The sequence below is a fragment of the Shewanella sp. HN-41 genome, assembly GCF_000217915.1.
Lineage (GTDB): Bacteria > Pseudomonadota > Gammaproteobacteria > Enterobacterales > Shewanellaceae > Shewanella.
This window is the reverse complement of sequence record NZ_AFOZ01000047.1, coordinates 1-57,671: the sequence shown is the minus strand read 5'-3', so window position 1 is coordinate 57,671 and position 57,671 is coordinate 1. Positions and strand designations below refer to the sequence as shown.

Below are 57,671 nucleotides of genomic sequence, written 5' to 3'. Positions count from 1 at the left end.
AGAAGCCAATATCGATATCGCGATATCACCCCAGCAGGCGACGATTTCAGCCCTATTGACCCATATACGTCAGGGAGATATCTGTAACGTTTACTCCCTACGTCGTGGTGCCGCCGAGGCGATTGAAGCCATTGCCCATGGGGACTCCAGCACTTCTAAGGTGGTGGGTAAGGCGATTGGAGAGATTAAATTACCACCAGGGACGACCATAGGTGCCATAGTGCGTAATGAAGAAGTGTTAATGGCCCACGATAAGACAGTCATAGAACAAGGGGACCACGTGATTCTGTTCCTCGTGAACAAAAAGTTTGTCGGCGAAGTCGAAAAACTTTTCCAACCTAGCGCCTTCTTCTTCTAAGTCATCATCTTATGCTGAACTTTAGACCACTATTATTTATTTTGGGGCTGTTTCTATCGATGTTAACAGCCTTTATGTTTGCTCCACTCCTCGTCGCCGTTTTCAATGGTGAAGAGACAGTGGGGTCATTCATGCTATCAGCCTTGGCAACAGGAATTTGCGCCAGCCTCTGTCTGCATAACGGCCAAAGCAAAACTATCCACCTCAATATTCGCGATATGTTTTTGCTAACCAGCCTAACCTGGTTGATTGTGAGTCTATTTGCCGCTATGCCTTTTACCTTGTATCACGGTATTGGTTATACGGACGCCTTTTTCGAGACCATGTCCGGTATTACCACAACCGGCTCTACAGTCCTCTCAGGCTTAGATACTATGGATCACAGTATCTTGATCTGGCGTTCTTTATTGCAATGGCTAGGTGGGATTGGCTTTATCGTGATGGCGGTAGCGATTCTCCCCTTCTTAAACGTCGGTGGGATGCGATTATTCCGTACAGAGTCCTCCGATTGGAGTGATAAAGCAGTACCTCGCACCCAAAGCATGGCTAAACACCTGTTTTTTATTTTATGTTTTGCTCACGGCTGCCTGCTGCCTTGCCTATCACCTTGCAGGCATGACTTGGTTTCAGGCGATCAACCACGCCATGACGACCCTATCGACAGGTGGTTACTCCACCTCTGACAGCTCTATGGCGGCTTTCTCAAACTCGGCCCACTGGGTTGGAATCTTCTTTATGGCGGCGGGCGGTTTGCCGCTACTGATGTTTGTACAAACCATACAACAGAGGGATCTTCAGGTTTGGAACGATGCTCAAGTAAAAGGCTTTTTATTTTTCCTGACTTTTGTCTCTTGTTTTATTGGCTTTTGGCTATGGCAAACCCGCGATATTGAACTGCTCGATGCACTGCGTTTATCCAGTTTTAACGTCGTTTCCGTAGTGACAACCACAGGTTATGGCTTAACGGATTACGGAGCTTGGGGGGCGTTTGCCAATATCGCTTTCTTATTTTTAATGTTTGTCGGCAGCTGCTCTGGCTCAACCTCTGGCGGAATTAAAATTTTTCGTTTTCAAATCGCTGGCGCTATTATGCGCGAACAGTTGAAACAGCAATGTCATCCGAATGGTATCTTTAGGGAACGCTATAATAATCGCATCATCAGCGAAGATATTGTGCGCTCGCTAATCACCTTTATGCTGCTTTTTATGATGGTGATTGTGGGGTTATCCGTGATTTTAGTGCTAACAGGCCTAGATCCCATGACCAGTTTTACCGGTGCTATCACAGCTGTCACCAACGTGGGGCCAGGTTTAGGCCCGATTATTGGTCCTGCGGGTAATTTTTCGACGCTGCCCGATGTGGCTAAATGGGCATTGTCCCTCGGAATGCTGCTCGGTCGTTTAGAAATCTTAACCGTGGCGGTGTTATTCCATCCGAGTTTCTGGAAGTATTAAGATTGAATAAAAAATGCGCTTAACCTATTAAGCGCATTTTTATTAGGCGGGTTCAGCTACTTCGGCCAACGCCAGCAGATGATCAGCATAGACCTTCACATCTTCCCAGTCGGTATAATCGATGACCGTTTTAGGATCGGTTGGACCTTTGGTTATTTTCATAATCAACTGGATCATTAACCTGTCATACCAAGGCCATGATGGGTAATCTACTTTGCCGGCAATAATTTTTAAATCCATAGGGGTCCAAGGCGATAGCATAATAAATTTTTGTAGGTATTTATTGTTCTTGGGAATACGTTTTTCAGGATTTCTCGCCACCACGTTGACGCAGAAGAAACTGTTCGATAATGCCGCTAATGCTTGGGCATGCTGCTCAATAAATTGGAATACGCTCTTATCATAGGTGCCATAGAGTACGCAGGCACCGAAGGCGACGACATCATAATCGGGCCAATTAATACAAGTGGCAGCAGCACTATTGATATCGACGAGATCGACTTGTGCTCCCCGAGACATTAATTGGTCGGCAATGGCATTGGCAATCTTGGCCGTATGGCCACCGCGGGTAAAATACAGCACCAAAATCCGTGTCATAGGGTATTTCCGATCCACTAAAGTAATGTCATCATTGTGGCCATATTCGGTTCAATAAACCTCTAATAGGATCACAAATCGGCGGTATCTCATATTCTGTCATGCAAAAATTGAGATCTATATTACTGAGCAGTATGATTGCGTATATTGAAGTGTTCAATTAGAATTATCTAATCAAAAGCGATACAGTGAGTAACCTTATGCAAAATGACATAGATGTAGATGCAATGGTAACTAATGCGGAAAGTGCGGCTAAATGGCTCAAGGCCATAGCGAATCCTTATCGCCTAATGATTTTGTGCCTACTGCTGGATAAAGAATTAAGTGTAACCGAGCTAAATGCCACAGTCCCCTTAAGCCAATCGGCATTATCGCAGCATTTAGCGGTTTTACGCTCAGAGGATCTAGTCGATACTCGTAAGAGTTCGCAGATTGTGTATTACAAGCTTAAGAATGAAGAAGTCACTCAAGTGATTTCCATTCTACACAGCCGTTACTGCGCCGTATAAATCGTGCAATGCAGTAACAATAAAGCCCTAGCTGAGACTAGGGCTTTATTATTTTTATAGCTTGCTAAAGTGCGTTCCAAAGGCATCGACCTTATCCCAATCGGTAAACTCGAAGGTTCCCTTAATATCGGTAGGTCCCTTAGTCATCCACATAATAAAACGTATTATAGTGCGATCGAAAAAGCCGTACTTAGGATAGTCAATCTTGCCAGCAAAGACGGCTAACTGTTGTGGTTGCCATAGAGAAAGTTTTAGAAACTTTTGCATATAGGGATTGGTTTCGGGGATATTTTTTAAGGGTTTACGCGCCACCACATTCACAGTAAAAAAGCCGTTAATTTTAGTGTCTAACACGGCATGGTGTCGATTCACAAACTGGTAAAGCTCAGGCCTATGCTTACCATAACGGATACTTGCACCTATCAGTACTTTATCAAAATCCGCTAGGCTCAAGGCCTCGGCCTGCTCCAAAGTGACCAGGGACACCTGCTCTCCCGCTTGCTCGGCAAGCGTCTTCATCTTTTGGCAAATTGCCAATGTTTGGCCATCTATCGTCGAATAAATTATTAACGTCTTCATCATTAATTTTTCCAAAAAGTTGGCGTAAACAAAATCAATAAGGTAAACACTTCAAGGCGACCAAATAACATGGCCACCACCAGCACCCATTTGGCGCCATCACCAATACTGGCGTAGTTACTTGCTACTTCCCCAAGACCCGGACCGAGGTTATTTAAGCAGGCCGCCGTGGCACTAAAGGCGGTAATATCGTCCAGCCCCATGGCCATCAATGCCAACATACACAACACGAAGACTAAGGCGTAGGCGGAGAAAAATCCCCACACGGCATCGACAACCCTGTCAGGTAATGCCTTGGAGCCGATACGAATCGAGAACATTGCCTTAGGGTGAACAAGGCGTTTAAGTTCACGTGAACCTTGCAACAGCAGCAGGATAACCCGGATCACCTTAATCCCCCCCGCAGTTGAACCACCACAACCACCGATAAAACTCGAGAAGATTAATAACATTGGCAAAAATAATGGCCACATATGGAAGCTTTCGGTTCCAAACCCAGCCGTGGTTGCCACAGAAACCGCCTGAAATAAAGCATGGTCTAAGGTTTCTTCCGGCGAGTCATAAATACCTGAATGATAAAGTGTTAAAAAACAAATCGCCGTCAAAATAAGCTGAATAGCCACCAGCATCTTAAATTCAGCATCTCTAAAATACACTTTAACGTTAATACCTCGACGGGAAAATGCCGCAAAATGTACGCTAAAGTTCACCGCAGAAACGATTAAAAAGAACACGCAAATCAAATTAATTACTGGGCTGTCGAAGTACCCCATACTTGCATCGTGGGTTGAAAACCCACCGATGGCGATAGTTGAAAACGAATGGCACACGGCATCAAATAGGCTCATTCCCGCCAGCCAATAAGCCCCAGCACAGGCAATAGTTAACAATAAATAGATATACCATAAAGCTTTAGCGGTTTCGGCAATCCGTGGAGTCATCTTACTATCTTTGACCGGCCCCGGAATTTCGGCGCGATAGAGCTGCATCCCCCCTACGCCAAGCACTGGTAAAATCGCCACTGCCAGCACAATAATCCCCATACCGCCGAGCCACTGCAGCATATGTCGATAAAATAGAATGGCTTTGGGCAGGGAGTCGAGCCCAACAATCACTGTGGCTCCGGTAGTGGTTAATGCTGAAAAGGATTCGAAGAAACTATCAGTCCAAGTGAGATCAGGCTGACTTGAGAAGATAAATGGCAAGGCGCCGATAGAGCCAAGCACAGTCCAGAACAGTACTACGATAAGAAACCCTTCCCGGGTACGTAATTCTTCTTTGCAACGACGATTGGGATACCAGAGCCAAAAACCAATAAACAGACTCACAAAAAATGCCTGCATAAATGCTGTGCCTCCACCATCGTTATACCAAATGGCGATCAGGGCTGGTGGCAGCATAGTGATGGAAAATAAGCCGATTAACAGACCTATGATTCTTATTATGGTTTTATATTGCATTAAGCTGGTTCAATCATTCCATTGGCTGTAAAGGTATTTTCAGCATGGGGGCTATTTTGGCATAGTTTGCACAAGCATCACAGGTCAAACACAGCCCTTAGTCTACCTTGGCTTAAAGTTGTCAATAATTCACTAAATTTTGCTCGCTGATGTTTTCCAATTTCAAATTCAATATTCACAGCTTCAGCAAACTGCTTATTGGTAACAATCGCATCCACCTGTTGAAACAGATGCTCTACATCCCTTAGCTGCGAATAGTCACACTGCAACTTTGCTGGATAGCGAAGTTGTTTCATTTGAGTAGCAAGTTTGGTTAACCCTTGCCTTAATCCCGAAGTATAAGCCCTAACCAAGCCTCCCACACCCAACTTAGTGCCTCCGTAATAGCGCACCACCACGGCACCCACCTCACCTAAATCCGACCCTTGCAACACAGCTAACATAGGTCGGCCCGCACTACCCGTGGGCTCACCATCATCGCTTGAGCCAATCAATACAGTGTCGGTTGGAGCGCTGGCGATAAAGGCATAGCAGTAGTGGCTTGCACCGGGATAATCGCGCTTTATGTCAGTGAGCACTAACTTCAATTTATCAATGCTATCGCAATGAAACAGCAAAGAGATAAAGTGGCTATGCTTTATCTCTTCTTCGATCTGCAAATTTTCACTGGGAATAAGGTAACTTTCGAGCACCAATTCGTCCTAAAACTTAAGCCAAACCCAGTTCGCGAGTCATGTTCTCGTTTCTATCTTGATGCACTATGACGTTATCTTCGATACGAATACCGCCAAAAGGCCTTAACTCATCAACGGTTTGCCAGTTGATCTGTTGGCCACGGCTATCTTGTTTAAGCTCATTGAGTAGAGTATCAATAATGTATAGCCCAGGCTCCATCGTTAGCACTTGGTTTGGCGCTAAAATGCGCGTGCAACGTAGGAACGGATGTGCCTCAGGCGCCGCGATATGAGTACCGCGTTCATCGTGGGAGAAACCGCCAACATCATGCACTTGTAGACCTAACATGTGACCTAAACCATGGGGGAAGAAAGCGCTGGTAATACCTTGATCGACCAAACCTTGGGCATCACCTGTGGCTAAATCAAAATCCAATAGCATTTGCGCGACTTTAGCATGGGTGGTCAAGTGTAAATCGGGATAACGCACACCGGGACGCATCATGTCGATAAGCTCTAGCTGTGCCTTGTTCATCGCAGCGATCAACTCATCGAAACGATTTTTCTCGAAGGCATAGGTCCTAGTGATATCAGAGGCATAGCCAAAGTAACTCGCGCCCGCATCGATAAGAAATGACAAACGTTTTGCAGGGCTTTGGTGCTCGAGTGCCGTGTAATGCAAAATCGCCGCATTTTGGTTGAGGGCGATGATATTGCCATAGGGCACTTCATTTTCGCTCTGGCCTACGGCAGATAAATAGTGCTGCTGAATTTCGAACTCGCTCGCACCGTTATAAAAGGCATTTTTAGCCGCCAAATGCCCCTGCGCCGCAATTTGATTCGCGCGGCGCATACATTCCAGTTCATATTCGGTTTTAGTGGTTCTGTGGTAATGCAGATAACTCATCACAGCATCAGGATTACGGCTAGTAAAACCCAGCACTTCGGCCACATCTAAATGTTCACCTAAATAGGCCCAGTTTGCCGTATCTTTAGGTAACAGCTCGGCGACCTTATCGGCCTTAGTGAGCAGTTGAATATCGAAATGCTCGGTCCAGAACATATCCGGCACATCGGACACTTTATGCCAAAAATCCACAGGGCGATAAAAAATCAGCTGTGGTTTATCACGGCCATTGACCACTAGCCAGCAATTCGGATTATCTAAAACAGGCAACCATGCCTTGAAGTGCGGATTGGCTTTAAAAGGATAATTAATGTCGTCCAAAAACATTCGATGTGGTTGACCCGAATGGATCACTAAACCAGACAAAGCTTCTCGAGACAAAATATCTGCGACTCGGCGATTTAGCTCGGCGATATGGGCATGATAGTGATGAGCCAATTGATCCATTTGTCATATCCTGTAATCAATAATGGTGAATAAATAAAACCGAATTTAACTGTGACGACTAACGAATGAATTCCTCAGGGAAAAATCTTTAAAGTCATCAGGCTGTTCTACACTCTGTGCAGTGTATCACAAAGGTGAAAAATCACTCTAGCCGACAAGAAATTAAACAGTCGTTTAAATTGGGTGTTGTAATTTATCGAATTTCGAAGCACACTGGCACACAACTGGTCAAATGATGGCCGAAGCTGCTGTGAGATAGAGAGTCGTACTAACACCAATTGATAATGGTGGGTATCACTTTTAAGCCAAAAGGAAGCAAGCAATGATCTACCAAAGTCCTACAATTCAGGTTGAGTTACTCGAGGATAATATTGCCAAGCTGTGCTTTAACGCACCTGGTTCGGTGAACAAATTCGACAGAGAAACTCTCTCCTCGCTCGATGCGGCATTAGACAGCATCAAGCAAGATTCCAATATCAAAGCGTTAGTGCTGACCTCAGGTAAAGATACCTTTATTGTGGGCGCCGACATTACCGAATTTTTAGGCCTGTTCGCACAGGATGACGCCGTACTGCTCTCTTGGGTTGAACAAGCCAACGCAGTCTTCAACAAACTCGAAGACTTGCCTTTCCCAACCGCATCAGCAATCAAAGGCTTTGCCTTAGGTGGCGGCTGTGAAACCATTCTGGCAACGGATTTTCGTATCGCAGATACCACGGCCAAAATAGGTTTACCTGAAACTAAACTCGGCATCATTCCAGGTTTTGGCGGCACGGTTCGTTTGCCACGTGTGATTGGTGCAGATAACGCACTCGAGTGGATCACTACTGGCAAAGAGCAACGTGCTGAAGATGCATTGAAAGTCGGTGCAGTGGATGCCGTAGTTGCGCCACAAGCCTTAGAAGCCGCTGCGATTCAAATGCTGAAAGACGCCGTTGCTGAAAAGCTAGATTGGCAAGCGCGTCGTAATCGCAAATTGTCTGCGCTAACGCTGTCAAAACTTGAAGCTATGATGTCATTCACCACAGCCAAAGGCATGGTGTTTGCGGTTGCAGGTAAACACTACCCTGCTCCAATGGCTGCTGTCAGCGTAATTGAGCAAGCATCGACTAAAGGTCGTGCTGAAGCATTACAAATCGAACATCAAGCCTTTATCAAACTGGCTAAAACTGACGTTGCTAAAGCGCTTATCGGTATCTTCCTTAACGATCAATTTGTTAAAGGTAAAGCCAAGAAAGCTGGCAAGTTAGCGAAAGAAGTCAACAACGCGGCCGTATTAGGCGCAGGCATTATGGGCGGCGGCATCGCTTACCAAAGCGCCAGCAAAGGCACCCCCATTGTTATGAAAGACATTGCCCAGCCAGCATTAGATTTAGGCCTCAATGAAGCCGCTAAATTGCTGTCAGCCCAAGTCGCCCGTGGCCGTTCAACGCCAGAAAAAATGGCCAAAGTGCTTAACAACATTACCCCTGCATTAGAGTATGCGCCAATTAAGCATGCCGATGTGGTAGTTGAAGCCGTTGTTGAGCATCCAAAAATCAAAGCACAGGTTTTAGCCGAAGTTGAAGGCTATGTGAGTGAAGATGCGATTATCGCGTCAAACACTTCAACAATTTCAATCAACTTGCTCGCTAAGAGCATGAAGAAACCCGAGCGTTTCTGCGGTATGCATTTCTTCAACCCAGTGCACAAAATGCCGTTGGTCGAAGTTATCCGTGGCGAGCACAGCTCCGAAGAAACCATCGCCTCTGTTGTGGCTTATGCCAGCAAAATGGGCAAGACCCCAATCGTTGTTAATGATTGCCCAGGCTTCTTCGTTAACCGCGTACTCTTCCCTTACTTTGCCGGCTTTAACGGCTTACTTGCCGAAGGTGGCGACTTTGCTGCAATCGACAAAGTGATGGAAAAACAATTCGGTTGGCCAATGGGTCCAGCTTATCTACTCGACGTAGTAGGCTTAGACACAGGCCACCACGCACAAGCAGTAATGGCCGAAGGTTTCCCTGATCGCATGGGTAAATCTGGCACTGATGCGATTGATGTGATGTTTGAGAACAAGCGTCTTGGCCAGAAAAATGGCAAAGGTTTCTATGTTTATTCAATCGATAGCCGTGGTAAGCCGAAGAAAGATGTCGATCCAACGAGCTACGGCCTATTGAAAGATGCCTTTGGCGAGTTAAAAGCCTTTGAAGCCGATGACATTATTGCCCGTACTATGATCCCTATGATCATCGAAACCGTGCGCTGTTTAGAAGAAGGTATTGTCGCATCGCCTGCCGAAGCGGATATGGGCCTAGTTTATGGCTTAGGTTTCCCACCATTTAGAGGCGGCGTGTTCCGTTACTTAGATACTATGGGAGTCGCAAACTTTGTGGCCTTAGCTGACAAATACGCTCACTTGGGCGGCCTGTATCAAGTGACCGATGCGATGCGCGCACTCGCAGCCAATAACGGTAGCTACTACCAAGCCTAATTAGCGGGAAAGGAATTTAATCATGAAACAAGCTGTTATCGTAGACTGCATTCGTACTCCGATGGGCCGCTCTAAGGCTGGCGTATTCCGTAATGTGCGCGCAGAAACACTCTCTGCCGAATTAATGAAAGGTCTGTTACTGCGCAACCCGCAGCTCGACCCAAACTCCATCGAAGATGTTATCTGGGGCTGTGTGCAACAAACCTTAGAACAGGGCTTCAACATTGCCCGTAACGCATCTTTGCTAGCAGGAATACCCAAAACGGCTGGCGCGGTAACCATTAACCGTTTATGCGGTTCATCTATGGAAGCAATTCACCAAGCCGCGCGTGCCATTATGACGGGTATGGGCGACACCTTCTTGATTGGTGGTGTAGAACATATGGGGCACGTCCCAATGAACCATGGTGTCGACTTCCACCCAGGTTTAGCCAATAATGTGGCCAAAGCCTCTGGCATGATGGGCCTAACCGCTGAAATGCTGGGTAAACTTCACGGCATTACCCGTGAACAGCAAGATGCGTTTGCGGTACGCTCACACCAACGCGCTTATGCTGCAACGGTTGAAGGCCGCTTTGCCAAAGAAATCTATGGCATTGAAGGTCATGATGCTAACGGCGCCTTAATTAAAGTACTGCAAGACGAAGTGATCCGCCCGGAAACCACAATGGAATCTCTGGCTGCACTGCGCCCAGTATTTGATCCCGTCAACGGTACTGTGACTGCGGGTACTTCTTCTGCATTATCGGATGGCGCTTCAGCCATGTTGATCATGGAAGAATCTAAAGCGCGCGCACTGGGCTTACCCATCCGTGCTCGTATTCGCTCAATGGCGGTTGCTGGTTGTGATGCGGCGATTATGGGTTACGGCCCAGTTCCTGCGACGCAGAAAGCCCTGGCTCGCGCAGGTATCACAGTTGCCGATTTAGATGTGATTGAACTTAACGAAGCCTTTGCTGCTCAGTCTTTACCTTGTGTGAAAGATTTAGGCTTAGCAGATGTAGTTGACGACAAAATCAACCTCAACGGCGGTGCGATTGCACTAGGTCACCCACTGGGTTGTTCAGGCGCACGTATCTCTACGACGCTGATCAATTTGATGGAAGATAAAGACGCAACCTTAGGTTTAGCGACCATGTGTATTGGTTTAGGTCAAGGTATCGCGACTGTATTCGAACGCGTTTAATTCGTTACTCGAATCACCAATAAAAAAGCCGGAATTTATTCTGGCTTTTTTATTGGCTCTCCTATCTTAAGCTCTGAAATTATAAGATTAATATGCCTCTAAAACCTAAACCTTGAGTTGATAATTGGTTAGTTATCAACTTAACTTCTAAGGGCATCGTAAAGTACTACATCCATAGTAGACCTTAGGCCCAAATAGTGGACAAGGATGCAGTTGTATCATGCAATTGAGGAGAGATGAATGCTTCAAACGGAACAGACCCTTTTCGAACAAATGCGGATCACTGAGCTCGAGATCGAGTTCCGTAAGGCACTCTTCTCTTTTACCTTGGCAGATGTAAAAGCACTGCTGTCTTTTAAACCCATCATCGAAGAAAACATAGATAAAATCGTTGACGATTTTTACGGCCTACAAACGAGCGTGTCAGAAATTGCGCTCTTGATCGGGGACTCAGACACCCTTGCCCGCTTACGTACCGCACAGAGAAGATATGTGCTTGATTTATTTAATGGTGTTTATGATCTTGAATACGTAAACAATCGCCTGCGGATTGGTTTAGTCCACAAGCGAATTGGCGTCGAGCCGAAACTTTACCTGTCTGCGGTACACACACTAAAAGAACTTATCTACGCCGTGATCAACAGTTCAGTGCAAGATACACATCAAGGCGAAAGTATCCGAGTAGCCATAGATAAACTGGTGCTATTTGATGTTACATTGGTATTCGATACCTATATTCGCAGCCTAGTATCCGAGATTGAGAACGCCAAGGATAAAGCCGAAAAATATGCCCAAAGCATGGAAAGCAAAGTCAAAGAGCGGACACAGCAGTTAGAAGAACTGTCGCAAACTGATCCCTTAACAGGTTTACTCAATGTGAGACACCTACAAGAAACCGCGACACGCATTCTAAGAGCGGCCCAAAGGCGTGCCGAGCCCGTCAGCGTGATCTACTTAGATGTGGATGATTTTAAATTATTTAACGATACTCAGGGACACAGATCTGGAGATGATGTTCTCTGTGCCGTTGCGCAGGCAATAAAAGAGAGTACGCGAGCAGAAGATTACAGCTTTCGCTATGGTGGAGATGAGTTTTGTATCATTATGCCTAACTGCCGAGAGGTGCAAGCTCAGGATAATTTTGTAACTCGGTTTAATCAAAAAATTAATCAGAGCCTAAATAACATCTCATTAAGCTATGGAATTGTGGATACTGGCCCCTATGACTATGATGATGCAAATAGTCTGATCCATAAGGCAGACCAAAAAATGTATAGCTTTAAACGGGCGTCAAAACTTCAACAGCAAAATACCGTTACAGCCAATGAGATAAAAACTGAAAACACTCATCAAGCCGAGAACCACCCAATTCAATCTCAAATGATTAAGAAGGCTGTTGAATAGAGGATGCCCCCTCGACTGTTGTTATGTTCCACGTGAAACATCCACATAAACCTATAAATAATCACTCGCCGATAAATAAGTGCATAGAGCCATGAACAGGTCACAAATTCCCCCTACTCAACTTGGTTTCTCATACCCACTGGAGTAATATTAGCCAATTCTGTTAAATCGTTCACTAGAGGTTATATGAACGACGCTTTCTCAACTGCTCAACATAAACTCGATGCCCTTGGTCTACGCTGCCCAGAGCCAGTGATGATGGTGCGTAAAACCGTAAGGCAGATGGCCGCCGGTGAAACATTGCTTATTATTGCCGATGATCCAGCAACAACCCGAGATATTCCAAGCTTTTGCGAATTTATGGATCACACGCTTATCGCCAGCAATACGACACAAACCCCTTACCAATATTTGATAAAAAAGGGGCTTTAAGCCACAGAATGCTTAAAGCAGAACAGAGGATGTGAAAACTATGTCAAAACTACTGGCGATTGCCTATAAAACGGCAAAGTGTGGCCCGATGAATGAAGTTCTCTGTGCCAATGTCACCCAACTCTGTGGCGTAGAGAACGATGTGTTTGGTCGTCCAGGCAAACGCCAAGTCACTGTACTTTCCAAACTTCAGTGGCAACAGGCCTGCCATAGTATCGAGGTAGATTTACCTTGGACGACTCGCAGAGCAAATCTGCTGGTTGATGATCTCGTATTTAGCAGCGCCGATGTTGGTAAACATTTACAGATCGGTGAGTTACGACTTGAAATCACGGGTGAAACCGATCCCTGTAAAAAAAATGGAAATAGCCCAGGCAGGTTTAGAAGCCGCACTCACTCCAGATTGGCGAGGTGGCGTAACATGCAAGGTATTAAATGATGCAATGATCCATTTAGGTGATGAGATAACAATCTTCACACCTACTCCTAGCTAATCGAGTTAATTCCCAATATTCCAATAGAGCCAAGCAGCTTGGTTCTATATTCAACCTCGGCCTTTCAAATCGATTTCCCCTTCGCTCGTTCATCAATTGAAACAGTATTTACGTTTTCCTTCTTGCCTATTTGTGCGATAACTACGCAAGTATTAACATATTTTATATTGCTATTAACTAACTCAAACAGTCCATAAGAACGAAAACAGGAAGTGACATGTTGAAATCCAAGCTGACCCCACTTTACATCGCCCTCACGCTGGGGATGAATACCCTCGCGGCCAATGCTGCTGACACTAAGGAATTGAAATGGAATGTTAACGCTCCAGAGAATGCCCCCCTAGAACAAGTCAAAATAGACGTAAATGAAGGCACTTGGATGAACTTAAGTGTTAGTCCAGATGGCAAGCATATCGTCTTCGACTTACTCGGTGATATTTACCAAATTCCAGTAACAGGTGGTGAAGCTAAACCATTGGCCCAAGGCATTGCTTGGCAGATGCAGCCCGTCTATAGCCCAGATGGCAAGCACATTGCTTTTACTTCGGATGGAGATGGTGGCGATAACATTTGGATCATGGATGCCGATGGCAGCAATCCACGAACGGTCACCCAAGAAACGTTCCGACTATTAAACAGTCCCGCTTGGAGCCCAGACTCCCAATACCTTGTGGCCCGTAAGCATTTTACCGCCAGCCGCAGTTTAGGTGCGGGTGAAGTGTGGTTATACCACGTAGCAGGTGGCGAAGGCGTCAAACTGACTGAACGCCCAAATGATGAGAAAGATTTAGGCGAACCCGCGTACTCACCAGATGGCCGTTATATCTACTTTAGCCAAGATGATACGCCAGGCAAAACATTCCACTATTCAAAGGACTCGGTTAACGGTATCTACAAAATCAAACGCTATGATACCCAAACCGGTGATATAGAAATCTTGATTGAAGGCACGGGTGGTGCGATTCGACCAACACCGAGTCCAGATGGCACTAAACTCGCCTATATAAAGCGTGATGATTTTAAGTCATCACTCTACCTGCTCGACCTTAAGTCTGGTGAAACCACTAAACTGTTTGGCGAGCTAGACCGTGATATGCAAGAAACTTGGGCGATTCATGGCGTCTACCCGACAATGGCGTGGACTCAAGATAACAAGGATATTTTCTTCTGGGCGAAGGGAAAGATTAACCGCCTGAATGTTGCCAGTAAAACACTCACAGATATCCCCTTCAGCGTAAAAACTGAGTTAGCGGTGCAACCCTCAGTGCGCTTTAAGCAAAATATAGATAAAGATGTTTTCGATGTAAAAATGCTGCGGATGACACAAATATCGCCCGATGGCAGCAAAGTCGCCTTCGAAGCACTGGGTAAGATTTGGTTAAAATCATTGCCCGATGGCAAGATGTCGCGCTTAACTGAACTCAATGATGATATTGAAGAACTGTATCCTCAATGGTCCCGTGATGGCAAAAATATTGTTTTCACCACTTGGAATGACCAAGACCAAGGTACAGTACAAGTCATTAGTGCCAAAGGGGGCAAACCTAAGCAGCTAACATCTGAGCCAGGAAAGTACGTCGAACCCACCTTTTCACCCGATGGTGAACTCGTGGTGTATCGCAAAACTCAGGGAGGCAACCTCACACCTAGAACTTGGTCGCAGGAGCCTGGACTATATAGAGTCGATATCAAAGGCAAACAAAATAAGAAGATCAGTGCCGATGGCTACCAAGCTCAATTTGGTGCAAATGCCGATCGTGTCTTTTTTATGAATAGCAGCGAAGATGAAACGCCACAGTTAGCATCTATCAACTTAGATGGCTTCGATAAGCGAGTTCATTACAGTAGCAAGCATGCGACTGAGTTTAGGGTTTCACCCGATGGTGAGCAACTCGCCTTCGCAGAGCGCTTTAAGGTTTGGGTGACACCTTTTGCTAAACACGGCGAAACAGTTGAGATCGGCCCCAATGCCAACAATTTACCTGTAAGCCAATTGAGTGTCCGCGCCGGTGAAAGTATTAGTTGGAACAGTAAAAGCAACCAACTGTATTGGACGCTTGGCCCTGAACTTTATCAAGCCAAGGTTGATACTCAATATCTCAATAAAGATGAAAAGGCTCAGCCAAGCATTATCAATTTAGGCTTTACCGAAAAGGCCGATGTTCCACGTGGAACAATCGCTTTCGTCGGTGGCAAAGTGATTACGATGGAAAACGATCAAGTCATCGACAATGGCGTGGTCATAGTCAAAGATAATCATATTGTCGCCGTAGGTGATGCCAATATCGCGATTCCTAAGGATGCGCAGATCATCGACATCAAAGGCAAATCCATTATGCCAGGACTATTCGATGCCCACGCCCATGGACCGCAAGCAGATGATGAAATTGTGCCGCAACAGAACTGGGCGCTGTATTCTGGCCTTTCCTTAGGTGTCACCACTATTCACGATCCATCGAATGACACTACAGAAATATTTGCCGCATCTGAGCAACAAAAAGCAGGCAATATTGTTGGCCCACGAATATTCTCTACCGGAACTATACTTTATGGAGCGAATGCGCCTGGCTACACATCGCACATAGACTCACTGGATGATGCCAAGTTTCATCTTGAACGCCTGAAAAAAGTCGGAGCCTTCAGCGTAAAAAGCTACAACCAACCGCGCCGCAATCAGAGACAGCAAGTCATAGCCGCAGCGCGTGAACTTGAAATGATGGTCGTGCCTGAGGGTGGCAGTTTGCTACAACACAATCTCACTATGGTCGCCGATGGCCATACTACGATTGAGCACTCACTCCCCGTTGGTTCAATCTATAACGATATCAAACAGTTTTGGAGCCAGACTAAAGTTGGTTACACGCCAACCTTAGTGGTCGCCTATGGTGGCATATCCGGTGAAAACTACTGGTATGATAAAACCGATGTGTGGGCCCATCCACGCCTATCCATGTATGTGCCAGCCGATATTTTGCAAGCGAGATCAATGCGACGACCCCATGCACCAGATGGCCACTACAATCATTTCAATGTTGCTAAGGTTGCTAATGAGCTCAATAAGTTAGGGGTTCACCCTAATATCGGCGCCCACGGTCAGCGTGAAGGTTTAGCGGCACACTGGGAAATGTGGATGTTCGCCCAAGGTGGCATGAGCAATATGGAAGTATTGAAAACGGCCACCATTAATCCGGCTATGACCTTTGGTATGGAACAGCAACTCGGTTCGATTAAAGAAGGTAAGCTCGCAGACTTGATCGTTATTGATGGTGATCCATTAGCCGACATTCGAGTCACCGACAGAGTCACTCATACTATGGTCAATGGTAAGCTTTTTAATGCTGAGACTATGAATGAACTTAATGGGGATAAAGAACAGCGTAAGCCATTTTTCTTTGAGAAAAACTAAGTTCGACCTCAAGGAAAAATGAAATTGTCGCTTTTCTATATGGCCATTTAGACTTTCTAAGAGTAAATAACTCCTGCGAATAACAAAAAGCATGTTCCACGTGGAACATGCTTTTTTATCTCTGGACTTCTAATACCACAACAAGTCCCAAACCCTACTTCAATATCGGCAAGCTCTACGATTAATGTTGCTCGTGGTTATGTTGTCCGGCACAGGAATCAACACAGGCCTGATAGGAAATACACTCGACAAGGTGATCGTTCACCATGCCCACCGCCTGCATAAAGGCATAACAAATGGTTGGGCCGACAAAATTGAATCCGAGTTTCTTCAACGCTTTTGACATGGCTTCAGATTCTGGTGTTTGTGCCGGAACCTGCGACATTGCCGTAATCTGATTAACTATGGGTTTACCGCCCACAAAGCTCCATAAAAATGCAGAGAAATCCTTCCCATCGGCAGTATAGGCTAAATAACCTTTGGCATTCTTGATGATAGAATTCACCTTCAAGCGATTGCGCACTATACCGGGATTCAACATGAGATCCTCTACTTTCGCCTCATCGAAAGTCGCAATAATCTCAGGTTCAAAATTGGCAAAGGCCTGTTCATAGTTTTGTTGCTTTTTCAGGATCGTAATCCAAGATAATCCGGCCTGTTGGCCATCTAAACACAACTTAGCAAACAGCTCCTTTGGATCATAAACAGGTCGCCCCCACACTTTGTCGTGATACTCACGATATAGAGGATCATCACTTACCCAGCCACAACGGATCTCTTCCATGACATATAACCTTATTGTTTTAATTAAGAAGGTAAAAAATAACCTACATAAGCAGATATCTACAAGGTATAATCGAACCCATTTTCTATTCAGGCTGACGGCAGTAGACAAGTAGACATGACGACAAAACACGACGTAAAAACATTTCAGGGTTTCATTCTTACCCTGCAGGAATATTGGGCGCAGCAAGGCTGTGCAATTGTTCAACCTTTAGATATGGAAGTCGGCGCAGGTACATTCCACCCGCAAACTTTCCTACGTTCTTTAGGGCCCGAACCTATGAGCAGTGCCTATGTGCAGCCATCGCGCCGCCCTACGGACGGTCGTTACGGTGAAAACCCTAACCGTCTGCAGCACTACTACCAATTCCAAGTCGTGTTAAAGCCTTCGCCTGACAATATTCAAGAGCTGTATTTAGGCTCACTGCAAGCACTGGGTATCGATACTCAAATCCACGACATCCGCTTTGTGGAAGATAACTGGGAATCACCGACATTAGGAGCTTGGGGCTTAGGCTGGGAAGTCTGGCTTAACGGTATGGAAGTCACTCAGTTTACTTACTTCCAACAGGTTGGCGGCATCGAATGCAGCCCAGTCACAGGTGAAATAACCTATGGCCTAGAACGCCTGGCAATGTATATCCAAGGTGTTGATAGCGTTTATGATCTCGTTTGGACCGATGGCCCAATGGGCCTAATCACCTACGGCGATGTGTTCCATCAAAACGAAGTCGAGCAATCGACCTATAACTTCGAGCACGCCGATGTGGACTTTATGTTCACCCTGTTCGATCAGTGCGAAAAAATGTGTCAGCATTTATTGTCACTGGAAAAACCTTTACCTCTGCCCGCCTACGAGCAAGTGATGAAGGCCTCACACGCTTTCAACTTACTCGATGCCCGCCATGCCATTTCAGTGACTGAGCGCCAGCGCTACATCCTACGCGTTCGTACCATGGCAAAAGCGGTCGCTGAATCTTATTATCAGGCACGCGAAGCGCTTGGCTTCCCAATGTGTAAGTAGAGGTAAAAACATGAATTTTGAAAACTTACTCATAGAGTTAGGCACCGAAGAGTTACCACCTAAGTCACTGCGTAAACTGGCTGAATCCTTTTTAGCTAACTTTACCGAAGAACTCACCAAAGCCGATTTAGCCTTTAGCTCAGCCGTTTGGTACGCAGCGCCACGTCGTCTTGCAATTAACATCACTGAACTGGCCCTAGCACAAGCCGACAAAGTGGTTGAGAAACGCGGCCCAGCGGTGAGTTCAGCCTTCGATGCTGAAGGTAAACCGACGAAAGCCGCCGAAGGTTGGGCACGGGGTAATGGCATTACTGTTGAACAAGCCGAGCGTTTAGTCACAGATAAAGGCGAATGGCTGGTTTATAACGCCAAAGTTGAAGGCGTCGAAACCAAAAGTTTAATCGCTGCTATGGCTCAACGTGCACTCGATAAATTACCCATTCCTAAGCCAATGCGTTGGGGTAACAATAAAACCCAATTCATTCGCCCTGTGCATACCGCCACTATGTTATTAGGCAGTGAGTTGATTGAAGGTGAATTGCTGGGTATCAAATCGGCGCGCACAATTCGCGGTCACCGCTTTATGGGACTCAAGCAGTTTGAATTAGCCCATGCTGATCACTACCTTGCCGATCTGAAAGAGAAAGGCAAAGTCATCGCCGATTACGAAAGCCGTAAAGCGTTAATCAAAGCCGATGCCGAAAAAGCCGCCGCTAAGATTGGTGGTACAGCCGATATCGAAGAAAGCCTACTTGAAGAAGTCGCCTCTTTGGTTGAATGGCCAGTGGTATTGACCGCCAGCTTCGAAGAAAAATTCTTAAGCGTCCCGTCTGAAGCTTTGGTCTATACCATGAAAGGTGATCAAAAATACTTCCCTGTCTTTGATGATGCAGGCAAGTTACTGCCAAACTTTATCTTTGTGGCCAACATCGAATCTAAAGATCCAACGCAAATTATCTCTGGTAACGAGAAAGTGGTTCGTCCACGCTTAGCTGATGCAGAGTTCTTCTTTAATACCGATAAAAAGCACACGCTGGAATCACGTTTACCTAGCCTAGAAACAGTCCTGTTCCAACAGCAGCTAGGAACCTTAAAAGACAAAGTAAATCGTATCTCTGCCCTAGCCGCCTTTATTGCCGAGCAAACTGGTGCGAATACGGTCGATGCTGCCCGTGCGGGTCTACTGTCTAAGGCTGACCTAATGACCAATATGGTGATGGAGTTTACCGACACTCAAGGCACTATGGGTATGCACTACGCCCGCCTCGATGGTGAAACCAAAGCCGTTGCGTTAGCCATGGAAGAACAATATAAGCCTAAGTTCTCTGGCGATACAGTGCCAAGTGCAGGTGTATCTTGCGCAGTCGCATTAGCAGACAAGCTCGATACTTTAGTCGGTATCTTTGGTATTGGCCAAGCTCCTAAGGGCGCAGCCGATCCATTTGCCCTACGCCGCGCAGCAATAGGCGTGCTACGTATCATAGTAGAAAATAAGCTACCACTTGATTTAGTTGATCTTATCGCTAAAGCACAAGCACTGCATGGCACTAACTTAAGCAACGCAAATGCAAGTGATGAAGTATTAGAGTTCTTAATGGCTCGCTTCCGCGCTTGGTATCAAGATAAAGGCATTGATGTTGATGTAATCTTAGCTGTGTTAGCACGTCGCCCAACGCGCCCTGCTGATTTTGATAGCCGTATCAATGCGGTATCACACTTTAGAAGCCTAGAAGCTTCTAGCGCACTTGCAGCGGCGAACAAACGCGTATCCAACATTCTGGCTAAGATTGAAGGTACTTTACCGACAACGATCAATGCGAGTCTGTTAACCGAAGCCGCAGAAAAAGCATTAGCGGCTAAGTTGAACGAGCTACAACCACTGCTGGCGCCTTTGTTTGCCAATGCCGATTATCAACAAGCCTTAACTTTGTTAGCCGGCCTACGTGAAAGCGTGGATCAGTTCTTCGAAGATGTGATGGTAATGGCGGATGATGAAGCTTTGAAAAACAATCGCTTAGCTTTGCTTAATAATCTACGCGAACAGTTCCTGCACGTAGCGGATATATCACTGCTGCAATAAATTGTGGGTAAGCATCATTAAAAAACGCGCTCTTGAGCGCGTTTTTTATTCGCTTAATTCAAACGAATTAAAACTGCTGTAGCTTCTGATGTAACTCATCAAACTGGGTTTTATCTAGCATCACTTGGGCTAATAAATTCGAGAGCACTTCAGCAGATAACTTACCCGCTTGATGTAGCATAGATATTTCACTGATCACATTCGCCCGCCACACAATCGCAGCGAGCCCTGATTTGGGCCGCGCATTGATATTGGCAAGCTTATCTAGCTCTGTTTCGAAGGTACTGGGTAATTGCCAATATTTAGCGAGCAATGCGCTTAAGGTGAGCGATTTCGCCGTCATCACTTGTCTAAATAACCAAGAATTAGGTTGTTCGCCAGGTTCTGCCTGTACAAATGCATCGAGTAATATCTTAAAAATCGCAAGTTTACCCACATCATGTAATAAGCCAAGCAAGAAGGTAGTATCTCGATCCTCTTCGCTTAATTCACTCGCTAAAAAAGCCACTTGCATTGAGTGACGCCAAATCTCAGCCCCAAAACGCCGAAAATAAATAGGCTTAATATCTAACATCTCACGCACTAAGCAACTAGTAACAAAATACCTTAACTGCTCACGACCTAATTGCACTAAGGCTTGTTGAAGACTGGTAATATCTTTTCCCGCACGCTTAAAAGCCGGTGAATTACAGAGTTTGAGGACTTCCACACTGAGCAGGGGATCTTTCTCTATCAGAGCAAGTAAATCCTTAGTTTCAAACAGTGGATCGGTAAGCTTACGATCTAACTCTAGTACCTTTGAGGGCAGCTTTAACACTGTCTCGGCGATGATTTGGGGCGATGCTAATGCCTGTTCTATTTCCAGCATAACCCGACGTTCTAGGTTATTTGCAACACCACCAGTGTCTTTAGCACGAGCGGAAAATAATAAACTATAAAACAGCGCATCTAAATCAACACACACCGTCATATTGTACTCTGTCTCCGTCTGTTTAGGAGACGCAGAGCTTATTGGCTTACCAAGATCTATCTTAGTAAAACTCTTAGGCCGCTCAAGGCTTGTTTCTTCATGAATATTAAATATTTTGTAAAAAAATGACTTGATCAAAAAATACCAACCTATGATAAATAGACAGTTAAGAAACAACTAAAAGGCATCCACTGCAATTTATATGCTCAACTATAACGTCCCGTCGCTGGCAAAATAAGCATAACATATTGGCATTGTTTGAGCGGCTAATTCTTCTGTGAATAGCACTACTGATAATAGAAAGGTTAAAAATGGATCTTTATATAGGCAATAAAAATTATTCTAGCTGGTCACTTCGAGCTTGGTTAATGGCTGCAAAATCAGGAATTAACTTTAATGAAGTCCTCCTTCAACTCGATACAGACAGCTTCTATCAAAGGCTTCAGGCTGTATCCCCCACCTTAAAAGTCCCCACTCTGGTTGATGGTAATATTACCGTGTGGGATTCATTATCCATTTGTGAATACATTAATGATACTTATCTGTCAGGAACGGCTTGGCCACAGGATCCCAAGCAAAAAGCCAAAGCCAGATCCCTCGCCTGTGAAATGCATTCTGGCTTTAACGCTGTACGTAATGCCTTACCTATGAATATACGCGCCAGTCGTTATGTTGAACTCACCGATGCTGTCCGTGGGGATATAGCACGTATCGATGCTATCTGGTCAGAACAAATGGCAGAGTTTGCTCCATCAAATACTGAAGGTACTTGGTTATTCGGCGATTGGTCTATTGCCGATATGATGTTTGCCCCTGTAGTGATGCGCTTTATCACCTACGGTATTGAAGTCTCACAGGCGAGCCGCGCTTATATGCAACATGTACTCAGTTGTCCAGAAATGCAGATGTGGATTAATGCGGCTAAGGCAGAGACTGAAATTGTCGAAGCTGATGAAGCGGGTATTGATAGATAATCAGTTAACAAAAAGGGAAGGCTCAAGCCTTCCCTTAATTAACTTAATAACACGTCACTTAACGTGCATTACACGTCTAAGTTAGCCACGTTCAAGGCGTTCGCTTCGATAAATTCACGGCGAGGTTCAACTTGGTCACCCATTAGACAGGTGAATAGTTGATCGGCCCCCACGGCATCGTCGATTGTGACTTGCAGCATACGGCGTGATTCAGGATCCATTGTCGTTTCCCACAATTGTTCCGGGTTCATCTCACCCAATCCTTTATAACGCTGGATGTACAAGCCGCGCTTAGCCTCAGAAATGGTCCAGTCCAGAGCCTCGAGGAAGCTACCTACTTCTTTAACGCGTTCGCCACGTTGCACATAACCACCCTCTTCAATCATGCCTTCGAGTGCTGCACCTAACTTACCAATACGTTGGTAGTCAGTAGATTGGAAGAAATCGTAGCTGAACAGGTAGTTGGTATCTATCCCGTGTTTACGAATGGTGATCTTAGGCAGATACACTTTACGCTCTGGATCGAGTATTGGTTCGCCAGAATACAACACGCCGCTGCTTTCTAACTCCACCAGCTCATGGATAAAGGCATCGATCCAGCCCTTAATCTTAGCTTCATCGGCCAACATCTCGTTGGTGATCATTGGGTGGTAGAGCATACGGTTAGTAATGTGGGTTGGATAACGTTGCTCTAAACGGGCAACAATCGCCTCCACTTCACGGTATTGAGTCACTAAACGCTCCAACGGCTCACCCGACATTCCCAATGCACCTTGAGTTGGATACACAATAGTGCCATCCAATGCTTGAGTCGTTAGGTATTGAGTCAATGCAGGCTCGTCTTTCAAATACTGTTCTTGCTTACCCTTTTTCACTTTAAATAGTGGTGGCTGGGCAATATACACATAACCACGTTCAATCAATTCCGGCATCTGACGGAAGAAGAAGGTCAACAGCAAGGTACGAATGTGCGAGCCGTCGACGTCAGCATCCGTCATGATGATGATGTTGTGATAACGGGTTTTATCTGGGTTATATTCGTCGCGACCAATACCACAACCGAGTGCGGTGATCAATGTGGCAACCTCTTGAGAAGATAGCATTTTATCGAAACGCGCTTTTTCTACGTTTAGAATTTTACCCTTCAGAGGCAGAATCGCTTGGTTCTTACGGTTACGTCCCTGCTTAGCGCTACCGCCAGCAGAGTCCCCTTCCACTATGTAGATTTCGGAAAGACCAGGGTCTTTCTCTTGGCAATCCGCCAGCTTACCTGGCAAACCACCTAAATCGAGCGCGCCTTTACGACGGGTCATTTCACGGGCTTTACGCGCCGCTTCACGGGCACGGGCCGCATCGACAATTTTACCGACGATTAATTTAGCATCGGCAGGATTTTCCAGTAGATAATCGTTCAGCTTCTCGCCCATGGTCTGTTCAACCGCGGTTTTCACTTCACTAGACACTAGCTTGTCTTTGGTTTGTGAGCTGAACTTAGGATCCGGTACTTTAACAGAAATCACCGCAGTTAAACCTTCGCGGGCATCATCACCAGTCGCATTGGTTTTGCCTTTTTTGTTATACCCTTCATTTTCCATGTAGTTATTGAGGTTACGTGTCAACGCACTACGGAAACCGACTAAGTGAGTACCACCGTCACGCTGTGGAATGTTGTTGGTAAAACAGAAAATGTTTTCTTGGTAACCATCGTTCCACTGCATCGCCACTTCAACGGTGATACCGTCATCACGCTCTTGCATAAAGTGGAATACGTCTTTGTTTACCGGTGTTTTATTGCGGTTTAGATAATCGACGAAGGCGCTGATACCACCTTCGTATTTAAAGAATTCATTTTTATTGTCACGCTCATCAATCAGGCGAATACCCACACCAGAATTAAGGAATGACAGTTCACGCACGCGTTTAGCTAAAATTTCAAAGTGAAATTCAACATCGCTAAAGGTATCTTCACTCGGCCAGAAACGGATTTCAGTGCCTGTTTTAGTCGCATCGCCGATCACTTTAATCGGCGCATCGGGAACACCGTGGGTGTAGAACTGCTCATGCACTTTGCCTTCGCGGCGAATCGTTAATTGCAGCTTTTTAGATAGGGCGTTAACCACTGACACACCCACACCGTGCAGACCGCCAGACACTTTGTAAGAGTTATCATCGAACTTACCACCGGCATGCAATACCGTCATGATAACTTCAGCCGCCGAAACTCCTTCTTCCTTATGGATAGAAACAGGAATACCACGGCCGTCATCTCGCACAGAAACCGAACCATCCACATGGATAGTAATAGTGATATCGCTGCAGTGGCCGGCTAAGGCTTCATCGATAGAGTTATCGACTACTTCGAACACCATATGATGTAGACCCGTACCGTCGTCGGTGTCACCAATATACATCCCAGGTCTCTTACGTACTGCATCAAGGCCTTTTAGGACCTTAATACTCGAAGAATCGTAACTATTCTCTGACATATTATTCTCTCAATGGTTATTCAATTACCGTTACACGTCCCTGTTCCACATGAAACATCCTACTGGGAGGCGTGTGTAACGAATCGACTATTGCTGCAGGATCTATGGCGGTCACAAACACTTGTGCTCCGGTATCCGTTAACTGCTTAAGCAATAGCTGCCTATGCTGTGCATCCAACTCGGATGGAAGATCATCCACAAGATAAATACTGTGTTTATCTGTTTGTTGTTTGAGCAACTTTCCCTGTGCAATACGCAGTGCACAGACTAATAATTTCAATTGACCACGGGACAGGGCATCCTGCGCCGGCAAAGTGCCTACACGAAGTCTAAGGTCAGCTTTATGGGGACCGCTGACGGTATGACCCGTGGCCAAATCTCTGGGATATTGGGTTGTGAGTAACTCCGCAAAATCCGTTTTACTATCCCAACCGCGGGTAAATGAAACCTTCACATCTATCAGCGGTAAAAACTCCCCGATTATACCCTTAAGTAGCTCATTTAACGAGTCTACATAACGGTTTCGTATTTCGGTGACCTGCTCGGTATAACGAACAAACTCTCGGTCCCAATATTGAATACTATCATAGGCCGAACCGTTTCTAAGTAATTGATTTCGCTGTTTAAGAACTCGGCGAACGTTCATCCAAGCTCCGTAGAATTGCGGATCTGAATGAAACGCACCCCAATCAATAAACTGCCTACGGGATTTTGGCCCCTCAAACAATAAAGAAAAGCTTTCAGGAGTAATGACTTGGATAGGCAAAGTTTCGGCTAATGTCGATAAGCGCTTCACCTTCTCACCGTCGATTTTCACTTCAGTCTCGCCACTACGGAACCGCCGTAAACCGATTTTACTGTCGCCACGGGGTAAATTTAACGTGGCGAATAAGGTCAGCTTATCCTCGTCGTTATTGATCACCCGTTGGGATAAATGACTGCGAAAGGAGCGCCCCATACCAAGGAAATAAATCGCCTCCAAAATACTGGTTTTGCCGCTGCCATTCTGGCCATAAATGACGTTAATACCAGAACTTGGGCTCAATTGCGCCAATTGAATATTGCGAAAAGCTTCGATATTAAGACGGGTCAGGCTCATGCATTACTCATAACACCGAGTAAACGGCTTAGGCAAAAACGTATAGGACTCATCATACCGCAACTCCACCGTTCAACAATGGAAAGCATAACTGAGGCATTTTAAGGGCATCTACACCACCCCAAGGCGATGTAGATGGCATAGATAAACCGGTAAACACAGGCTTGTTGATATGAGCTATAAGCGCATTGGCATAACCACATACATGGAATCTTCTTCCAAGTGGTTTTCAATCAAGGCGCTAGAATTGCCATCAATTAAGGTAATACGCACATCGTCGGATTTAAGGTTGTTGAGCACGTCTAGTAAATAGCTAACGTTGAAACCTATTTCGAGTGGCTGATTGTTGTAATCCACATCGATGATTTCTTCTGCTTCTTCCTGCTCGGGGTTATTGGCAGTGATTTTAAGCAATCCCGCTTCAAGCTGAATACGCACTCCACGGAATTTTTCATTGGATAAAATCGATGCTCGAGTCAGTGCTTGCTTTAAATGGTTACGGCTAGCGATAACAATCTTATCGCCCCCCTTTGGCAACACTCGGCGATAATCGGGGAAGCGACCATCGACTAACTTACTGGTAAAGACGGTGCTGGCGGTCGTGGCACGAATGGCATTATCACCGATGGCGATCGCGATATCGAGATCGTCCGACTCCAATAAACGCGCCATTTCCATTACGCCTTTGCGCGGAACAATCACTTGTTTTTCAGGTAATTGAGCTTCAATTGTACGATGACTTAAGGCTAAACGGTGGCCATCGGTCGCAATAGCACGCAACACATTACCTTCGGTCTCAAACAATAAACCGTTGAGGTAATAACGCACATCTTGGTTAGCCATCGAAAATTGCGTCGAGTCGATAATCGACTTCAATACGCCCTGCTTCAAACTAAATTCAATCTCAGCTTGGAAGGCTTCAACATTGGGATATTCTTCTGCGGGCAACGTCGCTAAGGAAAAACGGCTACGACCGGAACGCAGCAACCACTTATTATCTTGTTGTTCAACTTTGAGTTCACTTTGTTCGGGCAGTGATTTAACAATGTCTAACAGCTTCTTAGCAGGAACCGTAGTACGACCTTCTTCTATATCGCCATGAACTACAGCTTGGCCCACCAATTCGACTTCTAAATCTGTGCCAGTCAACTTAAGTGAGTGACCACTGACTTCTACAAGGAGATTAGCCAAAATGGGCAAGTTATGGCGTCTTTCTACCGCACCACACACTAATTGCAACGGCTTTAATAGGGCATCCCTATCAATTGAAAATTTCATAGTGTCCAATTCCTTGATTTTAAGAAGATAAAGTTCTAATCAAGTTAGCGTAATCTTCTTTAATGTCGTGACTCTCTTCCCGTAGCTGAGCAATCTTACGACAGGCATGCAACACTGTGGTGTGATCTCTACCACCAAAGGCATCACCAATTTCCGGCAAGCTCTGGTTAGTTAATTCTTTGGATAACGCCATGGCAACTTGTCTAGGGCGCGCAACACTGCGCGAACGACGCTTAGACAACATATCAGCCATCTTAATTTTGTAGTATTCAGCTACGGTTTTCTGAATATTGTCTATAGTGACTAATTTTTCCTGCAGTGCCAATAGGTCACGCAGTGCTTCACGCACAAAATCAATCGTTATCGGACGACCGGTAAAGTTCGCATTAGCAATCACGCGGTTTAACGCCCCTTCTAACTCACGGACGTTAGAACGTAATCGCTTAGCAATAAAGAAGGCCACTTCATCGGGTAGATTGATACCGCTTTCTTGGGCCTTACGCATTAAAATCGCCACTCGAGTTTCTAACTCTGGCGGCTCAATGGCCACGGTTAAACCCCAACCGAAACGGGACTTTAATCTGTCTTCAACCCCATCGATCTCTTTTGGATAACGATCCGATGTCAGGATGATCTGATGATTACCCTCGAGCAGTGCGTTAAAGGTATGGAAAAATTCTTCCTGCGATCTGTCTTTATTAGCGAAGAATTGAATATCGTCGATAAACAGCGCATCGACACTACGGTAGTAACGTTTGAATTCTTCGATCGCATTGTTTTGCAATGCCTTAACCATATCCTGCACAAAACGCTCGGAATGCATATAAACCACTTTAGCATTGGGATTATTTTTAATGATCCCGTTGCCAACGGCGTGCAATAAGTGGGTCTTACCTAGACCCGTTCCGCCATATAAGAATAATGGGTTATAGGCACCACCAGGATTTTCAGCCACTTGCAATGCAGCAGCCTTACCTAATTGGTTTGATTTACCTTCAACAAAGTTATCAAACTGGTAGGTTGGGTTGATATTGCTGCGATGGTTAGCATTCGCGATAGGCTCAGCTTGAGTATTAAAAGATGTCCCTACTGTCGCTTTAGTCTGAGGATTAGGCACTCGAGTTGCCGCAATAGGAGCCACAGGTTCAGGCTTCTTAGCCGATGGACGGCTGCCAATGTCGAAACGTAGCTTAGGTGCATCACTGCCCATTTGCTCAGTAAAAAACTGATTAATGATATTGATGTATTTATCTCTGACCCAATCGAGCACGAAGCGGTTGGGCGCATAAAGCACCAAAGTATCTCCATCCATTTCGGCTTGTAACGGTCTGATCCACATACTGAACTGCTGAGCAGAAAGCTCATCCTGCAGTCGTCCGATACATTGTTGCCAAAGTGAAACAGCCACTAAGTTATCCCCAAAAGATCATCAAAAAAGAGGTGTATTCTATAGCGAGATCTCAATGATCGCTATCCTTAAAAAATATTTATCCCCAGCGGGATCATTCTATGTGGATATCCTCGATCATCAAAGATCAAAATCGATCCTTTTATTAAACAATTAGCGCAAATCCCGCTTTATTAAGCGATCCACATTGATCTATAATGGCGGCCCTTTGATCGAGTCAAAGATCCCCTTTACTACTAGATGTAGTAGCCGTACACAGAGTTATCCACATCTTATGGTGTATTGCGGGGATGGATCTCAGGACACGCTGGCAGAAATAAACCACTTACCGACTTTCGTTGTTGACGGGAACAAGTAAAGTGATTACAATTCGGCCTCTTTTTTGCCCTTACCTCTAATAACTAGAGATAAGGAATGTTCACTAATAACAAAGACGGATTGCCATCATGAGTAAACGTACTTTTCAACCTAGCAACCTGAAGCGCAAGCGTTCTCACGGCTTCCGCGCTCGTATGGCTACTGTAGGCGGCCGTAAGGTGCTTGCACGTCGTCGTGCGAAAGGTCGCGCTCGTTTATCTGCTTAATAAGTGGATAACTAGTTGACTAGCTATACCTTTACGCGGGAGTTACGTTTGCTAACTCCCGCGCAATTTAAATCTGTATTCTCCAACCCCATCAAAGCATCTTCTGCTGAAATTACCTTGCTCGCTATTCCTAACTCGGAACAACATCCGCGTCTGGGCCTTACTGTTGCTAAACGCTATGTAAAACGCGCCAATCAACGTAATCGCATTAAGCGCGTCATCAGAGATAGTTTTCGTTTAAATCAACACGACATCCCTCACCTTGATATCGTTGTGCTGGTCAGAAATGGCGTGATGGAAATGGAAAACGCAGAAATCAACAAATTGATAGAAAAGCTATGGCGCAAACTCAGTCGCCGCTACAATGGCTAGCGACCACGTTAATTCGTGGCTATCAAATCTTCATTAGCCCTATACTGGGCCCTCGGTGTCGTTTCAATCCCACTTGCTCTCATTACGCCATTGAAGCAATAAAAGTGCACGGAACCGCGAAAGGTTGTTGGTTTGCATTGAAACGCATATTAAAATGTCACCCTTTACATCCCGGCGGTAGCGATCCCGTCCCCCCTAAAAATGACAGGTGTAATAAATAGGCTATGGAATCTCAACGCAATATATTGCTCATAGGACTACTGTTTGTCAGCTTTTTGCTGTGGCAACAGTGGCAAGCAGACAAAGCTCCTAAACCCGTTGCAACCGAATCGTCCTTAGTGGCGAATCCGGCTAGTACTCACAGTGCCGATGTTCCAGAAGCTGATACAGGTGTGCCAGCAGCCGTCGCTGCAACTCAAAATATTATCACTGTAAAAACGGATCAACTCGATGTGCAGATCAACCCAGTGGGTGGTGACATCGTTTTTGCAGCACTAGTTTCACACAAAATGGAACAGGGTAAAGACCAACCTTTCGTATTGCTTGAGCAAACAAAGGATTACACTTATATCGCCCAGAGTGGTCTTATTGGACGTGATGGTATCGATAGCAGTGCTAAAGGTCGTGCAGCATTCACTGCATCTGCGACTGAATTTACCTTAGCCGAAGGCCAAGATACTTTAGAAGTGCCGTTAACTTATGTAGCCGACAATGGCGTGACATACACTAAAGTGTTTGTATTCCATCGCGGTAAGTTCAACGTAGATATTGACTATAAAATCAACAACACTTCAGCTGCTCCGCTGCAAGTACAGATGTACGGTCAGATTAAACAAACGATTAAACCATCTGAAAGCAGCATGATGATGCCAACCTACCGCGGTGGCGCATTCTCAACGCAAGATGTGCGTTATGAGAAATACAACTTTGAAGACATGGCCAAAGGCAACCTGAACCAAGCCACGTTAGGCGGTTGGGCTGCGATGCTACAGCATTACTTTGTTTCGGCTTGGATCCCACCGGCAACCGATAGCAACACGATTTTCTCAAGTGTCAGCGCTGGTGGTTTAGCCAATATTGGTTTTCGCGGCGCGGTATACGATATAGCTCCCGGCGCAAGCCAAGAAATTAGCTCACAATTCTATGTAGGTCCTAAGGATCAAGCGGCGCTGTCAGCTATTTCAGAAACCTTAAACCTAGTGGTCGATTATGGTTTCCTCTGGTGGTTAGCGGTGCCTATTCACTGGCTATTGATGTTCTATCAATCATTCGTCGGTAACTGGGGTATGGCTATTATCCTGATCACCTTAACCGTTCGTGGTTTACTGTTCCCGCTGACAAAAGCGCAGTACACCTCAATGGCGAAGATGCGCAACCTACAACCCAAACTACAAGACTTAAAAGAACGCTTTGGTGATGACCGTCAAAAGATGGGTCAAGCCATGATGGAACTGTACAAGAAGGAAAAAGTTAACCCTATGGGTGGCTGCTTACCTATCATTCTACAGATGCCAATCTTCATTGCCTTGTACTGGGTATTGCTAGAAAGCTTCGAGCTGCGTCATGCGCCATTTATGTTATGGATCCACGACTTATCGGTACAAGATCCTTACTACATTCTGCCGTTGCTGATGGGCGCGTCTATGTTTGTGATGCAGAAAATGCAACCTATTGCACCGACGATGGATCCAATGCAAGTGAAGATGATGCAATGGATGCCAATGATCTTTACCGTATTCTTCCTGTGGTTCCCATCGGGTCTAGTACTGTACTGGTTAGTGGGTAACATAGTTGCCATTATCCAGCAGAAGATTATTTATGCAGGTCTAGAGAAAAAAGGCTTAAAATAAGCCATAACTTTAGCAACGCATAAAGTGAAAATAACACTAAAGGCGGCTTAATTAGCCGCCTTTTCCTTTACATGATTTGGTAGATATTAGTTTGGTGGGTATTTCCGTGACAACTGACACTATCGTGGCTCAAGCCACCGCCCCCGGCCGTGGCGGCGTGGGTATAATTCGAATTTCAGGTGACAAAGCAACGGATGTTGCCATGGCAGTTTTAGGTCATCAACCTAAGACCCGTTATGCCGACTATTGCGATTTTAAAAATGCCTCGGGCCAAGTCATAGACCAAGGTATAGCGCTATTTTTTAAGGGACCTAACTCCTTTACAGGCGAAGACGTATTGGAATTGCAAGGCCACGGCGGGCAAATAGTCCTCGACATGCTGATCAAACGTGTATTGGAAGTTGAAGGCATTCGCATCGCCAAACCGGGGGAATTCAGCGAACAAGCCTTTATGAACGACAAGCTGGATTTAACCCAAGCCGAAGCCATTGCAGATCTTATCGATGCCACCAGCGAACAGGCCGCCAAAAGCGCGCTGCAATCGCTGCAGGGTGAGTTTTCAAAGGAAGTCCATGAGCTGGTGGATCAAGTCACTAATCTGCGTTTATACGTTGAAGCTGCGATTGATTTTCCAGATGAAGAGGTCGACTTTTTAAGTGATGGCAAAATTGCCAATGCGCTCTATAAAATCATCGACAAACTCGACTTAGTGCAAGCCAGTGCTAAACAAGGTTCTATCATCCGTGAAGGGATGAAAGTCGTTATAGCCGGTCGCCCCAATGCCGGAAAATCCAGTCTATTGAACGCCCTAGCAGGTAAAGAATCGGCGATTGTCACCGAAATAGCTGGTACAACCCGCGATGTATTACGCGAGCACATCCACTTAGATGGTATGCCGCTGCATATTATTGACACCGCCGGTCTACGCGACACCACTGATACCGTTGAACAAATTGGTATAGAGCGCGCCTGGAATGAAATTAATAGCGCCGATAGAGTACTGTTTATGGTAGATGGCACGACAACAGCCGCTGTCGATCCCCATGATATTTGGCCCGATTTTATCGATCGCCTGCCCTCAAATTTGGGGGTAACGGTTATCCGTAATAAAGCCGATCTTACCGGTGAAGACTTAATGATGACCGAAGAGCAAGGTTATAGCGTCTATAGGATCTCGGCCAAAACAGGACTGGGGGTTGAAGAGCTAAAGCAGCACTTAAAGTCACTCATGGGCTATCAGAGTAATCTCGAAGGTGGTTTTATCGCCCGTCGCCGTCATCTCGAAGCACTCGAAATAGCCGCAAGTCACCTGCAACTAGGAAAAGAGCAATTAGAAATTTACCTCGCGGGTGAATTGCTCGCAGAAGAACTCAGAATGGCACAACTAGCCTTATCTGAAATCACAGGTAAATTCACCTCCGACGATCTACTCGGCAAAATTTTCAGCTCGTTCTGTATCGGCAAGTAATTGATCTAAATAAAAAGCCCATTTTAAATGGGCTTTTTTAACTCCTTTCATGGACAAACTCAATTTTACGCGACTTGGACCTGTCGATAATGATCCTGCATCTGATAGGATCTGGCGTAGAGCGCGAATATCAATGCGGCTAAAATGGCAAAACCCGCGAAGAAAAACATTTGGAACGCCGTGATACTCATACCCGTCTGAACAATTTTGTCAGTCACTGCAGGGCTTTTTACACTGACATTAGCCAACAGCACCCAGAGGTTTCCGACTGTCACCGATAGGGTCCAAAAACTCATAATACTCCCTTTCATCGCTTTAGGTGCTTGGCTATAAGCAAATTCTAATCCCGTAGCAGATACTAATACTTCACCAAATGTCAGCAAGGCATAGGGTATAATCTGCCAAAAGATAGAAAGTGCCGAACCACCATCCATCATCAACTGAATAGCCCCAACCACAATCCAGCTTAAGCCAGTTATCGCGATCCCCGCCCCCATTTTACGCAGCGCGGTTAATTTTATCCCCATCCGCTCAATCATGGGATATAACACAAAATTATTGAATGGAATCAATAACATGACCAATAATGGATTCAAGGCTTGCATCATTGCAGGCTCAAACCATTCAGGCTTAGTCATATCGTTAGCCTGTAAAATCCAAGTGGATGCCTTTTGATCGAATAAAGACCAAAAAGGGGTAACTAAGGCAAATAGCACTAAAATACGCAACACAGATCGAACACCATCCACAGCGTGATCTGGGTGGATCCCCCTAGCCCTTTCAAGCTGCAGTGACGCTCCAACTCCGGTAAAACCCATAACGAGTACCAGTGCACAACATAAACCCGCCACAATACCTAAAGTAGGGATATTCACTAAGGCATAGGCCGCAGACACTCCGCCAATTAAAGCGAGCACTAAACCCACATTGGCTTGGCCAGCGACTTTAGTCAGTAAGGCTGTACGGATTACAGGTAAAAAACCATGGGGATCTTTAGGTTCAGGTGGCATATGTACATAACGCTTGCGACCTAGCCAAAAAAATACGGTTGCAATAAACATCAGCACACCAGGGATCCCAAATGCCACCGCGGCGCCAAAATTCTTCAACAGTAATGGCATAGATAAAGAAGCGAAGAAAGAACCAAAATTGATCGTAAAATAAAACATATCAAAGGCTTTCTGAGCTAAAGATTTGTTCGTTTGATCAAACTGATCTCCCATAAAGGAAGAAACCAAAGGCTTAATACCTCCGGAGCCAAGGGCAATCAAAAACAGCCCAGTATAGAATCCTTGGACACTGTGTTCAAAAATGGCAAGAAAAGCATGGCCAACACAATAAATTAAGCTAAGCCATAGAATTGTATTGTATTTTCCAAAGAAACGGTCAGCGATCCAACCACCTAATAGTGGGAAAAAATACACCCCTATGACAAAGGAATGAAACACATCTTTTGCCATGGCACCACGAAGATGTTCTGGTACCGATAACAAGAGTGCCGTCATCAAGAAGGGAGTTAGAATATTACGCATTCCATAAAAGCTAAAACGCTCACAAGCTTCGCTGGCAATGATATAAGGGATTTGGCGTGGCCACTGAGGCGACTGAACGGGAGCTGTCATCGATTATCCTATTATAATTTTTATAAAAACCTATAAAGCCAGTATGGGCAGCCAAAGACACTAACAGACTGAGGAACATATTTGCCCACATTTATACAAAAAATGTGGCAAATCCGATGTAAACACCATCAAATAGCATAAATTTAACGACCATAGAGAGCTGTAATAATGACAAAGATCGCTATTTTAGTAGGAACAACGTTAGGCAGTAGTGAATATATAGCTGATGAAATGATGGATCAATTGAAAACCTTAGGGCATGAAGTCAGTTGCTATCTTAGTCCTACCGTAAGCGAATTAGCCTCGTACACATACTGGATTGTTGTTTGCTCAACCCACGGTGCAGGCGATCTTCCCGACAATATTCAACCCTTCTGCAATGAAATTATCCTAAAAAATCCAGATCTATCCCACGTAAATTTAGCCCTGTGTGCCATAGGAGATTCCAGTTATGACACTTTCTGCCAAGGTCCAGAAAAGCTAATCGACGCCCTTAAAAACTGTGGTGCAAAAGTATTTGTGGATAAGATCCAGATCGATGTACAACGGGATCCAGTGCCAGAAGACCCAGCCCTAGCATGGTTAGCGCAATGGCAATATAATATTTAAGATCGCAATTAAGTTTAACCAAGGATCAACCCACAGTTTAGATCCTATTTATCCACAATTTACTTATTTCAAGTATAAATATGTGGATAACCTATTATTTAGATCTGATCAACCTCTGTGCTATTCACACTCAGATCCGCTCAATGATCCACCTTGTGGATAAGTAGCGGATCTATCCCCATCTTATATCCGATTAGATCGCGATCAGATCACAGGATACAACCTTTGTTACCTTATGATTTATATGGCGAAAAAACCTTACCCACAGAAAACAGCGATCCTAATAGTAAACATAATAAGAAGATCTATATAAAGATCTTAAGATCTATTAGTCCGGATCAATCCGATCGAACAAGGTAAAATGATCATTCACCTAGCTCAAAGCAAATGCTAAAATGATCGGCTCGTGTTGAGTCTCTTAAGTTATTAAAGGTAGTGTCATGCATTTTCATGAACGGTTTGATGTTATTGTTGTTGGTGGTGGTCATGCCGGAACTGAGGCCGCATTGGCAGCTGCAAGAATGGGTTCTAAAACATTATTACTAACGCACAATATCGATACGTTAGGACAAATGTCATGCAATCCAGCAATTGGTGGGATTGGTAAAGGCCATTTAGTGAAGGAAATTGACGCCCTAGGCGGTGCCATGGCTGTTGCAACCGATTATGCAGGGATCCAATTTCGAACTTTAAACTCAAGTAAAGGCCCAGCCGTTCGTGCAACGCGCGCTCAAGCTGACCGTGCTTTATACCGTCATAAAATTCAAAGCATTCTGCAAAATCAGGCTAATTTACGGATATTCCAACAGGCTGTAGACGATCTTATTGTTGAAAACGATCGAGTGATCGGTGTGGTTACGCAAATGGGATTAGCCTTTGAATCTCCTGCGATCGTGTTAACGACAGGGACATTTTTAAGCGGAAAGATCCACATAGGTTTAGAAAACTACAGCGGTGGCCGTGCAGGTGATCCACCAGCCATAGCACTTGCACATCGTTTACGCGAGTTACCAATACGTGTTGGCCGTTTGAAAACGGGTACACCACCACGTATCGATGCAAACACAATCGATTTTTCTCAAATGGCTGAGCAAAAAGGTGATTCTCCATTGCCTGTCATGTCATTTATGGGGGATGTAAGCCATCACCCTAAACAGATTTCATGCTATATCACCCACACCAATGAAAAAACCCATGACATTATCCGTGGTGGTTTAGACAGAAGCCCCATGTATTCAGGGGTTATTGAGGGTATTGGCCCACGTTACTGCCCTTCAATTGAAGATAAAATTCATCGTTTCTCAGATAAGTCTTCACACCAGATCTTCATTGAACCCGAGGGATTAAATACGACTGAAATTTATCCCAATGGGATTTCCACTAGTTTGCCCTTTGATGTGCAGTTAAATCTGGTACGCTCGATCAAAGGCATGGAACACGCGGAAATAGTTCGTCCAGGTTATGCGATCGAATACGATTATTTTGATCCGCGGGATCTTAAAAATTCATTAGAAACCAAAACGATCAATGGTTTATTTTTTGCCGGACAAATCAACGGCACAACCGGTTATGAAGAAGCTGGTGCCCAAGGTTTACTCGCGGGTATGAATGCTTCACTGCAAGTTCAAGGCAAAGAGGCTTGGTGCCCACGTCGTGACGAAGCTTACTTGGGCGTGTTAGTTGATGATTTATCAACCCTTGGGACAAAAGAACCCTACCGCATGTTCACTAGCCGCGCGGAATACCGTTTATTACTGCGTGAAGACAATGCTGATTTACGTTTAACCGCCAAGGGCCGTGAACTAGGGTTAGTGGATGATGCACGTTGGGCTGCATTCAGTGAAAAAATGGAATCGATAGAATTAGAATTACAGCGCCTGCGTTCTCAGTGGGTGCACCCTAATTCGCCCTTAGTGCCAGTGTTAAATCCACATTTGAATACACCGATCTCCCGCGAAGCCTCCTTTGAGGAATTGTTGCGTCGTCCTGAGATGGATTACAGTAAGTTGATGCAGATCGACGGTTTTGGTCCCGGACTTGAAGATCCGCAAGCCGCAGAGCAAGTGCAGATCCAAGTAAAATATTCTGGCTATATCCAACGTCAGCAAGAAGAGATCAACAAAGCTGTTCGCAATGAAAACACCGGCTTACCCTTAAACCTCGATTATAAAGAGGTTCCAGGTCTATCAAATGAGGTGATCGCAAAACTGAATAACCATAAGCCGGAAACCATAGGTCAAGCATCGCGGATCTCTGGCATTACCCCAGCGGCAATTTCAATTTTACTGGTTCACCTTAAAAAGCGTGGCTTATTACGCAAGAGTGCGTAAATGCTAGCTTAATCGACAGTTTGGTCGCAGAAGGGAAGCATTCATGCTTCCCTTCGACGTTATCGGGCTTCATAATAGCCTTCGCGTTCATAATCGTATCTTTGTTGAGGTTGCTCAGTGTTATCAGCCCAGTTAGAGGCTTATTTAGCCGCAATTAATCTGCCCGCAACAACGGAGCAGAAAAAACAACTAATTGATTTTGTTGGCATGCTCAACAAGTGGAATAAAGCCTATAACTTGACTTCGGTGAGAGATCCCGAGTCCATGTTGATCCGCCATATCATGGATAGTCTAGTCGTATCAGAGCATTTACAAGGTGAGCGCTTTATCGATGTAGGCACAGGTCCAGGTTTACCCGGCATTCCATTGGCGATAATGAATCCCGATAAAACCTTTGTGCTGCTCGATAGCTTAGGCAAACGCATCCGTTTTCAAAAACAAGTTGCCTTTGAGTTGGGTATTAACAATATCAGTTCGGTGGAAAGCCGCGTCGAAGCCTACCAACCCGAGCAAAAATTTGATGGGGTACTTAGCCGTGCCTTCGCATCGATTCAGGATATGTTGACTTGGTGCCATCATTTACCCGCAGAAAATGGGCTGTACTATGCCCTTAAAGGCCAGTTAAATGATGAGGAAATGCGGCAAATCCCCGCAGGATTTATTGTTAAAGACATCATTGAACTCAAAGTGCCAAAACTCGATGAACAGCGACATTTATTAAAAATAATCAAAGAATAACAGGCTTAAAGCTCCTTCTATTTTATGGATTTTTAAGTAGGCAATAAACCAGAATTTACATACAGGGTGATATTGTGGGTAAAGTAATTGCCGTGGCTAACCAGAAAGGTGGCGTAGGAAAAACAACTACTTGCGTTAACTTAGCTGCTTCGTTAGCCGCAACAAAACGCAAAGTACTACTGATAGATCTCGATCCGCAGGGCAATGCCACTATGGGCAGTGGTGTCGATAAATACGATGTCGATAATACGGCTTACGAATTGCTGGTTGAAGATAAACCCTTCGATGAGATCGTCGTTAAAAATACCGCGGGTAAATATGATCTGATCGCCAGTAATGGCGATGTGACGGCAGCAGAAATCAAGCTGATGGAGTTTTTTGCCAGAGAGATCCGCTTACGTAATGCGCTCGCACCGATAAAAGATCAGTACGATTATATCTTTATTGACTGCCCTCCTTCACTCAATATGCTGACGGTTAATGCGATGTCTGCCGCCGATTCAGTATTGGTACCTATGCAATGTGAGTATTTTGCCCTTGAAGGCTTAACGGCGCTGATTGATACCATTACCAAGTTAGCGGCTTTTGTTAATCCAGGACTTGGGATCGAAGGGATTTTACGCACTATGTACGATCCCCGTAATCGACTCTCAAATGATGTGTCCGATCAGCTAAAACAACATTTTGGCGATAAAGTATATCGAACTGTGATCCCGCGTAATGTTCGATTAGCGGAGGCACCCAGTTTTGGGGCTCCAGCTATGTATTACGATAAGTCGAGCGCGGGTGCTAAGGCATATTTGGCGCTCGCAGGGGAAATGATCCGCCGTTCAGAACAGAAAACTCAGGCTAAGCAAGCGTAAAGGATCACCATGACGTTAAAGAAAAGAGGATTAGGCAAAGGGTTAGATGCCTTGCTGAGTAACAGTCACGCTGCTAGTAAAAAGCACTCTGAGGAAGTGACAGTTACCGATAAAAAGAAGAACTTATCCATCTTGATTTGGATCTTCTGCAACCGGGTAAGTATCAACCGCGTAAAGACATGTCTCCCGAAGCCTTGGAAGAGCTGGCACACTCTATTCGCAATCAAGGCATTATTCAGCCTATCGTAGTAAGACAAGTCGCAAACGATATGTATGAGATCATTGCGGGTGAACGCCGTTGGCGCGCCTCACAACTGGCGGGTATCAGTAAAATTCCTTGTATTGTCAAACAAGTTCCCGATGAAGCCGCCGTCGCTATCGCTTTGATTGAAAACATCCAGCGTGAAGATTTAAATGCCATGGAAGAAGCCATAGCATTGCAACGTTTAATGCAAGAATTTGAACTGACTCACCAACAGGTTGCCGATGTTGTGGGAAAATCCCGAGCGAGTGTATCGAACTTGTTACGATTAAACGGCTTGAATGAGCCTGTTAAGCGTTTACTTGAGTATGGCGATATTGATATGGGTCATGCTCGCGCTTTATTAGCAATTGAAGGTGAAGAACAGACAAATTTAGCGAGATTAGTGGCTGCTAAGGAATTAACCGTTCGCGAAACTGAACGATTGGTTAACCAAACCTTAAATCCGCCCAAACCTGCCGAAACTACGACTAAAGATCAAGATGTTTGTCGTTTAGAGCAGCAGTTAATTGAAAGATTGGGTGCTAAGGTTTCCATCGCTCATAGCAGTAAGGGCAAAGGTAAAATTGTAATTAACTATCAGAATCTGGCTGAATTAGACGGTATTCTTAGCAAAATTCATTAATGTCTGTAGATTAACAGTTTTTAATGTAAATTTGTGACAAATGTTAATTTTACATTTTGACTGTTTTGACGCTATATCACGTTAAAAGTGTTGTTTTTCCTTATCTCAAAGTTGCAATGAAGGCGTGAAAAGGTATACTTTCGCAAGCTTTTTGTGCATCGACAAAAATACGGATATTTGTCATCCGGTCATCGAAACAAAAAGTATGAATGTGGAGAGGATGAGTTGAGTAAGGTTTTAGCGCGTCGTGGCCGGTGGTCAGCCTATAAATTGGTGTTGATGCAGGCGGCGGTCGCTGGGGGTGCTTCAATTCTCTTTTTCGCCGTGTGGGGAGTTCAGTTTGGCTATTCTGCGTTAGCAGGTGGTTCAATCGCTGTGCTCCCTAATTTTGTATTCGCGACCCTCGCTTTCTCCCATACGGGAGCAAGTTCAGCTGCAAAAGTCATTAAGACTTTTTACTGGGGGGAAGCGGTAAAGTTGCTGTTAACCATCGCAATGTTTTCGCTAGTGTTTATCAATCTTAAGGTCGCTTTTATGCCACTTTTTGTTTGTTACGTGCTGACGTTAATCGTGCATTGGACAGCTCCTTTATACTTCAAGCAAAGTTAAGTGGGATGAATCATGGCTGCAACTGGTGAAGCGTTAACACCGCAGGGCTATATCCAACATCACCTTACCAACTTAAGTGTTGGTGAAGGTTTTTGGACATGGCACATTGATTCGTTGTTCTTTTCGGTTGGTCTTGGTGTTCTGTTCCTGTGGATTTTCCGCCGCGTTGGTAAAAAAGCGACTTCAGGTGTTCCCGGTAAGCTGCAATGCTTTATCGAGATGATCGTTGAGTTCGTAAATAACAGCGTGAAAGAAAGTTTTCATGGTCGCAATGCCCTGATCGCGCCTTTAGCTCTGACCATTTTTGTATGGGTATTCATGATGAACTTCATGGATATGATCCCTGTCGATTGGCTGCCTCACGCAGCTGCTTTAGCAGGTATCCCTTATCTTAAAGCGGTTCCGACAACTGACGTAAACATCACCTTCAGCTTAGCTATCGGTGTGTTTGTGCTGATTATTTTTTACAGCATTAAGGTCAAAGGCGTGTCTGGGTTTGTTAAAGAACTGACGCTACAGCCCTTTAACCATAAGGCAATGATACCCGTCAACCTCCTATTAGAGACTGTTACCTTAATTGCTAAGCCAATTTCATTGGCATTGCGACTCTTTGGTAACTTGTACGCAGGTGAGTTGATCTTCATCCTTATTGCGCTGATGTATGGTACCAACTTGTTATTATCTTCCCTAGGTGTGACTCTGCAGTTAGGTTGGTTAATTTTCCACATTTTGGTTATCACGCTACAGGCGTTTATCTTCATGATGTTGACCATTGTTTATTTAAGCATGGCCCATGAAGATCATTAAGGATTGCTGAAGAAATTTTAAACTAAATCATCAACTAATTAGATTTAGATACTGGAGATACAGATGGAAACGATTTTAGGCATGACAGCTATCGCTGTTGCTCTGCTGATTGGTATGGGTGCTCTTGGTACTGCAATCGGTTTCGGCTTATTAGGTGGCAAGTTCTTGGAAGGCGCTGCGCGTCAACCAGAAATGGCTCCTATGCTGCAAGTTAAAATGTTCATCGTAGCGGGTCTACTCGACGCCGTAACTATGATCGGTGTTGGTATCGCATTATTTATGCTGTTTACCAACCCGCTGGGTGCAATGCTGTAAAAAACGCTTCTGTCTTAACTCTAAATAGGAGGCTGTTGTGAATTTCAACGCTACCCTAATCGGTCAGACGGTCGCCTTTATCATCTTCGTGTGGTTCTGCATGAAGTTTGTATGGCCCCCTTTGATGAATGCCATCGAAGAGCGCCAAAAAAGGATTGCTGACGGTCTAGCTGATGCTGATCGTGCGGTAAAAGACCTGGAGTTGGCACAAGCGAAAGCGACTGACCAACTAAAAGAAGCCAAGGTAACTGCTAACGAAATTATTGAGCAAGCGAACAAACGCAAAGCGCAAATAGTTGAAGAAGCAAAAGCCGAAGCAGACGCTGAGCGTGCAAAAATCATCGCTCAGGGTAAAGCAGAAATTGAAGCTGAACGTAATCGCGTGAAAGAGGATCTGCGTAAGCAGGTTGCTACTCTTGCCATCATGGGTGCTGAGAAGATCCTTGAGCGTTCTATTGATCCAGCCGCCCACAGTGACATAGTTAATAAACTAGTCGCTGAAATTTGATAAGGGAGTTGAGTTATGGCTGAATTAACCACCATCGCTCGCCCTTACGCAAAGGCAGCTTTTGACGTTGCTGTTGAACATAATGCAGTGGATAACTGGGCCGAAATGCTCGCGTTTGCCGCACTGGTCAGTGAAAACGAAACCATGCAGCCGCTGCTAACTGGCTCTTTAGCCAGTACAAAACTTGCCGCACTCTTTATTAGTGTGTGTGGTGAGCAAATCAATGAGCAAGGTCAAAACTTGATAAAGGTAATGGCTGAAAACGGTCGCTTAAAGGTACTACCTGCTGTATCTCAGTTATTTACTGAATACCGTAATGAGTGGGCAAAAGAAGTAGAAGCCGATGTGGTTTCTGCAACTGAGCTGAGCTCTGAACAACAACAGCAGATTGGTATTTCTTTAGAGAAACGTCTCGCACGCAAAGTTAAGCTGAATTGCAGCACTGACGCCGCGCTCATCGCCGGTGTAATTATTAAGGCAGGAGATCTAGTCATTGATGGCTCGGTCAGCGGTAAGTTATCGCGTCTGTCTGATAAGCTGCAGTCGTAATTGGGAGTTTGAGCATGCAACTGAATTCCACTGAAATCAGCGATCTGATTAAGCAGCGGATCGAGCAGTTCGAAGTCGTTAGCGAATCTCGTAACGAAGGTACTATCGTTGCGGTAAGTGACGGCATCATCCGCATCCACGGCCTAGCCGATGTTATGCAAGGTGAAATGATCGAACTGCCTGGTAACCGTTTTGCAATCGCGTTGAACCTTGAACGTGATTCTGTCGGTGCCGTAGTAATGGGTCCTTATGCTGGTTTAGCTGAGGGCGTAAAAGTTAAAACTACAGGCCGTATTCTGGAAGTTCCAGTCGGTCGTGGTCTACTGGGCCGCGTAGTTAACACTCTGGGTGAACCTATTGACGGTAAAGGACCTATCGATAACGATGGTTTCTCTCCTGTTGAAGTGATTGCTCCTGGTGTTATTGAACGCCAATCAGTATCACAACCAGTACAAACTGGTTATAAAGCCGTTGACTCTATGATCCCAATCGGTCGTGGTCAGCGTGAATTGATCATTGGCGACCGTCAAACTGGTAAAACAGCGATGGCGATCGACGCAATTATCAACCAGAAAGATTCTGGCATTAAATGTGTGTATGTAGCGGTTGGCCAAAAGGCTTCTACTATCGCTAACGTAGTACGCAAGCTAGAAGAACATGGTGCTTTAGCTAACACTATCGTTGTAGTTGCAACGGCTTCTGAAGCTGCTGCTCTGCAATTCTTAGCGCCATACTCTGGTTGTTCTATGGGTGAATACTTCCGCGACCGCGGTGAAGACTCTTTGATTGTATACGATGACCTGTCTAAGCAAGCAGTTGCTTACCGTCAGATTTCGTTACTGCTGAAGCGTCCACCAGGCCGTGAAGCTTACCCAGGTGACGTATTCTATCTACACTCTCGTTTACTTGAACGTGCTTCACGCGTAAACGAAATCTATGTAGAAAAGTTCACTAAGGGTGCAGTAACAGGTCAAACCGGTTCTTTAACCGCATTGCCTATTATTGAAACTCAAGCGGGTGACGTATCTGCATTCGTACCGACCAACGTAATTTCTATTACTGACGGTCAGATCTTCCTTGAAACTGATCTATTTAACTCGGGCCTACGTCCTGCGGTTAACCCAGGTATTTCTGTTTCTCGTGTTGGTGGTGCGGCTCAGACTAAGATCATCAAGAAACTGTCTGGTGGTATTCGTACCGCACTAGCACAGTATCGTGAACTTGCTGCGTTCTCACAGTTTGCATCTGATCTTGACGATGCAACTCGTGCTCAGCTAGAGCATGGTGTGCGTGTTACCGAACTGATGAAGCAAAAGCAATATGCTCCTATGAGCGTAGCGGCTCAGTCTGTGTCTATTTTTGCAGCTGAGAAAGGTTACCTGAAGAGTGTTGAGCTGAAGAAGATCGGTGATTTCGAAGCCGCTCTGCTCTCGTTCATGAACAGCGAGCATGCTGCTTTAATGAAGCTTATTAACGAAACTGGCGATTATAGCGCTGAGATCGAAGCTGAATTAAAAGCTGGCCTCGACAAGTTCGTAGCAACCCAAACCTGGTAACAATGATAGAGGTGTCTTAAGACACCTCAGGTCCAGATTGGAGAGTAGAGATGGCCGGCGCTAAAGAGATTAAAACCAAGATCGCGAGTGTTAAAAACACTCAGAAGATCACGTCCGCCATGGAAATGGTGGCAGCCAGCAAAATGCGCAGAGCGCAGGAACGCATGGCTGCGAGCCGTCCATATGCGGAAAGCATGCGTAAGGTGATCGGTCACGTAGCGCAAGGTTCTCTCGAATACAAACACCCCTATTTAGAGGTGAGAGAGGCTAAGCGGGTTGGTTACATAGTTGTAGCAACCGACCGTGGCCTTTGTGGTGGTCTGAACGTTAACCTTTTCAAGAAGGTTATCGCAGACGTGAAAAGCTGGAAAGCCCAAGGTGCAGAATTTGAATTTTGCCCAATTGGTGCTCGTAGTGTGCAGTTTTTCAAAAGCTTCGGCGGACAAGTATCGGCACAAGCATCTGGTTTAGGTGATGCACCTAAATTAAATGACTTGATTGGTACTGTGCAGGTCATGCTAGAAGCTTACAACGAAGGCAAGCTGGATCGTCTGTATGTAGTGTTCAACAAGTTTGTGAACACTATGACGCAGACTCCTGTGATCGAGCAGCTGCTACCTTTGCCTAAATCGGAAGATGATGAGGTTGCTCATCGTTGGGACTATATCTACGAGCCTGATCCAAAAGAACTTTTGGATACCTTATTGGTTCGTTATGTAGAATCTCAGGTTTACCAAGGTGTTGTTGAAAACATTGCCTCTGAACAAGCTGCCCGTATGGTGGCGATGAAGGCGGCAACAGACAACGCTGGTGAGCTTATCAACGACTTGCAACTGGTCTATAACAAGGCCCGTCAGGCTGCGATTACGCAGGAACTGTCGGAAATTGTTTCTGGTGCCTCTGCGGTTTAGGTTAGGTAACGAATACAAGTTTTAGAGGATTAATCATGAGCACAGGTACTGTTGTCCAAGTGATTGGCGCGGTTGTGGACGTAGAGTTTCCACAAGATGCCGTACCTCAGGTATATGACGCTCTGAAGATCACAGGTGAAGGCGCCTGTAATGGTTTGGTGCTGGAAGTTCAGCAACAACTAGGTGGTGGTGTAGTTCGTACCATCGCTATGGGTTCTTCTGATGGTCTGCGTCGTGGTCTTGAGGTCGTAAACTCAGGTTCACCTATTTCTGTTCCGGTTGGGGTTGCGACCCTTGGCCGTATTATGAACGTATTAGGCGAGCCTATTGATGAAGCGGGTCCAATCGGTGAGGAAGAACGTTATGTTATTCACCGTGCAGCGCCTTCATATGAAGATCAATCGAACACTACTGAACTGTTAGAGACGGGTATCAAGGTTATCGACCTTGTATGTCCTTTCGCTAAGGGTGGTAAAGTAGGTCTGTTCGGTGGTGCGGGTGTTGGTAAGACAGTTAACATGATGGAACTGATTAACAACATCGCTAAAGCTCACTCGGGTCTTTCTGTGTTCGCCGGTGTTGGTGAACGTACTCGTGAAGGTAACGACTTCTATTACGAGATGAAAGATTCTGGCGTTCTCGACAAAGTGGCCATGGTTTATGGTCAGATGAACGAGCCACCAGGAAACCGTTTACGTGTAGCACTGTCTGGTCTGACTATGGCTGAGAAGTTCCGTGACGAAGGTCGTGACGTACTGTTGTTCGTTGACAACATTTATCGTTATACCTTAGCCGGTACAGAAGTATCTGCACTGTTAGGTCGTATGCCTTCTGCGGTAGGTTACCAACCGACTCTGGCTGAAGAAATGGGCGTTCTGCAAGAGCGTATCACTTCAACTAAGACTGGTTCTATTACCTCTGTACAAGCGGTATACGTACCTGCGGACGACTTGACTGACCCGTCACCAGCAACAACCTTCGCTCACTTAGATGCGACTGTTGTACTGTCACGTCAAATTGCTTCTCTGGGTATTTACCCAGCGGTTGACCCATTGGATTCGACTTCACGTCAATTAGATCCATTGGTTGTTGGCCAAGAGCATTATGACGTTGCTAACGGCGTGCAAACTGTACTGCAACGTTACAAAGAGCTGAAAGACATTATTGCGATTCTGGGTATGGATGAATTGTCAGATGATGACAAGACCACTGTATTCCGTGCTCGTAAGATTGAGCGTTTCTTATCTCAGCCTTTCTTCGTAGCAGAAGTCTTTACTGGATCTCCTGGTAAGTACGTTTCTCTGAAAGACACTATCCGTGGCTTTAAGGGTATTCTGAATGGTGAGTTCGATCACCTACCAGAACAAGCGTTCTACATGGTTGGCTCAATCGATGAAGTTATCGAGAAAGCTAACAAAAAGAAATAACTAAGTAGTCATACTTAGTTTTTTAAGGAGAACGGGATGGCAGCCATGACAGTACATCTTGATATAGTAAGTGCAGAGAGCAGCATCTTCTCTGGTCGGGTAGCTAGCCTACAAGTGACTGGTTCTGAAGGTGAGTTGGGCATCATGTATGGCCACGCTCCACTGTTAAGCTATATCAAACCTGGCATGGCGCGCATCGTCAAGCAAGACGGCAGTGAAGAAGTGTTCTACCTTTCAGGTGGTTTACTGGAAGTGCAACCTTCTTCAGTTTCCGTATTGGCTGATGTGGTTATGCGTGCCAAAGATATTGATGAGCAAGCAGCATTAGAAGCTAAGCGTCGTGCAGAAGCCCATATGGCAACTGCAGGGGCTGACTTCAATTATGATGCGGCTATGGTTGAGTTAGCGAAAGCAATGGCTCAATTACGTGTTGTTGAAACCATCAAGAAAAACATTGCCAGATAAGGTTATTGTTTGTGAAAAAAGGCGGCCATAGGGTCGCCTTTTTTGTCTCTAAAATTGGGATAAATGTACACCTTAGCTACACGGACTCATTCATTTTGCTATCCGCTTCGCTTTTCTATGGGCTTTCCGTTAAAATTGCGCCACTAAATCGACCTCAATTTTAACCCTCTTGGGATTTGTTCAAGGATATGGCAATGGCATTAAATGTAGTGATCTTAGCGGCAGGTAAGGGAACACGGATGCGCTCGGATCTTCCTAAGGTATTACATCCTATCGCCCATAAAAGCATGGTGCAGCATGTGATTGATACTGCCCATAGTATTGGCAGTGATGCGATTCAATTAGTCTACGGTTATGGTGCCGACAAATTAAAATCCGCTTTGGGCGAGCAACAACTCAATTGGGTATTGCAAGCCGAGCAATTAGGTACGGGTCATGCGGTTGCACAGGCCATTCCAAATATCGATGATAGTGATACTGTGCTTATTTTGTACGGTGATGTGCCGTTGATCCAAACATCGACTCTTGAGGCATTGCTCGCCGTCCGCCCTGAAAATGGCGTTGCTATCTTAACGGTGAATTTAGCGAATCCTATGGGTTATGGCCGTATCGTCCGTACTCCTTGTGAAGGTCAAGATCAGGGTAAAGTAGTCGGTATTGTTGAGCAGAAAGATGCCAATGCAGAGCAACTACTGATCAATGAAATCAATACAGGCATTATGGCGGTTCCGGGCAAACAACTTAAAAATTGGCTGAGTCGTTTGTCCAATAACAATGCCCAAGGCGAATATTATCTAACGGATATTATTGCTATGGCACATGCTGACGGTGTTGCAATTGATACTGCCCAACCACAATCTGCGATTGAAGTGGAAGGCGCCAATAACCGCATGCAACTGGCGCAACTTGAACGCGCTTACCAAGCCCGTGAAGCCGAAAAACTGATGTTGGCGGGAGCGAACCTACGCGACCCGAGCCGTATTGATATCCGTGGTGAAGTCACGGTCGGTATGGATGTGATGATTGATATCAACGTGATATTCGAAGGCAAAGTGACCTTAGGTAATAATGTCACTATTGGCGCTGGCGCGATTTTAATCGATTGCGAGATTGCCGATAATGCCGAGATCAAACCTTACTCTATTATCGAAGGTGCTAAGCTTGGGGTCGCTGCCAGTGCAGGCCCCTTTGCTCGCTTACGCCCAGGCGCAGAGCTTAAACAAGATGCGCATATAGGTAATTTTGTCGAAGTGAAAAAAGCGGTTATCGGTGTGGGCTCTAAAGCCGGACACTTAGCCTATTTAGGCGATGCCGTTATTGGTGATGGCGTGAACATTGGCGCTGGCACTATTACCTGTAACTATGATGGCGCGAATAAGCATCTTACCGTTATCGAAGATAATGTCTTTGTTGGCTCAGATACCCAGCTAGTGGCACCTGTGACTATTGGTAAAGGTGCAACCTTAGGGGCTGGCTCAACCATTACCCGTGATGTGGGTGAGAATGAGTTAGTCATTACTCGTGTTAAACAGAAGCACCTGACGGGTTGGCAACGCCCAGTTAAGATTAAAAAGTAAGTTATCCAACTACATCTAGAATATAAAAGCGGCTCTATGCCGCTTTTAGCTTTTATATATGGTGAATTTAAGGTTGAGTTAATGATGCTGTGATGGACATTATTTATTGATTTTTAAGCTTTTTGAACTATGTCACACCGAATTGTAAATTCACGTAAAGAATTTTAAATAAAAACACTTCTCATTTATATTGCCTGCAATTCTAAGACGAAAGGTCTACTTGAGGTGTTGGCAATGGTATTTAAATATTCAGTTGTAGGTTTGGCCGTAGGGTCTGCATTAATGGCGATGCCTGTTATGGCCGAAGCGCCAAACGATGCAAACATTGAGCGCATTAATGTCACTGGCCGTACATTTAACGACTACAAAGTGGGTAGTGCATCGGGTGCCATGCGTGGCGATATCGATTTAATGGATACCCCACAGTCTGTGAATGTGATCCCCGACTTTGTGACCGACGAGCAATTAGCGACTAATCTTGCCGAAGTCTTAGTTAACGATTCGAGCGTGACAGCGGGTACTACCCGTTGGAACCGTCAAGTCTTCAGCATCCGTGGCTTCGAGTTAGATTCGGGTAATGGTTACCTCATCAATGGTCATCAGCAATGGTCCCATTACGTTCAACCCATCGAAACCCTACAGCAGGTCGAAGTATTAAAAGGCCCTTCGAGCATGTTGTATGGTCAATCTGGCCCTGGTGGTTTAGTGAATATGGTCACTAAGAAACCAACCTATGATTCAATGCTTAACTTAGGTTTTGATACCGATGGCTACGGTTCTACCCGTGCACAGCTTGATGCGGGTGGCAGTTTAAACGACGCCCAAAGCATCCGTTACCGCGGTGTATTAGTGAAGCAAGATACTAAATACTGGCGTGAGTATTCAACTACCGATGAAAACCAAGAGCGTGATCGCTGGTTAGGTTACTTAAACCTAGAATTTGACCTAAGCGATGATCTGTTGCTGTCGGTTAAATATGATCACACCCAAGATAAAGCGGGTATCGATGCGGGTGGTTGGTTAGATAAACAAGGTAATGTGATCGGTGAACGTGAAACCGTTTGGGATGCACCATGGGCCTTTACCGATAATACCGTCTCCAACTTAGGTGCCGATCTGACTTGGCAGATGAGTGACGATTGGAAAGTTAAAATTGGTTATAACGATCAACAATTTAATCGTCAACGTTTTGATTCTGCGCCGCAATATACTGAAGATCCATTTACCAATGGTTATAAGATCAAACCCTTCGATCGTTATGATGATTGGCAGCATAAAACCGCCTATGCCGATTTCACCGGTGAATTTGCATTAGCAGGTATGGAGCATCAGTTGTTAATTGGCGCCAATTACCTCGATTACTATTATGGTCAGTATATTGATAGATACGTTGATGTTGCGACTAAAGGCACTATTACAGTTGTTCCTGGCCAGCCTATAGTAAAACCCGATTTAGATTATCATCGAGATACCACTAAGTCTGAAAGCGAATATAAATATTACGGTTTCTACTTGCAGGATTTAATGACCTTAAACGAGCAATGGAAATTACTCGCTGGCGTACGTTACGATGAACAGAAGAAAGATAGTGTAGGTGGAAATAGTTATGCCGTATCGCCTAAGTTTGGGGTGATCTACTCGCCAATGACTAATGGCAACATTTACGTTAACTATTCAAAAAGCTTTACACCGCAGGGTGCAGTGACTGACATCACTGACGTTAGTTATGGGACCAACCTAAAACCAGAATACGGCATCCAATATGAAGTCGGTACTAAGTGGGAATTGTTTGACGATAGTCTGTTATTAACCGCGGCCGTATTCGATATCACACTAGAAAACATCACAACTTCAGAAAAGTTATCCCCGCCGATTGGTGATTATACCGATATCACCAATCAAGGCGGCGAACAGAAACATCGCGGCTTTGAAATGGGCGCCCAAGGCCAGTTAGGTGATAGCTGGTTTGTGACCTCTTCTATGATGTTTTTAGATGCTGAATATCATACTGGTGCTGGCAAGGTTGGTGGTAAAAACCTCGATGGTAAAACTCCGATCGACGCCCCAGAGTGGTCGGCCAATATCTGGACCCGTTACGAGATGACCGACAACTTTGCGATGAACTTTGGTGCTATCTATGTGGGTGAGCGTTTTGCCGATCTTGATAACACTATCACTAAAGAGGGTTATGTGCGTTTCGATATAGGTGCTGCCTACACTATGGATATCATGGGTAAAGATGTGAGCCTTCGTGCCAACATCAGAAACCTCTTCGATACTGAATATTTAGACGGTGGCAGCGATAAGATGGTGACTATAGGTCAAGACCGTAACTTCAGTGTCGCCGTCGAAGCTAAGTTCTAAATTCACTATATTTTTTATTCATTTAAAGCAGCTTGTCCTTAAAGAATAAGCTGCTTTTTTATGGGCTAATTTCCAAGTTTACGAGATAGACAGATAAAAAATTGCTCGGATCATGCAAAAGTATGTTTCACATGACTAGCAAAAAAGTTTCGTTTCACTATAATGCATCTTTCGAATCGAAACTTATCTGAAAGGTTTTATGAACAAACGAAACACACAGCAGCGTCGCCATAGCATTATCACCATATTGAACGAACAGGGTGAAGTGAGTGTTGATGAACTGTCGTTACGTTTTGAAACCTCAGAAGTGACGATTCGCAAAGATCTGGCAGCGCTTGAGAAAACAGGCCTGCTACTGCGCCGTTACGGTGGTGCAGTCGCTATTCCTGACGAAGTGACCCAACAATTTTCGGCCAAAATCGCGCCCAATAAACTGTCTATTGCTAAAACTGCGGCGCAGCTGATTAAAGATCACAATCGCATCATTATAGATAGCGGCACTACGACATCTGGCTTGATTGAACAGTTGAACGATAAGCGTGGGCTGGTGGTCATGACCAATGCCTTGCATCTTGCCAATGCCATCCATGAACTCGAAAACGAGCCAACCCTATTGATGACGGGTGGCACTTGGGACCCGCATTCTGAATCCTTTCAAGGCCAAGTTGCAGAGCAAGTGTTGCGCTCCTATAACTTCGACCAACTGTTTATCGGTGCCGATGGTATCGATCTCGAACGCGGCACCACCACCTTTAACGAGTTAACTGGCTTAAGCAAAGTTATGGCCGAAGTTTCCCGCGAAGTGATCGTTATGGTGGACTCAGACAAAATCGGTAAACGGATCCCTAACTTAGAATTGCCGTGGGCCAAGGTCAGTGTATTGGTGACCGACTCACGTATCGACGAGAGTGCGCTAAAACAAATTTCAGATCAGGGCGTGCGAGTCATGTTAGCGCCCTATGCTCATTAAACAAAATAGCTTAACAACTTCATTTTAATTTATAGGTAAAGACTATGTGTGGAATCGTAGGCGCCGTGGCGCAAAGGGATGTGGCTGAAATTCTAGTAGAAGGCTTACGTCGCTTAGAATATCGTGGATATGACTCCGCAGGCGTTGCCGTTATTCACAATGGTGAACTGAGCCGCACTCGCCGTGTGGGTAAAGTGCAAGAGCTGTCTGCTGCGCTTGAAACCGATCCATTAGCAGGTGGCACTGGTATTGCGCATACCCGTTGGGCCACCCACGGCGAGCCAAGCGAGCGCAATGCTCATCCCCATTTGTCAGAGGGTGATATCGCCGTAGTACACAATGGCATTATTGAAAACCATAATAAACTGCGCGAAATGCTCAAAGAATTTGGTTATCACTTTAGTTCTGACACCGATACCGAAGTGATTTGTCACTTAGTGCACCATGAGCTGAAAAGCCACGACACCCTGCTTGCTGCGGTACAAGCCACAGTAAAACAACTCGAAGGTGCCTATGGCACTGTGGTTATCGACCGCCGCGATAGCGAGCGTTTGGTTGTGGCTCGTTCTGGTAGCCCATTGGTGATTGGTTATGGCTTGGGTGAAAACTTTGTTGCCTCAGATCAACTGGCACTCTTACCCGTAACTCGCTCATTCGCCTTCTTAGAAGAAGGTGATGTGGCGGAAGTGACTCGCCGCAGTGTGAATATATTCGACTTAAACGGCAATGCTGTTGAGCGTGAAATTAAAGAATCTGAAATTACCCACGATGCCGGTGATAAAGGCGAATATCGCCACTACATGCTCAAAGAGATTTACGAGCAGCCATTGGCGTTGACGCGCACTATCGAAGGCCGTATCGCCAACAAACAAGTGTTAGACACGGCTTTTGGTGAAAAAGCAGCAGAGTTTTTAAAAGATATCAAACACGTGCAAATCATCGCCTGTGGCACTAGCTACCATGCGGGTATGGCGGCGCGTTACTGGTTAGAAGATTGGGCTGGTGTTTCATGTAATGTCGAAATCGCTTCCGAATTCCGTTATCGCAAGTCGCATTTGTTCCCAAATAGCCTGTTGGTGACTATTTCTCAATCCGGTGAAACTGCCGATACGCTGGCGGCGATGCGCCTTGCCAAAGAAATGGGTTACAAAGCCACATTGACGATTTGTAATGCGCCAGGTTCATCACTGGTTCGCGAGTCTGACATGGCTTACATGATGAAAGCGGGCGCCGAAATTGGCGTGGCATCGACTAAAGCTTTCACCGTACAGCTTGCTGGCTTGTTAATGTTGACCGCGGTGATCGGTCGTCACAATGGCATGTCTGAGCAAATGCAGGCTCAAATCACTCAAAGCCTACAATCTATGCCAGCCAAGGTGGAACAAGCTTTAGGCTTAGATGCTGCGATTGCAGAACTTGCCGAAGATTTTGCCGACAAACACCATGCTTTATTCCTTGGTCGTGGCGATCAATACCCGATTGCGATGGAAGGTGCGTTAAAGCTGAAGGAGATTTCCTATATTCATGCGGAAGCCTATGCCTCTGGTGAACTAAAACACGGTCCGCTGGCGCTTATCGATGCTGATATGCCGGTGATTGTGGTGGCGCCAAACAATGAACTGCTCGAAAAACTAAAATCCAACGTCGAAGAAGTGCGTGCCCGTGGCGGCTTAATGTATGTGTTTGCCGATGTGGATGCCGAGTTTGAATCCGACGAAACCATGAAGGTTATTCCTGTTCCGCATTGCGATATATTTATGGCACCGCTGATTTACACTATTCCATTACAGTTGCTCTCGTATCATGTAGCCTTAATCAAAGGTACCGATGTGGATCAACCTCGTAACCTCGCTAAATCGGTGACGGTAGAATAGTTTTCTTTAGTGAAAAATAAAAAACCGCCTTTATCGGCGGTTTTTTATTGGGGCTTTATTAGAGTGATGTGCTGGTGGCTTAGTCTGTTAAGCCGTTATCGCATCTAGCTCGTGCTGCTTTTTTGCCTCTATTCGTTTCCATACTTTGTCGTGGAAGTAAAACACCACAGTGTTAATCGCGGGTTCAACTAAGGCAACTGCGCCACCGACTATCACACTGCCAGTTAATAAATAGGTGACTGTGAAGGCAACGCTGAAATGTAATACGGCAAAAGTAAATGTCTTAGTCATGATCTTATCCTCTAATGTTAGCCCCAATTGGGATTAGTTAAATGATAACAATTCTCATTAAAGTTTAAACCCGTATTTTGAGATTAGTTTAAACGGTTTTTTCTATCTATAAGTGCTAAAAAATATAAAGCCCTCGAATGAGGGCCTTATATAGCAGGATGGTGGCTGTTAATAGTGCCAAGGGAATGCTGAAAAATCTTGATCGCGTTTTTCGAGGAAGGCATCGCGCCCTTCCTGTGCTTCGGCGCTAGCATAGGCTAAACGAGTGGCTTCCCCGGCAAAGAGCTGCTGGCCAACCATGCCATCATCGGTCATGTTAAAGCCGTATTTAAGCATCCGCATAGCCGTAGGTGATTTAGAGTTAATCTCTTTGGCCCACATTAATGCTTCAGTTTCTAGCTCGGCATGGGGGACTGACTTATTGACCATTCCCATGGCAAATGCTTCATCGGCGCTGTAGTTAAAACCGCAGAAGAAGATTTCGCGGGCGCGTTTTTGGCCGATCATCTTGGCTAAATATGCGCTGCCATAACCTGAGTCAAAGCTCGCGACATCGGGATCGGTCTGCTTAAATATCGCATGCTCCTTCGAGGCTAAGGTCAAATCGCATACGACATGCAGGCTATGGCCGCCGCCAACGGCCCAGCCAGGGACAACGGCGATAACGACTTTAGGCATAAAGCGGATCAGACGTTGTACTTCGAGGATATGTAAACGTCCCATTCTGGCGAGATCGGCTTTACCTTCTTCGGCACCTTCGTATTTATAGCCATCTTTGCCGCGGATGCGTTGATCACCACCGGAAGAAAAGGAATATTGCCCTTTGGCCGATGGGCCATTGCCTGTGAGTAATACACAACCTACATCGGACCATTGACGTGCATGGTCGAGTGCAATGTAAAGCTCATCTACGGTTTTGGGCCTGAAAGCGTTAAGACATTCGGGGCGATTGATGGCAATACGCACAGTACCGTGGGCTTTGGCTCTGTGGTAGGTGATGTCGTCAAAATTAAATCCACTGACTTCATCCCATAAAGTGGGATCAAAAATATCTGATACTTGTTGGGTCATGGTACTCGGCCTATGTCTGTCGGGTCTCAAAGGCTAGGTGGAATCATATATAAGGTCAATCACCTAAGCACAAAGCTTAGTGTTATATGGCAAAATTCCCTTTTAACCCGAGGAAAGTGATTAGAGGTTATCGCAAATGTAAAGCAGATTGTCCCGGCTGAAAACGGGGTGTTCAGGTGATTTAGCGCCGCAATAGATTTCTTTAAAGTCAGCGATGGCGTCTGGCGTTAACGGAAATTTGTTAAATTCCTCAAGCTCGGGGGCGGATAGGCGCTCAACGATATCTTTTCTGGCCTTTGCTAATTTTTGATCAATTTTAATGATGTTAGTGCCCGTCATAGAGTCGAGCTTGTTCTCTATTTTTTTTACTATCTCTTCAGTCTTTGCTATAGGCGCATCTAGTTTGTCGGTTTCTGTATATAAGTAATATAATGCACCACAAAGTAGCGCTAATATGATCCAACCTTTCATCTTTTAGTCCAACATAAGTGAATAACCATTAGTTATATGGGTATAATAAGCCAGTTTTCGTCCAATATTAAAGCAGTAAAAGGCTGTAACGATGAACGCAGAATCTAATAACAAGGACTATTCGAAGACCAATCGAATTAAGATTCACCAACCCGATGCGAGTAAAGCCGATCGCTTTAACCCTCGCAACCGGATTTATGTTCGAGCCATCGACGGATTATGGAGCACTTTACGCCGCCGCATGGGGTGGGTCGCAATGTTGTTCTTTCTTATACTGCCTTGGATCCCATGGGGAAACCGACAAGCAGTATGGTTTAATTTAGGTGAACAGAAGTTTCACGTTTTTGGTTTAACTATCTGGCCCCAAGATCTTACCTTACTTGCAGCACTCTTTATGATAGCTGCTTTTGCCCTGTTTTTTGTAACAACCTATCTTGGCCGTGTTTGGTGTGGTTACACATGCCCCCAAACAGTATGGACCTTTATGTTCATTTGGTTCGAGGAAAAACTCGAAGGTGCCCGCAACAAACGCATTAAGTTAGATCAAATGCCTTGGAGCTTCGATAAAATTTGGCGCAAAGCGGCAAAGCATACTTCCTGGATTTTGCTCTCACTCCTCACTGCTATGACCTTTGTGTCATATTTTGTACCAAGTAGAGAAGTCTATGTTGATGTATTTACATTAAATGCCTCGGGTGGGATCTACTTCTGGGTAGTGTTCTTTACACTCGCCACCTACGGTAATGCGGGCTGGATGCGTGAGATTATGTGTATCCATATGTGCCCCTATGCTCGTTTCCAAGCGGCGATGTTTGATAAGAACACTTATATAGTGGGTTACGATACTAAACGTGGTGAAACCCGAGGTCCCCGTTCCCGTAAAGCCGACCCGAAAGAAATGGGCTTAGGTGACTGTATTGATTGCGATCTCTGCGTTCAGGTATGTCCGACCGGAATCGATATTCGTAATGGTTTGCAATATGAATGCATCAACTGTGGTGCCTGCATCGATGCCTGTGACCAAACGATGGAGCGTATGGGATATCCATTAGGCCTTATCAGTTACACCACAGAAAATAAGCTCGAAGGTATTAAAGAGAAAGTGCTCCGCCCCAAACTAGTGGGATACGGTGTGGTACTCGTAGCCATGATATTAGTCTTCATCTATGCCAGTGCGACGATAGCGCCAGTTCGGATGGATATTATTCGTGACCGTAATCAGCTATACAGAGAAAACAATCAAGGGATGATTGAAAATACATTTACCTTGAAGATTCTTAATAAAACTGAAGCAGCACATGAATACACTATGAGTGTCGAAGGCCTAAACAACTATAAGTGGTATGGCCCTACTTCAGTGACCATTGCTGGTGGCGAAGTCCTTACATTGCCAATCAGCGTTGGGGTTGATCCGGTAGAGCTTAGCCGCTCAGTGACAAACATTGAGATAAAAGTGAAAACCCATATAGATGGTGAAGAAGTAGAAGTTGAGCAAGAATCACGTTTCTTCAGTCCATAATAAGCAGTATTTAGTGATGTGCTAAACGATAGCGAATCACTAAGGTGGGGGATTTATGATGACAAAGGGGCTATTTAGCCCCTTTTTTATACGTATTGTTTGATAAGTAAGCGTCTGAATCTCAAATCGCAAGTTTGCAATAAAAAGCCCTTGCACAAAATCCACAGCTCCCTATAATGCGCATCCACTGACACGGCAGACAGCGAAAGCAGCTTGGTGTGACAGTTCATCGATGAGTTTACTGATTGATGAGCGAAAAGAAAGTTTTCAAAAACTCCTTGACGCGAAACGGGAAATGCGTAAAATGCACGACCCTGAGTTGACGAGAAGTCAGCCCTAGCCAACTGGAAGCGTTCAACGCTCAGTGTGGTACTCAAGTTCTCTGTTGAGATTGAGTTGCTCTTTAACAAGATAAAACAAGAAATCTGTGTGGACACTCACAGGTGTTGAGTTAATCGAAACTGCTTAGCCTTCGGGTTGGCAGTCAAAGAATTAAATCAATGATAAAGAGTGTTCATAGCAATATGTACAGTTTGTTTTTGCTTTTAAGCAGAAACGAAAAATCAGAATTCATTGAGCCG

General features: G+C 45.2%; 49 protein-coding genes and 2 pseudogenes (1 of these 51 running past the window's edge). 36 read left to right on the top strand and 15 right to left on the bottom strand.

The features are described 5' to 3' along the window. Both trkA and SOHN41_RS19480 read left to right on the top strand, forming a co-directional pair. Positions 1-358, top strand: partial view of a Trk system potassium transporter TrkA gene (gene trkA / locus SOHN41_RS19485; protein WP_007652387.1) — the end only. 1,052 nt of this gene lie to the left of the window's left edge; the window shows 358 of its 1,410 coding nt (coding positions 1,053-1,410); its start codon lies beyond the left edge, outside the window; the stop codon is at positions 356-358. Between the two features lie 11 nt (positions 359-369). Next, positions 370-1,813 (top strand): annotated as a pseudogene (locus SOHN41_RS19480) (TrkH family potassium uptake protein). Positions 1,814-1,855: 42 nt separating this feature from the next. On the opposite strand, the gene hemG (SOHN41_RS19475) reads toward SOHN41_RS19480, so the two are convergent. Then, positions 1,856-2,410 (bottom strand): menaquinone-dependent protoporphyrinogen IX dehydrogenase, encoded by a 555-nt coding sequence (gene hemG / locus SOHN41_RS19475; protein WP_007652382.1) that lies wholly within the window; start codon positions 2,408-2,410, stop codon positions 1,856-1,858. A gap of 200 nt (positions 2,411-2,610) precedes the next feature. On the opposite strand from hemG (SOHN41_RS19475), the gene SOHN41_RS19470 reads away from it, so the two are divergent. After that, complete coding sequence (locus SOHN41_RS19470; protein WP_007652379.1) at positions 2,611-2,919, top strand: ArsR/SmtB family transcription factor; 309 nt, start codon at positions 2,611-2,613, stop codon at positions 2,917-2,919. Positions 2,920-2,973: 54 nt separating this feature from the next. Here the strand turns inward: SOHN41_RS19470 and hemG (SOHN41_RS19465) are convergent, their stop codons facing one another. The 4 genes from hemG (SOHN41_RS19465) to pepQ form a co-directional block, all read right to left on the bottom strand. Then, positions 2,974-3,498, bottom strand: coding sequence for a menaquinone-dependent protoporphyrinogen IX dehydrogenase (gene hemG, locus SOHN41_RS19465; RefSeq protein ID WP_037459779.1), 525 nt, complete (start codon positions 3,496-3,498; stop codon positions 2,974-2,976). 2 nt (positions 3,499-3,500) lie between these two features. Further along, the gene (locus SOHN41_RS19460) at positions 3,501-4,958 is read right to left on the bottom strand and encodes a TrkH family potassium uptake protein (RefSeq protein ID WP_007652376.1); all 1,458 of its coding nucleotides are present in this window, start codon (positions 4,956-4,958) and stop codon (positions 3,501-3,503) included. A 77-nt stretch (positions 4,959-5,035) separates the two neighbouring features. After that, positions 5,036-5,650: a YigZ family protein gene (locus tag SOHN41_RS19455; RefSeq protein WP_007652373.1), complete on the bottom strand. Its 615-nt coding sequence runs from the start codon at positions 5,648-5,650 to the stop codon at positions 5,036-5,038. Positions 5,651-5,666: 16 nt separating this feature from the next. Then, complete coding sequence (gene pepQ, locus SOHN41_RS19450; RefSeq protein ID WP_007652372.1) at positions 5,667-6,986, bottom strand: Xaa-Pro dipeptidase; 1,320 nt, start codon at positions 6,984-6,986, stop codon at positions 5,667-5,669. Positions 6,987-7,308: 322 nt separating this feature from the next. Between pepQ and fadB the strand changes: the two genes are divergently transcribed. From fadB to SOHN41_RS19420, 6 genes are all read left to right on the top strand, one after another. Then, a complete protein-coding gene (gene fadB / locus SOHN41_RS19445; protein WP_007652370.1) occupies positions 7,309-9,459 on the top strand; it encodes a fatty acid oxidation complex subunit alpha FadB in 2,151 nt (716 codons plus the stop codon). 22 nt (positions 9,460-9,481) lie between these two features. Beyond that, positions 9,482-10,645 (top strand): acetyl-CoA C-acyltransferase FadA, encoded by a 1,164-nt coding sequence (gene fadA, locus SOHN41_RS19440; RefSeq protein ID WP_007652368.1) that lies wholly within the window; start codon positions 9,482-9,484, stop codon positions 10,643-10,645. Positions 10,646-10,885: 240 nt separating this feature from the next. Next, positions 10,886-12,049: a diguanylate cyclase domain-containing protein gene (locus tag SOHN41_RS19435; RefSeq protein WP_007652366.1), complete on the top strand. Its 1,164-nt coding sequence runs from the start codon at positions 10,886-10,888 to the stop codon at positions 12,047-12,049. A 186-nt stretch (positions 12,050-12,235) separates the two neighbouring features. Next, entirely contained in the window at positions 12,236-12,481 is a 246-nt protein-coding gene (gene tusA, locus SOHN41_RS19430; protein ID WP_007652364.1) for a sulfurtransferase TusA, read from the top strand. A 40-nt stretch (positions 12,482-12,521) separates the two neighbouring features. Further along, positions 12,522-12,920: an MOSC domain-containing protein gene (locus tag SOHN41_RS19425; protein ID WP_007652351.1), complete on the top strand. Its 399-nt coding sequence runs from the start codon at positions 12,522-12,524 to the stop codon at positions 12,918-12,920. A 272-nt stretch (positions 12,921-13,192) separates the two neighbouring features. Further along, positions 13,193-16,381: an amidohydrolase family protein gene (locus SOHN41_RS19420; protein ID WP_007652348.1), complete on the top strand. Its 3,189-nt coding sequence runs from the start codon at positions 13,193-13,195 to the stop codon at positions 16,379-16,381. Positions 16,382-16,562: 181 nt separating this feature from the next. On the opposite strand, the gene SOHN41_RS19415 is transcribed toward SOHN41_RS19420, so the two are convergent. Beyond that, positions 16,563-17,165: a DNA-3-methyladenine glycosylase I gene (locus tag SOHN41_RS19415; protein ID WP_007652347.1), complete on the bottom strand. Its 603-nt coding sequence runs from the start codon at positions 17,163-17,165 to the stop codon at positions 16,563-16,565. Between the two features lie 117 nt (positions 17,166-17,282). Here SOHN41_RS19415 and glyQ point away from each other — a divergent pair, with 117 nt between their 5' ends. Together glyQ and glyS are read left to right on the top strand one after the other, a co-directional pair. Then, positions 17,283-18,188 carry a glycine--tRNA ligase subunit alpha gene (gene glyQ / locus SOHN41_RS19410; protein ID WP_037459771.1) on the top strand — a complete coding sequence of 302 codons (906 nt, stop codon included), beginning with the start codon at positions 17,283-17,285 and terminating at the stop codon, positions 18,186-18,188. Positions 18,189-18,198: 10 nt separating this feature from the next. Continuing rightward, positions 18,199-20,268 (top strand): glycine--tRNA ligase subunit beta, encoded by a 2,070-nt coding sequence (glyS, locus tag SOHN41_RS19405; RefSeq protein ID WP_007652345.1) that lies wholly within the window; start codon positions 18,199-18,201, stop codon positions 20,266-20,268. Between the two features lie 67 nt (positions 20,269-20,335). Here the strand turns inward: glyS and SOHN41_RS19400 are convergent, their stop codons facing one another. After that, positions 20,336-21,376 (bottom strand): HDOD domain-containing protein, encoded by a 1,041-nt coding sequence (locus SOHN41_RS19400; protein ID WP_037459768.1) that lies wholly within the window; start codon positions 21,374-21,376, stop codon positions 20,336-20,338. A gap of 173 nt (positions 21,377-21,549) precedes the next feature. Between SOHN41_RS19400 and SOHN41_RS19395 the strand changes: the two genes are divergently transcribed. Continuing rightward, entirely contained in the window at positions 21,550-22,212 is a 663-nt protein-coding gene (locus SOHN41_RS19395; protein WP_007652342.1) for a glutathione S-transferase family protein, read from the top strand. 68 nt (positions 22,213-22,280) lie between these two features. Here SOHN41_RS19395 and gyrB read toward each other — a convergent pair whose 3' ends face one another. The 4 genes from gyrB to dnaA form a co-directional block, all read right to left on the bottom strand. Further along, a complete protein-coding gene (gyrB, locus tag SOHN41_RS19390; RefSeq protein ID WP_037459764.1) occupies positions 22,281-24,698 on the bottom strand; it encodes a DNA topoisomerase (ATP-hydrolyzing) subunit B in 2,418 nt (805 codons plus the stop codon). A gap of 16 nt (positions 24,699-24,714) precedes the next feature. Further along, on the bottom strand, positions 24,715-25,797 hold the full coding sequence (recF, locus tag SOHN41_RS19385; RefSeq protein WP_007652339.1) for a DNA replication/repair protein RecF: 1,083 nt from the start codon (positions 25,795-25,797) through the stop codon (positions 24,715-24,717). Positions 25,798-25,974: 177 nt separating this feature from the next. Beyond that, complete coding sequence (gene dnaN, locus SOHN41_RS19380; protein WP_007652338.1) at positions 25,975-27,075, bottom strand: DNA polymerase III subunit beta; 1,101 nt, start codon at positions 27,073-27,075, stop codon at positions 25,975-25,977. 19 nt (positions 27,076-27,094) lie between these two features. After that, positions 27,095-28,483: a chromosomal replication initiator protein DnaA gene (gene dnaA / locus SOHN41_RS19375; protein ID WP_007652337.1), complete on the bottom strand. Its 1,389-nt coding sequence runs from the start codon at positions 28,481-28,483 to the stop codon at positions 27,095-27,097. A 446-nt stretch (positions 28,484-28,929) separates the two neighbouring features. On the opposite strand from dnaA, the gene rpmH reads away from it, so the two are divergent. From rpmH to mnmE, 5 genes are all read left to right on the top strand, one after another. Then, complete coding sequence (rpmH, locus tag SOHN41_RS19370) at positions 28,930-29,067, top strand: 50S ribosomal protein L34 (protein ID WP_006083827.1); 138 nt, start codon at positions 28,930-28,932, stop codon at positions 29,065-29,067. A gap of 15 nt (positions 29,068-29,082) precedes the next feature. After that, positions 29,083-29,439: a ribonuclease P protein component gene (gene rnpA / locus SOHN41_RS19365; RefSeq protein ID WP_007652336.1), complete on the top strand. Its 357-nt coding sequence runs from the start codon at positions 29,083-29,085 to the stop codon at positions 29,437-29,439. Next, the gene (gene yidD / locus SOHN41_RS19360; RefSeq protein WP_011070421.1) at positions 29,406-29,660 is read left to right on the top strand and encodes a membrane protein insertion efficiency factor YidD; all 255 of its coding nucleotides are present in this window, start codon (positions 29,406-29,408) and stop codon (positions 29,658-29,660) included. The genes rnpA and yidD overlap by 34 nt, the downstream gene beginning before the upstream one ends. A gap of 3 nt (positions 29,661-29,663) precedes the next feature. Then, positions 29,664-31,289: a membrane protein insertase YidC gene (gene yidC, locus SOHN41_RS19355; protein WP_007652335.1), complete on the top strand. Its 1,626-nt coding sequence runs from the start codon at positions 29,664-29,666 to the stop codon at positions 31,287-31,289. A 106-nt stretch (positions 31,290-31,395) separates the two neighbouring features. Next, entirely contained in the window at positions 31,396-32,757 is a 1,362-nt protein-coding gene (gene mnmE / locus SOHN41_RS19350) for a tRNA uridine-5-carboxymethylaminomethyl(34) synthesis GTPase MnmE (RefSeq protein WP_037459777.1), read from the top strand. 65 nt (positions 32,758-32,822) lie between these two features. Here the strand turns inward: mnmE and SOHN41_RS19345 are convergent, their stop codons facing one another. Further along, a complete protein-coding gene (locus tag SOHN41_RS19345; RefSeq protein WP_007652333.1) occupies positions 32,823-34,379 on the bottom strand; it encodes a POT family MFS transporter in 1,557 nt (518 codons plus the stop codon). Between the two features lie 168 nt (positions 34,380-34,547). Between SOHN41_RS19345 and mioC the strand changes: the two genes are divergently transcribed. The 18 genes and pseudogenes from mioC (at position 34,548) to glmS (ending at position 53,738) form a co-directional block, all read left to right on the top strand. Continuing rightward, positions 34,548-34,988, top strand: a complete 441-nt coding sequence (mioC, locus tag SOHN41_RS19340) for an FMN-binding protein MioC (protein WP_037459760.1) — start codon at positions 34,548-34,550, stop codon at positions 34,986-34,988. 440 nt (positions 34,989-35,428) lie between these two features. After that, positions 35,429-37,318 carry a tRNA uridine-5-carboxymethylaminomethyl(34) synthesis enzyme MnmG gene (mnmG, locus tag SOHN41_RS19335; RefSeq protein WP_007652331.1) on the top strand — a complete coding sequence of 630 codons (1,890 nt, stop codon included), beginning with the start codon at positions 35,429-35,431 and terminating at the stop codon, positions 37,316-37,318. 117 nt (positions 37,319-37,435) lie between these two features. Further along, complete coding sequence (rsmG, locus tag SOHN41_RS19330; protein ID WP_007652329.1) at positions 37,436-38,056, top strand: 16S rRNA (guanine(527)-N(7))-methyltransferase RsmG; 621 nt, start codon at positions 37,436-37,438, stop codon at positions 38,054-38,056. A 74-nt stretch (positions 38,057-38,130) separates the two neighbouring features. Continuing rightward, positions 38,131-38,919 (top strand): ParA family protein, encoded by a 789-nt coding sequence (locus tag SOHN41_RS19325; RefSeq protein WP_007652328.1) that lies wholly within the window; start codon positions 38,131-38,133, stop codon positions 38,917-38,919. Positions 38,920-38,928: 9 nt separating this feature from the next. Next, a pseudogene (locus SOHN41_RS19320) lies at positions 38,929-39,806 on the top strand (ParB/RepB/Spo0J family partition protein). Between the two features lie 225 nt (positions 39,807-40,031). Then, a complete protein-coding gene (locus tag SOHN41_RS19315) occupies positions 40,032-40,415 on the top strand; it encodes an ATP synthase subunit I (RefSeq protein WP_037459758.1) in 384 nt (127 codons plus the stop codon). 12 nt (positions 40,416-40,427) lie between these two features. Next, a complete protein-coding gene (atpB, locus tag SOHN41_RS19310) occupies positions 40,428-41,222 on the top strand; it encodes a F0F1 ATP synthase subunit A (protein WP_007652321.1) in 795 nt (264 codons plus the stop codon). A gap of 63 nt (positions 41,223-41,285) precedes the next feature. Next, entirely contained in the window at positions 41,286-41,537 is a 252-nt protein-coding gene (gene atpE / locus SOHN41_RS19305) for a F0F1 ATP synthase subunit C (protein WP_006083840.1), read from the top strand. A gap of 37 nt (positions 41,538-41,574) precedes the next feature. Beyond that, a complete protein-coding gene (gene atpF / locus SOHN41_RS19300) occupies positions 41,575-42,045 on the top strand; it encodes a F0F1 ATP synthase subunit B (protein ID WP_037459755.1) in 471 nt (156 codons plus the stop codon). A gap of 15 nt (positions 42,046-42,060) precedes the next feature. Beyond that, positions 42,061-42,594, top strand: coding sequence for a F0F1 ATP synthase subunit delta (gene atpH / locus SOHN41_RS19295; protein ID WP_007652298.1), 534 nt, complete (start codon positions 42,061-42,063; stop codon positions 42,592-42,594). A gap of 14 nt (positions 42,595-42,608) precedes the next feature. Continuing rightward, positions 42,609-44,150, top strand: a complete 1,542-nt coding sequence (gene atpA, locus SOHN41_RS19290) for a F0F1 ATP synthase subunit alpha (protein ID WP_007652297.1) — start codon at positions 42,609-42,611, stop codon at positions 44,148-44,150. A 50-nt stretch (positions 44,151-44,200) separates the two neighbouring features. Further along, positions 44,201-45,061, top strand: a complete 861-nt coding sequence (gene atpG / locus SOHN41_RS19285) for a F0F1 ATP synthase subunit gamma (RefSeq protein ID WP_007652296.1) — start codon at positions 44,201-44,203, stop codon at positions 45,059-45,061. Between the two features lie 35 nt (positions 45,062-45,096). Further along, the gene (gene atpD, locus SOHN41_RS19280; RefSeq protein ID WP_007652293.1) at positions 45,097-46,488 is read left to right on the top strand and encodes a F0F1 ATP synthase subunit beta; all 1,392 of its coding nucleotides are present in this window, start codon (positions 45,097-45,099) and stop codon (positions 46,486-46,488) included. A gap of 36 nt (positions 46,489-46,524) precedes the next feature. Then, positions 46,525-46,953, top strand: a complete 429-nt coding sequence (locus tag SOHN41_RS19275) for a F0F1 ATP synthase subunit epsilon (protein ID WP_007652291.1) — start codon at positions 46,525-46,527, stop codon at positions 46,951-46,953. A 194-nt stretch (positions 46,954-47,147) separates the two neighbouring features. After that, complete coding sequence (gene glmU, locus SOHN41_RS19270) at positions 47,148-48,530, top strand: bifunctional UDP-N-acetylglucosamine diphosphorylase/glucosamine-1-phosphate N-acetyltransferase GlmU (RefSeq protein ID WP_007652289.1); 1,383 nt, start codon at positions 47,148-47,150, stop codon at positions 48,528-48,530. 234 nt (positions 48,531-48,764) lie between these two features. Continuing rightward, on the top strand, positions 48,765-50,894 hold the full coding sequence (locus SOHN41_RS19265) for a TonB-dependent receptor (protein ID WP_007652287.1): 2,130 nt from the start codon (positions 48,765-48,767) through the stop codon (positions 50,892-50,894). A gap of 199 nt (positions 50,895-51,093) precedes the next feature. Beyond that, positions 51,094-51,864, top strand: a complete 771-nt coding sequence (locus SOHN41_RS19260) for a DeoR/GlpR family DNA-binding transcription regulator (protein WP_007652285.1) — start codon at positions 51,094-51,096, stop codon at positions 51,862-51,864. Between the two features lie 44 nt (positions 51,865-51,908). After that, on the top strand, positions 51,909-53,738 hold the full coding sequence (gene glmS, locus SOHN41_RS19255) for a glutamine--fructose-6-phosphate transaminase (isomerizing) (RefSeq protein WP_007652284.1): 1,830 nt from the start codon (positions 51,909-51,911) through the stop codon (positions 53,736-53,738). Between the two features lie 87 nt (positions 53,739-53,825). Here the strand turns inward: glmS and SOHN41_RS19250 are convergent, their stop codons facing one another. The 3 genes from SOHN41_RS19250 to SOHN41_RS19240 all read right to left on the bottom strand — a co-directional run bounded on the left by SOHN41_RS19250 (position 53,826) and on the right by SOHN41_RS19240 (position 55,571). Next, positions 53,826-54,029 (bottom strand): DUF2061 domain-containing protein, encoded by a 204-nt coding sequence (locus tag SOHN41_RS19250; RefSeq protein WP_007652283.1) that lies wholly within the window; start codon positions 54,027-54,029, stop codon positions 53,826-53,828. Positions 54,030-54,197: 168 nt separating this feature from the next. Beyond that, entirely contained in the window at positions 54,198-55,100 is a 903-nt protein-coding gene (locus tag SOHN41_RS19245; protein ID WP_007652282.1) for a 1,4-dihydroxy-2-naphthoyl-CoA synthase, read from the bottom strand. A 120-nt stretch (positions 55,101-55,220) separates the two neighbouring features. Then, positions 55,221-55,571 (bottom strand): hypothetical protein, encoded by a 351-nt coding sequence (locus SOHN41_RS19240; protein ID WP_007652281.1) that lies wholly within the window; start codon positions 55,569-55,571, stop codon positions 55,221-55,223. A 91-nt stretch (positions 55,572-55,662) separates the two neighbouring features. Here SOHN41_RS19240 and ccoG point away from each other — a divergent pair, with 91 nt between their 5' ends. After that, positions 55,663-57,090 carry a cytochrome c oxidase accessory protein CcoG gene (gene ccoG / locus SOHN41_RS19235; protein WP_007652280.1) on the top strand — a complete coding sequence of 476 codons (1,428 nt, stop codon included), beginning with the start codon at positions 55,663-55,665 and terminating at the stop codon, positions 57,088-57,090. The last annotated feature ends 581 nt before the right edge of the window (positions 57,091-57,671 follow it).

What these genes read in the sequence shown, in the direction of transcription:
- SOHN41_RS19435 (WP_007652366.1), top strand. Translation starts at nt 10,886, where the DNA reads ATGCTTCAAACGGAACAGACCCTTTTCGAACAAATGCGGATCACTGAG.
- atpH (WP_007652298.1), top strand. Translation starts at nt 42,061, where the DNA reads ATGGCTGAATTAACCACCATCGCTCGCCCTTACGCAAAGGCAGCTTTT.
- SOHN41_RS19245 (WP_007652282.1), bottom strand. Translation starts at nt 55,100, where the DNA reads ATGACCCAACAAGTATCAGATATTTTTGATCCCACTTTATGGGATGAA.
- SOHN41_RS19395 (WP_007652342.1), top strand. Translation starts at nt 21,550, where the DNA reads ATGGATCTTTATATAGGCAATAAAAATTATTCTAGCTGGTCACTTCGA.
- atpA (WP_007652297.1), top strand. Translation starts at nt 42,609, where the DNA reads ATGCAACTGAATTCCACTGAAATCAGCGATCTGATTAAGCAGCGGATC.
- SOHN41_RS19240 (WP_007652281.1), bottom strand. Translation starts at nt 55,571, where the DNA reads ATGAAAGGTTGGATCATATTAGCGCTACTTTGTGGTGCATTATATTAC.
- SOHN41_RS19265 (WP_007652287.1), top strand. Translation starts at nt 48,765, where the DNA reads ATGGTATTTAAATATTCAGTTGTAGGTTTGGCCGTAGGGTCTGCATTA.
- SOHN41_RS19250 (WP_007652283.1), bottom strand. Translation starts at nt 54,029, where the DNA reads ATGACTAAGACATTTACTTTTGCCGTATTACATTTCAGCGTTGCCTTC.
- fadA (WP_007652368.1), top strand. Translation starts at nt 9,482, where the DNA reads ATGAAACAAGCTGTTATCGTAGACTGCATTCGTACTCCGATGGGCCGC.
- mioC (WP_037459760.1), top strand. Translation starts at nt 34,548, where the DNA reads ATGACAAAGATCGCTATTTTAGTAGGAACAACGTTAGGCAGTAGTGAA.
- tusA (WP_007652364.1), top strand. Translation starts at nt 12,236, where the DNA reads ATGAACGACGCTTTCTCAACTGCTCAACATAAACTCGATGCCCTTGGT.
- rpmH (WP_006083827.1), top strand. Translation starts at nt 28,930, where the DNA reads ATGAGTAAACGTACTTTTCAACCTAGCAACCTGAAGCGCAAGCGTTCT.
- hemG (WP_037459779.1), bottom strand. Translation starts at nt 3,498, where the DNA reads ATGAAGACGTTAATAATTTATTCGACGATAGATGGCCAAACATTGGCA.
- glmS (WP_007652284.1), top strand. Translation starts at nt 51,909, where the DNA reads ATGTGTGGAATCGTAGGCGCCGTGGCGCAAAGGGATGTGGCTGAAATT.
- glmU (WP_007652289.1), top strand. Translation starts at nt 47,148, where the DNA reads ATGGCATTAAATGTAGTGATCTTAGCGGCAGGTAAGGGAACACGGATG.
- glyQ (WP_037459771.1), top strand. Translation starts at nt 17,283, where the DNA reads ATGACGACAAAACACGACGTAAAAACATTTCAGGGTTTCATTCTTACC.
- mnmG (WP_007652331.1), top strand. Translation starts at nt 35,429, where the DNA reads ATGCATTTTCATGAACGGTTTGATGTTATTGTTGTTGGTGGTGGTCAT.
- yidD (WP_011070421.1), top strand. Translation starts at nt 29,406, where the DNA reads ATGGCGCAAACTCAGTCGCCGCTACAATGGCTAGCGACCACGTTAATT.
- glyS (WP_007652345.1), top strand. Translation starts at nt 18,199, where the DNA reads ATGAATTTTGAAAACTTACTCATAGAGTTAGGCACCGAAGAGTTACCA.
- recF (WP_007652339.1), bottom strand. Translation starts at nt 25,797, where the DNA reads ATGAGCCTGACCCGTCTTAATATCGAAGCTTTTCGCAATATTCAATTG.
- fadB (WP_007652370.1), top strand. Translation starts at nt 7,309, where the DNA reads ATGATCTACCAAAGTCCTACAATTCAGGTTGAGTTACTCGAGGATAAT.
- atpG (WP_007652296.1), top strand. Translation starts at nt 44,201, where the DNA reads ATGGCCGGCGCTAAAGAGATTAAAACCAAGATCGCGAGTGTTAAAAAC.
- hemG (WP_007652382.1), bottom strand. Translation starts at nt 2,410, where the DNA reads ATGACACGGATTTTGGTGCTGTATTTTACCCGCGGTGGCCATACGGCC.
- SOHN41_RS19460 (WP_007652376.1), bottom strand. Translation starts at nt 4,958, where the DNA reads ATGCAATATAAAACCATAATAAGAATCATAGGTCTGTTAATCGGCTTA.
- atpD (WP_007652293.1), top strand. Translation starts at nt 45,097, where the DNA reads ATGAGCACAGGTACTGTTGTCCAAGTGATTGGCGCGGTTGTGGACGTA.
- pepQ (WP_007652372.1), bottom strand. Translation starts at nt 6,986, where the DNA reads ATGGATCAATTGGCTCATCACTATCATGCCCATATCGCCGAGCTAAAT.
- atpB (WP_007652321.1), top strand. Translation starts at nt 40,428, where the DNA reads ATGGCTGCAACTGGTGAAGCGTTAACACCGCAGGGCTATATCCAACAT.
- SOHN41_RS19415 (WP_007652347.1), bottom strand. Translation starts at nt 17,165, where the DNA reads ATGGAAGAGATCCGTTGTGGCTGGGTAAGTGATGATCCTCTATATCGT.
- atpE (WP_006083840.1), top strand. Translation starts at nt 41,286, where the DNA reads ATGGAAACGATTTTAGGCATGACAGCTATCGCTGTTGCTCTGCTGATT.
- ccoG (WP_007652280.1), top strand. Translation starts at nt 55,663, where the DNA reads ATGAACGCAGAATCTAATAACAAGGACTATTCGAAGACCAATCGAATT.
- SOHN41_RS19260 (WP_007652285.1), top strand. Translation starts at nt 51,094, where the DNA reads ATGAACAAACGAAACACACAGCAGCGTCGCCATAGCATTATCACCATA.
- dnaN (WP_007652338.1), bottom strand. Translation starts at nt 27,075, where the DNA reads ATGAAATTTTCAATTGATAGGGATGCCCTATTAAAGCCGTTGCAATTA.
- yidC (WP_007652335.1), top strand. Translation starts at nt 29,664, where the DNA reads ATGGAATCTCAACGCAATATATTGCTCATAGGACTACTGTTTGTCAGC.
- SOHN41_RS19470 (WP_007652379.1), top strand. Translation starts at nt 2,611, where the DNA reads ATGCAAAATGACATAGATGTAGATGCAATGGTAACTAATGCGGAAAGT.
- SOHN41_RS19345 (WP_007652333.1), bottom strand. Translation starts at nt 34,379, where the DNA reads ATGACAGCTCCCGTTCAGTCGCCTCAGTGGCCACGCCAAATCCCTTAT.
- gyrB (WP_037459764.1), bottom strand. Translation starts at nt 24,698, where the DNA reads ATGTCAGAGAATAGTTACGATTCTTCGAGTATTAAGGTCCTAAAAGGC.
- SOHN41_RS19275 (WP_007652291.1), top strand. Translation starts at nt 46,525, where the DNA reads ATGGCAGCCATGACAGTACATCTTGATATAGTAAGTGCAGAGAGCAGC.
- SOHN41_RS19425 (WP_007652351.1), top strand. Translation starts at nt 12,522, where the DNA reads ATGTCAAAACTACTGGCGATTGCCTATAAAACGGCAAAGTGTGGCCCG.
- SOHN41_RS19420 (WP_007652348.1), top strand. Translation starts at nt 13,193, where the DNA reads ATGTTGAAATCCAAGCTGACCCCACTTTACATCGCCCTCACGCTGGGG.